This window comes from Ruminococcus sp. (assembly GCF_016283395.1).
In genome coordinates this window covers 1-57,671 of the sequence record NZ_JAEEMU010000050.1, presented here as the reverse complement: position 1 = coordinate 57,671, position 57,671 = coordinate 1, and the positions used below count along the sequence as shown (strand labels likewise).

At 43.9% G+C, this 57,671-nt stretch carries 52 protein-coding genes, 1 pseudogene and 1 riboswitch (1 of these 54 running past the window's edge); of the genes and pseudogenes, 15 read left to right on the top strand and 38 right to left on the bottom strand.

What is annotated here, in order from left to right:
• The 4 genes in view from QZZ41_RS13100 to QZZ41_RS13085 are tightly spaced (at most 18 nt apart) and all read right to left on the bottom strand, a layout consistent with a single transcriptional unit that may run on beyond the window.
• Positions 1–376, bottom strand: partial view of a hypothetical protein gene (locus QZZ41_RS13100; protein WP_295072989.1) — the 5' end (the start) only. The gene continues 518 nt to the left of window position 1, outside the view; 376 of the gene's 894 nt are visible here — the first part of the coding sequence; the start codon lies at positions 374–376; the stop codon falls past the left edge of the window.
• A 14-nt stretch (positions 377–390) separates the two neighbouring features.
• Positions 391–1,035, bottom strand: coding sequence for a riboflavin synthase (gene ribE, locus QZZ41_RS13095; RefSeq protein WP_295072986.1), 645 nt, complete (start codon positions 1,033–1,035; stop codon positions 391–393).
• Positions 1,016–2,125 (bottom strand): bifunctional diaminohydroxyphosphoribosylaminopyrimidine deaminase/5-amino-6-(5-phosphoribosylamino)uracil reductase RibD, encoded by a 1,110-nt coding sequence (gene ribD / locus QZZ41_RS13090; protein ID WP_295072984.1) that lies wholly within the window; start codon positions 2,123–2,125, stop codon positions 1,016–1,018. The genes ribE and ribD overlap by 20 nt, the downstream gene beginning before the upstream one ends.
• A gap of 18 nt (positions 2,126–2,143) precedes the next feature.
• On the bottom strand, positions 2,144–2,524 hold the full coding sequence (locus tag QZZ41_RS13085) for a hypothetical protein (protein ID WP_295072982.1): 381 nt from the start codon (positions 2,522–2,524) through the stop codon (positions 2,144–2,146).
• A 79-nt stretch (positions 2,525–2,603) separates the two neighbouring features.
• Positions 2,604–2,718: riboswitch (FMN riboswitch) on the bottom strand.
• A gap of 221 nt (positions 2,719–2,939) precedes the next feature.
• On the opposite strand from QZZ41_RS13085, the gene QZZ41_RS13080 reads away from it, so the two are divergent.
• Positions 2,940–3,770: an Mrp/NBP35 family ATP-binding protein gene (locus QZZ41_RS13080; protein WP_295072980.1), complete on the top strand. Its 831-nt coding sequence runs from the start codon at positions 2,940–2,942 to the stop codon at positions 3,768–3,770.
• A 228-nt stretch (positions 3,771–3,998) separates the two neighbouring features.
• On the opposite strand, the gene QZZ41_RS13075 is transcribed toward QZZ41_RS13080, so the two are convergent.
• The 10 genes from QZZ41_RS13075 to QZZ41_RS13030 form a co-directional block, all read right to left on the bottom strand.
• Entirely contained in the window at positions 3,999–5,018 is a 1,020-nt protein-coding gene (locus QZZ41_RS13075; RefSeq protein WP_028516432.1) for a rod shape-determining protein, read from the bottom strand.
• 15 nt (positions 5,019–5,033) lie between these two features.
• Complete coding sequence (locus tag QZZ41_RS13070; RefSeq protein ID WP_295072975.1) at positions 5,034–7,256, bottom strand: ATP-dependent RecD-like DNA helicase; 2,223 nt, start codon at positions 7,254–7,256, stop codon at positions 5,034–5,036.
• A 180-nt stretch (positions 7,257–7,436) separates the two neighbouring features.
• Positions 7,437–7,778, bottom strand: a complete 342-nt coding sequence (locus QZZ41_RS13065) for a hypothetical protein (protein ID WP_295066649.1) — start codon at positions 7,776–7,778, stop codon at positions 7,437–7,439.
• A gap of 62 nt (positions 7,779–7,840) precedes the next feature.
• A complete protein-coding gene (locus tag QZZ41_RS13060) occupies positions 7,841–8,581 on the bottom strand; it encodes a GNAT family N-acetyltransferase (protein WP_295066647.1) in 741 nt (246 codons plus the stop codon).
• Positions 8,582–8,629: 48 nt separating this feature from the next.
• A complete protein-coding gene (locus QZZ41_RS13055) occupies positions 8,630–9,676 on the bottom strand; it encodes an acyltransferase (RefSeq protein WP_295072973.1) in 1,047 nt (348 codons plus the stop codon).
• A 6-nt stretch (positions 9,677–9,682) separates the two neighbouring features.
• A complete protein-coding gene (locus tag QZZ41_RS13050; protein ID WP_295072970.1) occupies positions 9,683–10,636 on the bottom strand; it encodes a hypothetical protein in 954 nt (317 codons plus the stop codon).
• 14 nt (positions 10,637–10,650) lie between these two features.
• Positions 10,651–12,102 (bottom strand): dockerin type I domain-containing protein, encoded by a 1,452-nt coding sequence (locus QZZ41_RS13045; RefSeq protein ID WP_295072967.1) that lies wholly within the window; start codon positions 12,100–12,102, stop codon positions 10,651–10,653.
• Positions 12,103–12,276: 174 nt separating this feature from the next.
• A complete protein-coding gene (locus QZZ41_RS13040; protein ID WP_295072964.1) occupies positions 12,277–13,482 on the bottom strand; it encodes a hypothetical protein in 1,206 nt (401 codons plus the stop codon).
• Complete coding sequence (locus tag QZZ41_RS13035; protein ID WP_295072961.1) at positions 13,479–13,940, bottom strand: sigma-70 family RNA polymerase sigma factor; 462 nt, start codon at positions 13,938–13,940, stop codon at positions 13,479–13,481. Before QZZ41_RS13035 ends, QZZ41_RS13040 begins: the two co-directional genes overlap by 4 nt.
• A 285-nt stretch (positions 13,941–14,225) precedes the next feature.
• Positions 14,226–15,731 (bottom strand): serpin family protein, encoded by a 1,506-nt coding sequence (locus tag QZZ41_RS13030; RefSeq protein ID WP_295072958.1) that lies wholly within the window; start codon positions 15,729–15,731, stop codon positions 14,226–14,228.
• Positions 15,732–15,918: 187 nt separating this feature from the next.
• Here QZZ41_RS13030 and QZZ41_RS13025 point away from each other — a divergent pair, with 187 nt between their 5' ends.
• Entirely contained in the window at positions 15,919–17,835 is a 1,917-nt protein-coding gene (locus tag QZZ41_RS13025; RefSeq protein ID WP_295072955.1) for a glycoside hydrolase family 3 protein, read from the top strand.
• A gap of 292 nt (positions 17,836–18,127) precedes the next feature.
• On the opposite strand, the gene QZZ41_RS13020 is transcribed toward QZZ41_RS13025, so the two are convergent.
• Positions 18,128–18,922 (bottom strand): hypothetical protein, encoded by a 795-nt coding sequence (locus QZZ41_RS13020; protein WP_295072952.1) that lies wholly within the window; start codon positions 18,920–18,922, stop codon positions 18,128–18,130.
• A 294-nt stretch (positions 18,923–19,216) separates the two neighbouring features.
• Positions 19,217–20,788, bottom strand: coding sequence for a transglutaminase domain-containing protein (locus tag QZZ41_RS13015; protein WP_295072950.1), 1,572 nt, complete (start codon positions 20,786–20,788; stop codon positions 19,217–19,219).
• A 331-nt stretch (positions 20,789–21,119) separates the two neighbouring features.
• Here QZZ41_RS13015 and QZZ41_RS13010 point away from each other — a divergent pair, with 331 nt between their 5' ends.
• The gene (locus QZZ41_RS13010) at positions 21,120–22,391 is read left to right on the top strand and encodes an aminotransferase class I/II-fold pyridoxal phosphate-dependent enzyme (RefSeq protein WP_295072948.1); all 1,272 of its coding nucleotides are present in this window, start codon (positions 21,120–21,122) and stop codon (positions 22,389–22,391) included.
• Between the two features lie 35 nt (positions 22,392–22,426).
• On the opposite strand, the gene QZZ41_RS13005 is transcribed toward QZZ41_RS13010, so the two are convergent.
• The 21 genes from QZZ41_RS13005 to QZZ41_RS12905 form a co-directional block, all read right to left on the bottom strand.
• Complete coding sequence (locus QZZ41_RS13005) at positions 22,427–22,942, bottom strand: GNAT family N-acetyltransferase (RefSeq protein ID WP_295072944.1); 516 nt, start codon at positions 22,940–22,942, stop codon at positions 22,427–22,429.
• Between the two features lie 115 nt (positions 22,943–23,057).
• Positions 23,058–24,467: an LCP family protein gene (locus QZZ41_RS13000; RefSeq protein WP_295072941.1), complete on the bottom strand. Its 1,410-nt coding sequence runs from the start codon at positions 24,465–24,467 to the stop codon at positions 23,058–23,060.
• A 67-nt stretch (positions 24,468–24,534) separates the two neighbouring features.
• Positions 24,535–27,066: a hypothetical protein gene (locus QZZ41_RS12995; protein ID WP_295072939.1), complete on the bottom strand. Its 2,532-nt coding sequence runs from the start codon at positions 27,064–27,066 to the stop codon at positions 24,535–24,537.
• Between the two features lie 10 nt (positions 27,067–27,076).
• A complete protein-coding gene (gene rlmB, locus QZZ41_RS12990) occupies positions 27,077–27,838 on the bottom strand; it encodes a 23S rRNA (guanosine(2251)-2'-O)-methyltransferase RlmB (RefSeq protein WP_295072936.1) in 762 nt (253 codons plus the stop codon).
• A gap of 145 nt (positions 27,839–27,983) precedes the next feature.
• Positions 27,984–28,844 carry a metallophosphoesterase gene (locus QZZ41_RS12985; RefSeq protein ID WP_295072934.1) on the bottom strand — a complete coding sequence of 287 codons (861 nt, stop codon included), beginning with the start codon at positions 28,842–28,844 and terminating at the stop codon, positions 27,984–27,986.
• Positions 28,844–29,086 (bottom strand): acyl carrier protein, encoded by a 243-nt coding sequence (locus tag QZZ41_RS12980; protein WP_295072931.1) that lies wholly within the window; start codon positions 29,084–29,086, stop codon positions 28,844–28,846. Before QZZ41_RS12980 ends, QZZ41_RS12985 begins: the two co-directional genes overlap by 1 nt.
• Entirely contained in the window at positions 29,083–30,879 is a 1,797-nt protein-coding gene (locus tag QZZ41_RS12975) for an HAD family hydrolase (protein ID WP_295072929.1), read from the bottom strand. Before QZZ41_RS12975 ends, QZZ41_RS12980 begins: the two co-directional genes overlap by 4 nt.
• A 9-nt stretch (positions 30,880–30,888) precedes the next feature.
• Positions 30,889–32,370: a DHHW family protein gene (locus tag QZZ41_RS12970; RefSeq protein ID WP_295072926.1), complete on the bottom strand. Its 1,482-nt coding sequence runs from the start codon at positions 32,368–32,370 to the stop codon at positions 30,889–30,891.
• 15 nt (positions 32,371–32,385) lie between these two features.
• Complete coding sequence (locus QZZ41_RS12965; RefSeq protein WP_295072923.1) at positions 32,386–33,786, bottom strand: MBOAT family protein; 1,401 nt, start codon at positions 33,784–33,786, stop codon at positions 32,386–32,388.
• A gap of 308 nt (positions 33,787–34,094) precedes the next feature.
• Complete coding sequence (locus QZZ41_RS12960; RefSeq protein ID WP_295072920.1) at positions 34,095–35,282, bottom strand: hypothetical protein; 1,188 nt, start codon at positions 35,280–35,282, stop codon at positions 34,095–34,097.
• A gap of 169 nt (positions 35,283–35,451) precedes the next feature.
• The gene (locus QZZ41_RS12955) at positions 35,452–36,468 is read right to left on the bottom strand and encodes an SPFH domain-containing protein (RefSeq protein ID WP_295072918.1); all 1,017 of its coding nucleotides are present in this window, start codon (positions 36,466–36,468) and stop codon (positions 35,452–35,454) included.
• Between the two features lie 37 nt (positions 36,469–36,505).
• Complete coding sequence (locus QZZ41_RS12950) at positions 36,506–36,943, bottom strand: NfeD family protein (protein ID WP_295072915.1); 438 nt, start codon at positions 36,941–36,943, stop codon at positions 36,506–36,508.
• A gap of 130 nt (positions 36,944–37,073) precedes the next feature.
• Positions 37,074–38,189: a glycoside hydrolase family 88 protein gene (locus QZZ41_RS12945; RefSeq protein ID WP_295066520.1), complete on the bottom strand. Its 1,116-nt coding sequence runs from the start codon at positions 38,187–38,189 to the stop codon at positions 37,074–37,076.
• Positions 38,186–39,013: a carbohydrate ABC transporter permease gene (locus QZZ41_RS12940; protein ID WP_295066518.1), complete on the bottom strand. Its 828-nt coding sequence runs from the start codon at positions 39,011–39,013 to the stop codon at positions 38,186–38,188. Before QZZ41_RS12940 ends, QZZ41_RS12945 begins: the two co-directional genes overlap by 4 nt.
• A gap of 2 nt (positions 39,014–39,015) precedes the next feature.
• The gene (locus tag QZZ41_RS12935; RefSeq protein ID WP_295072912.1) at positions 39,016–39,888 is read right to left on the bottom strand and encodes a carbohydrate ABC transporter permease; all 873 of its coding nucleotides are present in this window, start codon (positions 39,886–39,888) and stop codon (positions 39,016–39,018) included.
• Positions 39,885–41,195, bottom strand: coding sequence for an ABC transporter substrate-binding protein (locus QZZ41_RS12930; RefSeq protein ID WP_295072910.1), 1,311 nt, complete (start codon positions 41,193–41,195; stop codon positions 39,885–39,887). Before QZZ41_RS12930 ends, QZZ41_RS12935 begins: the two co-directional genes overlap by 4 nt.
• Before the next feature lie 250 nt (positions 41,196–41,445).
• The gene (locus QZZ41_RS12925; RefSeq protein ID WP_295072907.1) at positions 41,446–42,219 is read right to left on the bottom strand and encodes a SigB/SigF/SigG family RNA polymerase sigma factor; all 774 of its coding nucleotides are present in this window, start codon (positions 42,217–42,219) and stop codon (positions 41,446–41,448) included.
• 107 nt (positions 42,220–42,326) lie between these two features.
• Entirely contained in the window at positions 42,327–42,725 is a 399-nt protein-coding gene (locus QZZ41_RS12920) for a hypothetical protein (protein ID WP_295072904.1), read from the bottom strand.
• Positions 42,726–42,727: 2 nt separating this feature from the next.
• The gene (locus tag QZZ41_RS12915; protein ID WP_295072902.1) at positions 42,728–43,567 is read right to left on the bottom strand and encodes a pyridoxamine kinase; all 840 of its coding nucleotides are present in this window, start codon (positions 43,565–43,567) and stop codon (positions 42,728–42,730) included.
• 114 nt (positions 43,568–43,681) lie between these two features.
• Entirely contained in the window at positions 43,682–45,316 is a 1,635-nt protein-coding gene (locus QZZ41_RS12910) for a hypothetical protein (protein ID WP_295072900.1), read from the bottom strand.
• Positions 45,317–45,329: 13 nt separating this feature from the next.
• Positions 45,330–45,890: a sigma-70 family RNA polymerase sigma factor gene (locus tag QZZ41_RS12905; protein ID WP_295072898.1), complete on the bottom strand. Its 561-nt coding sequence runs from the start codon at positions 45,888–45,890 to the stop codon at positions 45,330–45,332.
• Positions 45,891–46,124: 234 nt separating this feature from the next.
• Here QZZ41_RS12905 and QZZ41_RS12900 point away from each other — a divergent pair, with 234 nt between their 5' ends.
• Entirely contained in the window at positions 46,125–46,970 is an 846-nt protein-coding gene (locus QZZ41_RS12900; protein WP_295072895.1) for a DUF3737 family protein, read from the top strand.
• Between the two features lie 94 nt (positions 46,971–47,064).
• On the opposite strand, the gene QZZ41_RS12895 is transcribed toward QZZ41_RS12900, so the two are convergent.
• Positions 47,065–48,264: an acetate/propionate family kinase gene (locus tag QZZ41_RS12895; RefSeq protein ID WP_295072892.1), complete on the bottom strand. Its 1,200-nt coding sequence runs from the start codon at positions 48,262–48,264 to the stop codon at positions 47,065–47,067.
• Positions 48,265–48,494: 230 nt separating this feature from the next.
• Between QZZ41_RS12895 and QZZ41_RS12890 the strand changes: the two genes are divergently transcribed.
• From QZZ41_RS12890 to QZZ41_RS12840, 11 genes and pseudogenes are all read left to right on the top strand, one after another.
• On the top strand, positions 48,495–49,688 hold the full coding sequence (locus QZZ41_RS12890) for a nucleotidyltransferase (RefSeq protein WP_295072889.1): 1,194 nt from the start codon (positions 48,495–48,497) through the stop codon (positions 49,686–49,688).
• A gap of 5 nt (positions 49,689–49,693) precedes the next feature.
• Positions 49,694–50,740, top strand: coding sequence for a C39 family peptidase (locus QZZ41_RS12885; protein ID WP_295072886.1), 1,047 nt, complete (start codon positions 49,694–49,696; stop codon positions 50,738–50,740).
• The gene (locus QZZ41_RS12880) at positions 50,741–51,388 is read left to right on the top strand and encodes an HAD family phosphatase (RefSeq protein ID WP_295072883.1); all 648 of its coding nucleotides are present in this window, start codon (positions 50,741–50,743) and stop codon (positions 51,386–51,388) included.
• Between the two features lie 39 nt (positions 51,389–51,427).
• A complete protein-coding gene (gene mnmA / locus QZZ41_RS12875; RefSeq protein WP_295073030.1) occupies positions 51,428–52,510 on the top strand; it encodes a tRNA 2-thiouridine(34) synthase MnmA in 1,083 nt (360 codons plus the stop codon).
• Positions 52,507–53,031: pseudogene (locus tag QZZ41_RS12870) on the top strand (cysteine hydrolase family protein); the annotation flags it as partial. The gene mnmA and the pseudogene QZZ41_RS12870, both read left to right, overlap by 4 nt.
• On the top strand, positions 53,008–53,517 hold the full coding sequence (locus tag QZZ41_RS12865; protein WP_367267479.1) for an N-acetyltransferase family protein: 510 nt from the start codon (positions 53,008–53,010) through the stop codon (positions 53,515–53,517). The pseudogene QZZ41_RS12870 and the gene QZZ41_RS12865, both read left to right, overlap by 24 nt.
• Positions 53,518–53,528: 11 nt before the next feature.
• A complete protein-coding gene (locus QZZ41_RS12860) occupies positions 53,529–54,251 on the top strand; it encodes a methyltransferase (RefSeq protein WP_295072881.1) in 723 nt (240 codons plus the stop codon).
• Positions 54,248–55,069, top strand: coding sequence for a 16S rRNA (cytidine(1402)-2'-O)-methyltransferase (gene rsmI, locus QZZ41_RS12855; protein ID WP_295072878.1), 822 nt, complete (start codon positions 54,248–54,250; stop codon positions 55,067–55,069). The genes QZZ41_RS12860 and rsmI overlap by 4 nt, the downstream gene beginning before the upstream one ends.
• Positions 55,070–55,278: 209 nt before the next feature.
• Positions 55,279–56,115: a PHP domain-containing protein gene (locus tag QZZ41_RS12850; protein ID WP_074718626.1), complete on the top strand. Its 837-nt coding sequence runs from the start codon at positions 55,279–55,281 to the stop codon at positions 56,113–56,115.
• Positions 56,116–56,140: 25 nt separating this feature from the next.
• Positions 56,141–56,902 carry a YdcF family protein gene (locus QZZ41_RS12845; RefSeq protein WP_295072873.1) on the top strand — a complete coding sequence of 254 codons (762 nt, stop codon included), beginning with the start codon at positions 56,141–56,143 and terminating at the stop codon, positions 56,900–56,902.
• 240 nt (positions 56,903–57,142) lie between these two features.
• A partial coding sequence (locus QZZ41_RS12840) for a TIM barrel protein (protein WP_295072871.1) occupies positions 57,143–57,671 on the top strand: 529 nt, incomplete at its 3' end.

Sequence of the window (57,671 nt, the reverse complement as noted above, 5' to 3'; positions counted from 1 at the left end):
CAAGCGTCATTATCTGCTCATTGTCCTTTATCTCGGACTTGATGTCGATGTGAGTGTTTATCTCGTCCAAGATCTCCTGAGTATCGCCATATATATTATAGATGACAGAGTAACCCGACTTGTTGTCGCCTGAGTGCTCGATAACTATCTTGCCGTTTGGAATCTCTACCGTTGCAGTTGATACTTCCTCAGGAGTATCAAACAAATAGTTGTTCATGTATCTGGTGTTTATTTTATATTTGCTTTCGAGGTCTTCTGTATCTAAAGTAACTTCGGCGGGAGCAGTGCCCGAGCTTTCGTTTTTCTTGTCGGCACAGCCTGTAAGCACAGCCGAAAGGATAAGTGACGATGCCAACAATGCTTTAATTGCTTTCATAGCTGATTTCTCCTTTAATATCCGTTTTTCATAAGAAATTCCATGGTGATGCCGCCTGTTTTGGGAGATTCCGCAGGCTTCATCAGTTTTTCCACATACTTGCCTATGATATCGTTTTCAAGATTAACGATATCGCCCACCTTTCTGCTTCCGAGAATGGTCTGAGCGGCAGTATGAGGTATAATGGATACGCTGAAGGACGTTTCCGTCACTTTAGCGACCGTAAGGCTTATGCCGTCAATGGCGATAGAGCCTTTTTCAATGATATAATGCAGCAGCTCGGGTGCTACCGAGACAGTATACCATACGGCGATACCGTCATTCTTTATGTCGGTGACAGTACCTGTGCCGTCTATATGTCCCGATACTATGTGTCCGCCGAAGCGTCCGTTTGCTGCCATAGCACGTTCGAGATTGACAGGACTGCCCGATGTGAGCTTGCCAAGTGATGAACGGCTGAGTGTCTCGTTCATAACGTCTGCGCGAAAGACTCCGCCGCCGAAATGCGTAACTGTCAGGCATACACCGTTAACTGCGATACTGTCGCCGATATGGACATCTTCAAGGACTTTCTTTGCCTGTATCTCAATGAACGATGAACTGCCTGACTGCTTTACGGAGCTTACAGTGCCGATCTCCTCAATTATTCCCGTAAACATTCTTCAACCTGCTTTCTATGAGGATATCATCGCCTATTCTGACGATGTTGCCCTTTTCGAGCATTATGGCAGCTGAGGGGAAGGGGACTCCTTCGCCGCCTACAGGTGACTTGCCATTGCCGCCGAATATCTTAGGAGCAATATATGCCTGTATCTTGCTGACTATGCCATTGCTGAGGGCAGACCAGTTAAGCTCTCCGCCGCCTTCAAGGAGGATACTGTCTATCTTTTCGCTGCCGAGTATCTTCATAAGCTCTTTAAGGTCGACTCTGCCTTCTACAGGTGACGTCTTTATAACGCGGCAGCCTGCTTCTCTGAACTTTTCCGCGCTTGCTTCATCGTCCGAAACGGTAGCGATGATAGTGGGGACTTCCTTTGCAGTCCTTACTATATTACATTCATAGGGAGTCCTGAGAGCAGAGTCACAGATTATACGTACAGGGTTCCTGCTGTTTTCAAGTCGGCAGGTGAGCATAGGATCATCGGCAAGAACAGTTCCGACACCTACCATGATAGCACTGTGTCTGAGCCTTTCCAACTGTACCTGTTCACGGGCGGCTTCTCCTGTTATCCATTTGGACTGTCCTGTATAGCATGCTATCTTTCCGTCAAGTGTCATGGCGTATTTAAGAGTAACGAAAGGCAGACCTGTTGTGATATAGTGAAAGAATATCTCATTGAGCGCATCGCATTCGTCTTTGAGTATTCCCTCGGTAACATCAATGCCGTGCTCGCGGAGTATCTGAGTGCCCTTGCCTGCAACAAGAGGATTTGGATCAGATGAGCCAACGAATACGCGCTTTATGCCGTGAGCTATTACCGCATCGGTACAGGGCGGCTGCTTGCCGTGATGACAGCAGGGCTCGAGAGTGACATACATATCAGCTCCAGTGCAGTCTATACCGTTTTCATCGCAGTATGCAAATGCAGAGCGTTCTGCGTGGAGATCGCCGTATTTTTTGTGATAGCCGCTTCCTATTATCTCGCCGTCGCGGACTATGACAGCTCCTACCATTGGATTTGGAGATGTGAAGCCCATGCCTTTTTGCGCAAGTTCAAGGGCTTCAAGCATAAATTCTTCGTGAGTCATGTTATTTACCTTTTGAGTTTATTCTTCATTATTGTTGCTTCTGAAATTATTATTTCCGAAATACCTCATGTAGAAGTACATCACCATATATACCATTATAAATATTGGTATGGTTATGAGGATAAGTCTTGTGAAGTCGATACTGCCTTTTGAATAATACGAATATCCGCATCTGACAATAAGTGTTAAGAGGAAGCAGGACAGAATGTGTATAGGTAGTCGAAGCTTTGTTTTGAGTTTCAGGAGCGTAAACGATAACCCGTAGAGTATTGAAGCTCCGAACCATATAAGGACTGAGACCATAGTATCGTTAAGTCCTTTGTCGATTATGAGCATAGGAACAAAAATGACCGTTCCGAGACCAATGGAAAGGAATACGTTATGCAGGATATTCTTCACAGTAAAGCCCCCTTATATTTAAAAATAGAAAAAGCCCCGTAACTCGGGGCGTAAATACTTATTACTGCGCTTGTGCGCGGTCTATCTTCTTTCATCCGGACTTTACCGTCGGCTTCGGAATCTCACCGAATCAACCCATAAGGCTCGCAGGCTATACTGCCGGTCAGGAATTACACCTAACCCCGAAGATCAATTTATAGTTAAGAGTTAAGAGTTGAGAATTGAGAGTTAATGTGTCTGCTGCGCAGACTTATTTAAATAGCATCGCCGTTAGGCGATAAAATAACTGTCAACTCTAAACTGCCAACTCTCAACTGTTATTATATCACTATGTTATACATTTGTCAATATGCTATTGACTAAAAACACTTTTTGGGGTATAATAATTATATTACATCATAAGGAGTGTTTTTTAATGAGCGAATGTACACACGACTGCTCAAGCTGCGGAAGCGATTGCAGCAGTAGACAGGAGCCTCAGAGCTTTCTCGAAGAACCTAATAAAATGAGCAATATCGGCAAGGTCATCGGAGTTGTCAGCGGTAAGGGCGGTGTCGGCAAGACTCTCGTTTCTTCTCTTCTTGCAGTATCTATGCAGAGACTCGGCAAGAATGTTGGAATCATGGACGCTGATATCACAGGACCTTCTATACCAAAGGCTTTTGGTATACATCAGAAGGCTGATGCATGTGAATTCGGTATTATCCCTGCTAAGACAAAAATGGGACTTGACATCATGTCTATAAATCTTCTTCTCGAAAACGAGTCCGACCCTGTAGTTTGGAGAGGACCTGTTATTGCAGGAGTTGTAAAGCAGTTCTGGACAGACGTTATCTGGAAGGACATCGACTGCCTCGTAGTTGATATGCCTCCGGGAACAGGTGATGTTCCGCTTACTGTTTTCCAGTCTCTTCCTGTTGACGGCATCGTTATCGTTACATCTCCTCAGGAGCTTGTATCAATGATAGTTGAAAAGGCTGTAAAAATGGCTAAGCTCATGAATATACCAATACTCGGTATCATCGAGAATATGAGCTATTTTGAATGTCCTGACTGCGGCAAGCGTCACAGCATATATGGTGAGAGCCATATCGAGGAGATAGCTGCACAGTACGATATACCTGTACTTGCAAAGCTTCCTATCGACCCACAGCTTGCAAAGCTCTGCGATCAGGGTACTATAGAGCTCTTCGAGGGCGAGTGGCTTACAGAAGCTGCCGAGAAGATAGTTTCAATGGAAAAGTGATTAGTTTATAGTGCTTAGTGCATAGTTTTTAGTAAGGGCGGAGATTATCCGCCCTTTTGCTATGTTTAGGGGAAGCACACTGGGCGTCCGCAAACATACAACATTAATCAAGGAGCGGACGACCAATGGTCGTCCCTACAAATTCTAATCACTATGCACTAATCACAAATAACTCGTGAAATCATGTAAGAAAAAAGGGCGCACACTGTGCGCCCCTACAATTATGAATTATCTATATTTATAGACTGTTGCTGCCTCGAAGCCGTCAAGGAGAGTTGTCATTCTTCCGAATGCCATGCCTGTTCCCTTTGCAACGCAGTTTATTGAGTCCTTGGCGATATTGCAGCTTATACCCAGTGTACGCTTGATGAGCTGAGTAAGTCCACCTAAAAGTGCGCCGCCGCCTGTGAGAAGGAGTCCGTTATCGTAGATATCTCCTACAAGCTCAGGTGGAGCATCTTCAAGCACCTTTCGGATAGCTTCCATGATAGTGAATGTGTCGTCCTCGATAGCTTCAAACAGCTCTGTTTCACTGAGAAGCACCTGTGCAGGCAGACCCTTGAGGAGGCTTCTGCCTTTGACGATATATGTCATCTCATCGCTTGGGTCGTAGAGGTTGCAGAGTTCTATCTTTACCTTTTCGGCAGTTCTCTCACCGATAAGGAGCTTGTACTTGTTCTGCATATACTTGATGATAGAGCGGTCGATAGCGTTGCCTGCCACCTTTACGGTATGTGAAGTGACTACGCCGTTCATAGAAACGATAGCCACATCTGTAGTACCGCCGCCGATATCGACTATCATGTGTCCCTTAGCCTTTGTGATATTTACTCCTGCACCTATCATAGCCGCAATTGGCTCCTGTATAAGATATACCTGTCTTGAACCCGCGCTCTTTGCAGCTTCTACAACTGCACGGCTCTCGATATCAGTGATGAAAGAGGGGATACATATAACGATACGTGGCTTTACAAGCTGCTTGCCTGTAACTTTAAGTATGAACTCACGTATCATGCTGTGAGTAAGGTCATCGTCTGAGATAACACCTTCGCTTATAGGACGCTTAACAGCGATATAATCGGGATTTCTGCCTATCATCTCGTAGGCTTCCTTGCCGACAGCCAGAACTCTTTCAGTCCTTGTATTGTAAGCGATAACGGAGGGTTCGCTGAGAACTACTCCCTTATTGCCCATTGTCATAACGATATTGGAAGTACCGAGGTCGATACCGATATCAGTGTTTGCCATTTTTCTCTTCCTTTCTTACTGCTCAAAGGGGGAAGGTGACTTCTTTGTCCCTGCAAGCATATGGCGCAGGCAGGTATACCGCCTTGTGCGCTTGTTGTTGTCTACCATTTTATATATATTCTCCTCACTGCCTATGACTATGAGGAGCTTTTTTGCTCTTGTAACGGCTGTGTACAGCAGATTTCTGTAGCACAGCTTGTCAAATCCGCCCATTATGGGGAGTATGACCGCTTCAAATTCGCAGCCCTGACTTTTGTGTACTGTAACTGCGTAGGCAAGGTCTACCTGTGAAAGCAGGTCAAATGTATATGTAGCCTTTCTGCCGTCAAAGTCTATGACAGCAAGTGAGCTTCGGTTGTCTATGCTTATGATGCGCCCGATATCACCGTTGAATATGCCTGCGCCCTGTTCGCCTTCCTTTGACCATGTGATGTCGTAGTTGTTCCGTGTCTGCATTACCTTGTCACCCTCACGGTAGGTGTAGACGTAGCCTTTTTTCTCCTGCTTGTTTTTTGCAGGGGGATTTATCTGATCCTGCAAAAGCTTGTTAAGCTCCACAGTACCAGTAACGCCTTTGCGTGAAGGCGTGAGTATCTGTATATCCTCAGTTGGGGAGTACTTATAGGCTTTGGGCAGTCTTGTCTTTACAAGGTCAACTATGAGCTGGAGTGCCTGCTGATAGTCGGTGCGCTTGAAGAAGAAAAAGTCCGAGTCCTTTCGCGTAAGGTCTGGATATTCTCCTGCAACTATCTTATGTGCATTGGTAACTATACAGCTTTTCTGAGCCTGTCGGAATATCTCTTTCAGCTCAGTAACAGGAACTATACCGCTGTCGATTATATCGCCGAGAAGATTTCCTGCGCCAACTGACGGTAGCTGATCGCTGTCGCCCACCATTATAAGTCGGCAACCCAGTCTTACTGCGCGGAGGAGCTTCTCAAAGAGCACAACGTCCACCATTGACATCTCGTCAATAACAAGCACATCGCAGTCAAGGGGATTGTTCTCGTTATGGGCAAAGGTGAGCCTGTCGCCCGAGTCGTAGACTACTTCGAGGAGACGGTGTATGGTCTTTGCCTCACAGCCTGCCAAGTCGGACATACGCTTTGCAGCTCGTCCTGTAGGAGCAGCAAGGAGTACCTTCATACCTCGTTTCTCAAATATGGATATTATAGCGTTGAGGGTAGTGGTCTTACCTGTACCCGGACCGCCTGTAAGCACCATAAGTCCACATGATACCGCAGTCGTTATAGCCTGACGCTGGAGCTTTTCATATTTGATGTTATGCTCCTCTTCCTCGATATCAATGAGGGTATCATAGTTGAAATCCTCGGGTGAGGAGAAGTCTTTGAGAATGTGTATCCTGTCGGCAATGAAGCTTTCAGCATAGTAATAATCGGGGAGATAGACGAATTCTATCTCATTTTTTATGTATTCAAACAGCTCGTCATCATCGAGAGCTGCGTTGTAAGCTGTGTAAAAGTCACTTTCGGACACTCCGAGAGTGGACTGTGTTTTCTGTGCAAGGACTTCAAGAGGAAGGCAGGTGTGACCTATGCCGCCGTTAGCGCGGAGTATATATTGTATGCCTGCAATAATGCGCTTGTTGTCATTTCGCGGTATATGCAGGTCGTGAGCGATAGTGTCGGCACTGTTGAAGTCGAGCTCGATGTAGTCAGTGCAGAGCAGGTAAGGGTTGAGCCTGAGAAGTGTCATCGCGTCCGAGCCGTATTTCCTGTAGGCATTCATTGCATATCTTGACCTGACCTCATACTGTGACAGGAATGACATGAGATTGCGCAGGCAGAAGAGCTTCTGTGCCTCTGCGGCTATCTCGTCGCACTTCTTTGGTGATATGCCTTTTATCTCCGCAAGTCTGAAGGGGGAATTTTCCATTATATCAAGTGTGCGGTCGCCGAATACTTCCACTATTTTCTTTGCAAGTCCCGGACCTATGCCCTTGACAGCTCCCGAAGCAAGATATTTCTCAATATTCACAACAGTTGCAGGGAGTTTTCTCTCGCAGTAAACTGCGCTGAACTGAGTGCCGAAGCGTGGGTGAGTGATGTAGTTGCCTTCGAGGATAAGTCCTTCGCCCTCTTCAATGTCGCCAAGCTCTCCCACAACTGTGATAAGCTCGCCGCCTGCATCGAGGTCAAGGACGATATAGCCGTTATTCTCATTTTTATAAAGGACATTTTCGACTGTGCCCTCAATGTGAAGGACCTCATGCTCCACGTTTTTCACCTCTGCACATAAAAATACATTTTATATTATAACATAAAAGCAGAAAAATAGCAACAGGCGCGGAGAAAAATTTGCCTGATATTTGAGTGTAGCGCGGAAAAGGCAGCGGGGGCTCCCCGCTTATATCACATAATTCAGAAAATAGCAACAGACGCGGAGAAAAAAAGATGCCTATTTTTTATACGGCTTTTTTAGATATGGTTCAATATCATCGGGTGATATAAGCTTTGCGGAGTGGTAGCGGTCACAGAACTCGTTGCAAAGCTGCAATTGCTCGGCACTTCCGCAATAGTCTATGAGCAGGATAGTATCAGCTATGAGACTTCCGTCCTCGATTATGGTGGAAAGGTAGTCAAGCCGTTCAGAAAGCTCGCTATCTTGAGAAAAAATAGGCAGTACAGTGCAAAGGGGATAGCTTTTGCCTCTGTGTTTTGAGCATATAAAAAGGCATATGAGTTCGGCTGCGGCTATAACAGCAACAACTATTATAGCGATCATCTCGGGTGTTTTCATTTCAACCACTCCTTTCCTGTTATTATATGCACAAAGCAGGTGAGTGGTTACGAAAAGGGAGCTTATAAAGGTTTTCGTATCAAAAAGTAATTGCCGCATTTAATGAAGCCGAGTTTTTCGGCTGTTCTTGCTGAACCGAGGTTTGAACGCTGACAAGTCCATGCAGGACGCTTTTCGTGGAGCATCTCCCTTATGGCAGCAGCTGCGGCGATAAAAGCCATTCCGCGGCGGCGATAGGCTTCAGCAGTCTCGATACCGATGTCACATTCCAAGCTGCTTGAAGCAGCCGAAAATGCCCACGACGCAGGCTCGTTTCCGTGCATAATGCATATGCCCCTGCCGCTTTTGCTGTATTCAGCGTAGTCTTTCCAGTAAAACGAGGGTACGACTCTTCCCGTGAGCCTGTTGAAGAGCTTCTCATCTATACTGTGCAGGGAATAACCGTCAGGGATATCAAAATCGGGAGCTTTGTCATGGGGATAGCAGTATTCATCTCGTGGGATAAGCTCCACTCCGCCATATTGCAGGAGTTTATCTGCCAGTGTATTGTCCTGACATAGAAACTTAAATTGCTCGGATATTATGAGCTCATGTATCTCGCGGATATCGTTTTCATCGGGAGTTCCGTAAATAAAAGTAAAATTGCCCCTGTGACGTATGAGTACAACGCTTTCGCTTTTGTTTGTGTATATGCAGCCGCTCTGTCTGCCCTCCGTCACTGCCATTGGATAGACTCTGCAAAAAGGTGAGTCCTGGGCAAGTGTTAAAAATCGGCTGTATTCTGAAACAGGTATTTCTTTCATGTTATCACCTCTGAGATAATTAAAAGCTCCCGTTTCGGGAGCTTTGAGTTATATGAGTTTGTTCACGTACGGTATGAATTTCAGCCCCTTTGTTATCAGATAAGAGATAACGAGGGTGAGCAGGCAAATACCAATAGTAGATATCGTACCGCCGTGTTCAAATGGATTGAACTTCATAACTAAGAATATATATCTGAGTACTGCCATGTGCAGAAGATAGATGCCGAATGAGCAGTTATCAAGCTCTGCGGCGATCTTATCAATAACAGGCACGGGCTGATTTTTCGTCTTTCTGAGAAATCCGAATAAAGCTACAGCTGCTGCAACATACAGTGGGAAGGAGTAAACTCCGAGAAGATTTATCATCTTGCCGCTTGTTTCGGGTGCAGCCTCTGAATTATTGTAAGCGTGTACAGTAAGCATTGCGATTATGCCGAGACAAATCACAAGCATGAGTCCGCTTGCTCTTTTCGGGAGCTTTATTATTCCCGTATGAAGAGCGTGACCTAAGAAGAAGTAAAGCGGATAAACGGTATATACACATATGTAAAACGGCAGCTTTTTACCTGCGATTGTTTCTATAAACGGTATTAACGAAGCAAATATCGTATAGATGAGCAGGATATATTTAAGCTGTGCTGCTGTGGCATTTCCACTGATCATCTTGTATATTGGCAGCATAAGATACAGTGCGAAGAGTAAATAGATGTACCACATATGCATCCAGCCGCTGCCGAAGAAGATAGCGTCGATCGAATCAGTGAACATTTTGCCCACGCCGCATTTTTTTATAAATACACCGTCGAATACTGCGAACAGTATCGAAAATACTACCAGTGCAACTGCCATTCGCAGTATGTATTTACCGAAGAGCTTTTTCATCGAGAGCACACGTTTGCTGTCCAGCAGAAGTGCTCCCGAAGCCATTACAAAGCAGGGGACAGCCCACATCATACAGTTTCTCACAGTCATCATAGCTCCCTGAGAACTTATATCAGAGGAATACATATTTGCTGCAAGGAATGTGTGGAGAACAGTTACTGCAATACAGGCTAAAGCTTTAAGACGGCTCAGATATAGTATTCTGTTATTCATATATTATCAGTTGTTTGTTACGAAACCACTTCCGCAGCCTGCGTCGGGATTTGTAGCGAAGCCGCTTCCACAGCCTGCATCGGGATTTGTAGCGAAGCCGCTGCCGCAGCCTGCATCAGGATTTGTAGCGAAGCCGCTTCCACAGCCTGCATCGGGATTTGTTGCGAAGCCGCTGCCGCAGCCTGCATCAGGATTTGTTGCAAAGCCGCTTCCACAGCCAGTGTCGGGATTTGTTGCAAAGCCACTTCCGCAGCCTGTATCGGGAGTCTGTGTAGCAGGAGCCTGCTGCTGAGCAGGTGCATATGTTGTTTCTTCAACGTATGATGCGTCTATGTTATTGTTTGCATCAGGATCGAGCTCGTGGATAGCTTCTGTAGACTCAGGAAGAATAGCAGCCATTTCCTCTGCCTTCTTTGTATCTACTTTTTCCTTTGTGCTCTTTGAAGTGTACTTGATAAATGCTATGCCGTCCTCAAAGCGGATCTCAGCGAGCTTGTCGATGTCATCGAATGGGAAGTTATGAAGAACAGCTTCTGTCTTGTCAGCGAACTCTATCTTTACAGAGTACTGGAGAGTAGCGATCTTATCGGACTCACCGTATGTTATGTCACTTACCTTCTTAGGCACATAGTAAAGTGTGCGTTTTTCGTCCTTTGCGAAAGAGTCCTTTTCTTCAAGCATATTCTCAGGATACTCTTCCTCTGTTTCAGCCTTTACTGTGAAGCTTACGATCTCCTTGTCTGTCTTGTTTTCAAGGTCAGCGACCAATACATCTGAACCCTCTGCCTTTTTACCGATAAGCTTGTATTCCTCAGCAACTGTAGTTGCCTCTGTAGTTGGCTCTGCAGTAGTTGTCACCGATGTAGTAGCCTCAGGTATATTTGCAGATTGTGTAACACTTCCGCAGCCTGTGAGCACAAGTGCAGAAATGAAAGCGATTATTGCTATTTTCTTTCTCATAATATTATCTCCTTTTACTTGATCTCGCCTAATTTCTGTAATGGCCATTCGGTATGACCGTAAGTAAGGGCGAAACCGTTTTTACCTGTCTCTAATGTATAATCAGGATCATATACGTAAGTTGCTCCGTTTTCGATTATCTCTACCCAGCCGTGAGGTCCGTATCCGCCTAATTTAAGCGGTACCTGACCGTTTATGAGATGTGCGTCATAACCGAGGAGTTTTGCCATTTCGCAGAACATAGCAGCAAGAACATAGCAGTTGCCCTTTGCTACAGCGTTTGCATTTCCGTTTCGTGAGTTAAATCCGTAATCGGCTGCCTTCTGTAATGTGAGCTTGCTTGCGTCCTTCTCCCACTCTACATATACAGCTGTTATACCCTTGTTCGAGCAGTCAATGAAAGCGTCTTTCAGAGTCTTTATGTTCATCTGCTCCATTCTTGCCTTGGCAAGAGGATAAGCGCAGGTAGTAGTTGTAGTCGTAGTGGCTGTTGTTGTCGTAGTTGTAGTTACTGTCCACTGTGCCTTTGAAGCGTAATAATCCTTCTTCGGCACTACGACCTGAGCAAGAACAGCTGCTGCAAAGCTTACAGTTGAGTTTGCATTGTATTCAGTAGCCGAAACTGTTACAGTACCCTTTGAGTACTTGACTGAGTCAACTCTGAGATCGGGAACAGCTATAGTTTCAGGTGCTGTGCTTGAAAGCTTTGTAACGTATCCCATATTAACATAACCTGATATACCCTTATATGTAACATGACCGAAGTTTCCGTCGGCTGTTCCGTTTGCATAAGTTATATTGAACTTTTCACCGGGAGATATGGTTGCGAGTATAGCAGAAGCCGCACTGTGTTCTTTTCTGACATTAAGTCCCTGATCTACTGTAGGACCTGTTGTATAGAGACCTGCATATGAATTGCTGCAGCCGCAGCTGAGCTTTGTTAATGTACCGTTCTTTGTGTACTTGGCAGGATCAAAGTAAGCAGGCTTTACAAGGAGAACAGAGTCCTTGAAGAAGTCGTCATTGTACTTCGCTGTGTACTTATTTACTAATTCTTCCGAGAAATAAGGTGAGAGAGCTGTTTTGAGTTCAGCTGTTGATTTCACCACAGTACCTCCAGCCTGAATATCAAGCTTTTTAAGAGTATCTGTGATACCGTCATTTATCCTTTCGGTAACGGACTTGAAACTAAGTGTTCTGTCAGTTGTGAGGATACGCTTCCTGAGTGCGGTTACATCGTAAACATCAACGACCTGATCGAGGTTGATGTCAGCGACCTTGAACTGCTCCTCTGTGATGTCGTGCTTGCCGAGCACATATCCCTGTAAAATGTCGAGGTCGGCGGAAGTGATAGAACCGTCCCCGTTGATGTCACCGCTGACAGCTGCATATACGGTTGCAGGGAATATTGATGTAGCTGCCATAGCAGCTGAGAGAACAAAACTCAACAGCTTTTTGTTATTCATAAATATCTTCCTTTCATGGGTTGTTTTGCGTTCTATATTAACATAACGAAAAGTTTTTCAGAAATGTGACAAAAAAACGAAAAAAGATTTTTACCATTTTGAACAAATTTTGGTATTATGTTTGATATAAAGGCTTTTTTCGCTCTGTCACGCGAAAAAATCATGCATAAAAGGTCAGTATAGTGAAGAAATTTCCAGTGAAAGTGAATCGTCATGCATAGATACGTAACTGTCATCTTCCTGTCTGAATACAGCTTCGTCACCGTGGCTTATGAGCTCAAATGAGCCATGAGGGAATGAAGAGCTGCTGTTTTTGATGAAAAACAGATAAGTATCTCCCACGTACTCTTTTCCTGCGCAGCCGCCGCCGTCATATATGGAATAATTCTCGGCATCGGGAAGGAGAACATATCTGTGATGCTTTATATATTCTTCTCCGTTGATATATCCGCCGCTTACGAAAAGAGTTATTCTGTCATCAGGTGTAAGACTTCCTTTAAATACCTCTGTGATAGTGATATTTTCGGCAGTATAAGCTTCGCCGTCAATAGAAGTATACACTATTTTGTTGACTTTTGCAAGTACAACTGCATTTGATTCACTGAACATATCGCGTATTTTTTCGTCAACAGGAGTATAAGAGTTTCCGCCTTTTTCTTCTCCGTCTCTGCCAACGCCGTTGCCTGATGAAAGAGCTTCAACAGGCAGTATTTCATCACGGACATCATATTTTACATCAATGTCAACGGTCATATCTTTTCCAGTTGCTCCCGATTCGACCTCACCTGCACTCGCTTTTGATGATGTGGTAACAGTTGTTGTCTGAGACTGAGGAGCAGGCTTTGTAGTAGTTAGATGATGCTGGGATTCGCGTGTTGTAGTAATTCTTACGCTTGGAGTTTTTGTTGTCCTTGCAGGTTTTTGTGTATGCTCTGTCGGTTCGGGCTCATTATTTTCAGAATCGTCTGCTTCTGTTGTGACAGTTGAGTTATCGTCATCTGTCTTTGCAGGATCGGTGGAAACTGCCTTGGAAGCAGTTGTGGTCTTGCTTTTATCCTTGCCCACAGCAGTTGTTGTGACAGCTGACGAATTGTCAGCAGTAGTCTGTACAGAAGCCTCTATGGAAGTTGCAGCCGTTGTAGTTTCGATAGTGTTATTATCGTTGAACATATCCGGATCGGGCTTAGGTATGCGTGTTATTGCGGCAATTACCAGTGTAAGCATTGCGGCAGAAGCCACAGTACGCATAATGAGAGGGAATATGGGCTTCTTTATCTTTTCGGGTTTGCGCTTTCTGTATTCGTCTGAAAACTGTTTTTTTCTGTCAGGATCGGGTATGTCGAAAGCTTCGAGCAGTTTTTTCTTTTCTTTATCTGTCATTTAAGCTCCTCCTTTCCCATATACTCGTGCAGCGTACCGAGGATACGATTTATCCTGCGGTTAAGTGCGAAACGCGAGATATTATACAGCTTAGCCATTACGTTTACGGGTACTTCATTTATATATTTAAGAAGTATCAGTTCTCTGTCGTCCTCTGAAAGCTGTGTGAGAGCGTTTTTGAGTTCGAGGTCAGAGAGTACGTTCTCCTCGATATTTTCCGATGAAGCTTCTGTATCTGTCAGTTCATCGGTCTTATGCTTTCTGAATTCATCAGTGCAAAGGTTGCCTGCGATAGTGTAGAGGAGTTGTAATGTCTTGTCGATATTGCTGTATTGAGGGTGTTCAAGGTAACGGAGGAATGTCTCCTGAGTAATATCCTCAGCAGTCTCTTTATGCTTTACTTTAAGGTAACAGTAGCGGTATATTTTATCGTATTGTTCATCAATATCAAATGCCAAAGAGACACCTCCTCCATAGTCTTAATTTTATACATTATTACATTATAACACATAATAATAAATAAAGCAACCAAGGAGAGAATTTTTTTGAAATTTCGTAATTAGGAATTATTTTGTCCGCCTATACGGACGAATATATAGTGTTAATGCCGGTTAACCAGCGGCAATACTGCTTAATAAGCAGTTGTGCAGTCTTAAAAACAGGGGAACTTTGAAAAAAGTCCCCCTTCTGATTATCCCCCTTACAGGATATGTTTTATTAAAGCTGCAAAGTGCAGTTACAGCTTATGAGAGTGAATTGAGTACGCCGATGAAAACAGGGATTGATGTCTGTGTATCTATGATACAATAAACAAAAGGTCTGTCAAGGATAACTTCCTTTTTGATCTTAGGCTCTATGGATACTGCATTGTCCTGCATAGCCACAAGGGTCGCAGCAGCAGCCTTTGTGCCGTTTTCGTCAAGGTCTATGAATGTCTTGTGGATTACATAGCCTATGCAGATAGGGTGTACGTCTGCAATAGCAGACATATTTGTAAAATCAGCAGTTTCATCACCCCTGTTGAAAGCAGTTGGCATACCCATGTTTATCAGATAGTCTGAAATATCTTCTCCGTATTCGCATTTGAACTTAGGTAGTTTTACCTGAGCTTTTTCGTAATTATCCTTGTAGCTGCCGAGGATATTGCTGAGCTTTTCGGGAGTAAGGTCTGCCACATACTGTTCAACGGAAGTGCCTTCTTTGGGGAGAAGAGCTGCAAAGGCATATTTTCCGCCGCTGTAGTATTTCAGCATACCGTCGGTATCTTCGTCGCCGATATAGACTTCATCGCTGCAAAGCATTTTAGCCTCCTGCTCTGTGCCGTTGGCAGCAGTGAATTTATCGTCTTTGATCTGATATTTTTCGTATTGCTCCATCCATTCTGCCTCGAAAGCAACAGCGTTAACAAGGTACATAACATCGTCATCGCTGATTTGATTGAGGATACTCGGTATCATCTTGTGAGTCTTTTCGTTTACCCAGCCGTTTACGTCATCAAGAGTTGTATCATCGAAAGGTGCTACGTAGTACTCACTATCGTAGTAGTCAACGCATTTCTGGATAAACTCGGGGCGTGCCTGTATACGATAAGGATTGTTGATAGCCCAGATAGAATTAGCTGTACTCATTGACCACTTGTTATATTCTGATTCTTTGGGGTTAATAGTTCTTTTGCGCTGAGCAAGCAGGTATTGGTCAAGTTCCTCTATGGACATTCCGTTGCCGAGGACTTGTTCCATTTCTTCAAGAGTCTTGCCGTTAGCACCGTTGGCTGTCATTGCCAGAGCCTGCATTATGGAATAAGGAGAGATCATACTGTTTTCGCCCTGTTTTGTAGTGGCTTTCAGCATATCTACAGTGAATTTCATCTGACTTTCGATGAATTTTTCGTCAGCGTCTTTACCTTCTACAGCGGACTTGTTTATGCCTGCACAGAGATTTCTTGAATTTGGAGCATAACTCGGCACGGGGACACTGCCGATACACTCGATAAGCATTTTTCTCATTGCACTAAGGTCGAATATATCAAGTTCGCCGTCCTCGTTTACATCGGCATTGCTGATGTTTTTGAGTTCACCGCTGCCTTTGAGCCAACGCTGATACATTACCATGTCAGCAAGATTGAAGGAAGTGTCACCGTTTACATCGCCTTTTATCGGCTCTTCAAGTGCGCTGACAGTTCCTGCGATACCTGCTGGAATTGCAATACAAGCAGCCATAACTGCTGAAATGAGCTTTATGAATTTCATATAAAAACCTCCTCTTATTTACTTTAGCGAAATCATTCACTTTTCATATACATTAACGTAAAAGAAGGGGAGATGTGCGGCTTTGAATGTAAACATTCTGTGAACATAACTTGTTTGACAAAAATTCCTGCTCATGGTATAATTTATATACTATTTAAGTTCGTTTTTATCATAAAGGAGAAAAACTATGAAAAAGGTCGTTTCATTATTATTATCACTTGCAATGATAACGGTTTTAGCATCATGTTCAGACGAAAAAGGCAAAAACAGTACTGAAAATGCTGAAACAACACAGGCTGCTGAAACAACAACGACTGCTGCTGAGGTTACAACAGAAAAAAGCAGTGATGCGCAGTTAAAATATGAAAAGTATGCTTCCATGACTCCCGAGGAGATAGTTGCACAGCTCACTCTTGAGCAGAAAGCAGCTCAAATGGTTCAGCCTGCTATATATATGGTCGCAGATGAGCCCGAAGCTATTATGAAAGAGGAGGATTTCGGCAGCGTTCTCGGTGAGCTTTCGGGTATGGAATTCACTTGTCAGGAGTGGCAGGAGATGACGAATGAGCTCCAGAAAGGTGCTATAAATTCAGAAGCAGGTATACCTTTCATATACGGAATGGATCACGCTCACGGCGTGAATTATTGCCTTGACTCTGTAATATTCCCACATAATATCGGTATCGGAGCAGCCAACGATGAGGAACTCACATATAAAATGGGACAGATAGTTGCTGATGAAGCAAAAATATGTCATATCCCGTGGAATTTCTTCCCTGTGGTCACCCCCTCTGTTGATCCTCGCTGGGGACGTACATACGAGTGCTACAGCTCTGATCTTGATATCATATCAAAGCTCGGTTCTTCGTACATAAAGGGCTATATCGACGGCGGCGGAATTACCTGTGCAAAGCACTTCTTTGCAGAGGGAAGTGCCGCATACGGTACAGGTGAGGACTCAATGAACGGTGAACAGTTCGTTGACAGACTTATCGACCGCGGCGAGGCTACACTTTCAGATGATGAGATAGACAAGCTTCTGAAAGTATATCAGGATATGATAGACGCAGGTACACAGACTATAATGATAAGCCATGCTTCACTTAACGGTGTCAAGATGCACGAGAACAAGAAGTACATAATGATGCTCAAGGAAGAAATGGGCTTTGAGGGCTTTATCGTCAGCGACTGGGAGTCTATCCAGAATATACCTGACAAGTCATATGAGGAGCAGGTCATAGCTGCTATAAATGCAGGTATAGATATGCTCATGGAGCCAAACAAGTTTGACGAAGCAAGAGATGTTATCATCGACGCTGTTAAAAACGGTGATATAACCGAGGAGCGTGTAAACGATGCAGTTACACGTATAATCAAGGTAAAGAAGGACTACGGTTATTTTGATGATCCGTTGTTTGAGAAGTCTGCCACAAAGCAGAAGGAAACAGGCTCAAAGGAATACAGAGAGGTGGCTGAAAAGCTTGTTGAGGAGAGTCTTGTGCTGCTGAAAAATGAGAATAGTGTCCTTCCTATAAAGAGCGGTTCATCTGTATATGTTATAGGTCCTGCTTCCGACGATGCAAGCGCACAGTGCGGCGGCTGGACTCTTGACTGGGCTGAGAGCTACACAAAGGATATCCCGGGAGCAACTACCATACTTGAAGGCTTCAAGGAAGTTGCCGAGGAGTACGGTATTACCGTTATAACAAATCCAAAGGAAGCCGAGAAAGCAGATGTTGTTGTAAACGTTGTGGGTGAACAGGTCTACTCCGAGTGGAACGGCGATACAGAGGATATGGAGCTTTGCGGCAAGCTTGGACTTGAAAAGAATCGTATGGCTATTGACGAAGCAAAAAAGCTCGGAAAACCAACTGTTACCTGTATCGTTGCAGGCAGACAGGTGATACTCGACAAGGCTGACCTTGACAGCTGGGACAGCGTGGTAATGTGCTATCTCCCGGGCTCTGAGGGCAAGGGTGTAGCAGATGTGCTCTGCGGCGGAAGCAAGTTCACAGGAAAGCTTCCGAGCCCGTGGTATGAGTCTGTTGACCAGATAGGTACGGATAAATGCTGGTTAGAAAAAGGCTTCGGACTTGAATACTGATAATGCCTCCATTTAACCGTGGAACTTATATAGAATTTTTTTACATGAGCTATTTAGGGAAACTTTTGAAGAAGTATTTCTCTGGATTCTTTTAAGACCGTTATTTAATTTTTTCTTTAACAGAGCCATATAAAAAGAGCTGCCCCTTTGTAGATACTTACAAAGGGGCTCTGTTATAGAAAAAATCAGCTAAAAGTCTTTGGAAAGGGGTTCGGGGAAGAACCATTCTTCAGAAAGGTTTTCCCCGATAATTTCATATTAAATTTCTATATTAAGTGTCATAGTTAGGTGGCTATACACCGCGTTCTAATTCGACTGTTTTTCTGCGCCAGTCATTAGTGGCTGTTTCGTAAGCCTTATCGAAATATGAGTTGGCGTCTTCGTGCCTGCCCATTTTTTTCAGGCAGCGGGCTTTATCGAGGAAAACGCCGAAGGAAAGCTGCTCGTCTTTGGTATATTTGTCCAGAAGCTTTAAGGCATTTTCGTATTGCTCGTGTATCATTAGCGATTCAAAATAAGCCGTATCCATAAAATAATCCGTGATCTCGTTCATGCCGCGGTATTTTGCGAAATATCGCTCACTGTTCCTGAGCTGATCCTCCAGCATTTTTTTGTCATTGCGTCCTGCATAGAGCTGCACCCAGAGTACGCAAAGCATTACGATATTGTGCTGTGCAGGCAGAGACTCGGGATTTTTAGCCTGTAACTGCATGAAGTCAATGTCGGCTATCTCAAGTTTTTCCTCAGCTTTGTCGAATTGTCTCAGAGACATATATGCTTCCGCAAGAAACATGGCATACTGATTGGTATAGGCGGTATATTTCCGCGGTTCTGCACGACAGAATGTGAGCTGCTCTTCCATTTTTGAGATAACGTCGTCAGAGTATCCGCAATCGGCTATCTTTTGCAGTATCTTACGGAAAACGCTGTACTGCTTATTCAGCCGAGGAAGAATAATGAGCCGCGCTATAAGGTTGGCTATCACAGAGCCAACTGCAGCAAACACCACGCGAAAGGCTATAGTATTGGATCTCTGTCCGCTGATGATATCAATAAGAGATGTCAGCGAAAAGATGATAATGAACATAATTGCCCATCGCATGAATAATGAAGTGAAAATAAGTATATACTTATTAGTTTTTGGAGAAGGTTCTTTCATATTCTATCATACTTCATAAAATGAAGCCCTTTCTTAAAGTAGGTATCGGCAAACAGCCTGTATATCCGAATGTCAGGGAGCTGCATAACAGCTGTTATGCATTGCAAAATACTTTTACCCCAAGGGATTATAACACAAAACACTGTAATTGTAAAGAGGCATTAACGTACAAAGGCTCCGATAGAAGTTCGGAGCCTCTGACGTTTTGAAATGGAAGAACAATTATTGATTGATAACAAGTTTTCTTAAAAATACAAGGTCAAAAACATCAGCAACGCCGTCTTCGTTGCAGTCGCACATAGAGCGTAGTCTTACCTTGCCAAGCAGAGCTCTCTGCAAGTAAACAAGGTCTGCAATATTGACTTCACCGTCATGGTTGATATCGCCAACGAGCTTTTCGGGTTTCACAGTAGTTGTTGTGGTAGATGTAGTCTGTGAAGTTGTTGAAGTCGTTGATGCAGCTGACGAAGTATTTGTTGCAGATGTGGAAGTTTCTGTAGAAGTAACCGTTGTTGTCGTTGTCGTAGGCTTTGATGTAGTTGTAGTTGTAGTAGTGGTAGGTTTTGATGTAGTCGTGGTGGTCGTAGTTGTGGTTGTAGTAGTCGGTTTTGAAGTAGTAGTAGTAGTTGTTGTTGTTGTCAGCTTTGATGTGGTCGTTGTGGTAGTCGTTGTCGCAGATGTGGTGGTTGAAGAAGTTATCTGAGGTGTATAAACATAATCAGTCTCAGATATTTCGGGATAATTCAGAGGAGTGATAGTATAGATCGCCTCAGGAGTATGATTTTTGTTAAAGTTCTTCGAGCCTTTCAGGAAGTAATCATACTTTATCTGACGGCCGTTCTTGCCGTCAAGGTCGTCCCATGTAACGTCCATGGCATACCAGATACCGTCCTCCATTTTGACATAATTCCACATATGAGCGGATTGTTCTTCTTCGTTAAGATTACCGAAAACGCATACACAAGGGATGTCAAGCCTGTCACATATGAGTTTGAATGCTTCGGAATATCCCTCGCAAACTACTCCCGGTTCAACAAGAGCACCAAGTGCTGAACTGCTGAATTTTGCCTCAGTATCATAATTAGTGAAATTAGCTATGTAATCATGGATACTTTTCAGTTTTTCATATCTTGTTTCGCCTGAGATATCAACTTTTTCAAGAGCCTCTTCAAGTCTTTCTCCGTATTCCTTAGCTTCATCTGCTGAGTCAAAGCAGCTCATATAAGCAGGATAGATAGTGATCTTGTATATCTGAGCGGTATAGCCTGATGATATCGGCCAGTTTGGAGTGAAGCTTGTGTCTTTTCCGATAGCTATAGACCATAGTGAAGGGTCTACCCAGTAGAGCTCGGGCATATCGAAAAATGCGCAGTCAAGTCCGGGTTTGCAGTTTTCAATGAATGCGTTTTGCAGCTTTTCTGCATCTTCGTCCTTGAAAGTCCTTGAGTAAGGTGAGGACGACAGCTTTACGCTGACAGGATTCGGAAGTGTTACCGTGAACCCCTGATTGGTTGGCTCAGTCAGATTTTTTACGGCATCGTATACAGCGAGATTGTTCTCGTCAAGCATATCACCGTAATTGTAAGAGTCGCTTGAGTAGTTTGATTTCAGTTCTGGATAGTCCGATAGCTGAACTTTGAAGATGTCGTAATCTCCGAGATACGTTTCATTCTCAATAATATCTGCATTGTCTGATGTCCAATCGCCGGCAGCAAACGCTGTGCTAAAGCAGCCGCAGGCAAGTATAGCCATAGATGTCATAACAGAGATCGTCGATGAGATTAATTTTTTCATAAAGATACCTCCTATTGAAGCAATTAATTCCCATCCCCTATGTATTCTTTTTCTATATACATATATTATATACAAAATTGCTATAAAAGTCAATGGGTTTTACTGATTTTTCATTAAACATTTACATTTAACTTTGCAGTTCTATAAGCCATACCAAAAGAGAATATCGCTATATATAGGCACAAATGCCGAAAACAACAAAAAAACAAGTTTTCAAGGATTATAATTTGTTATATTGTCTCTTGAAAATGTGTCAATGCTGTGATATACTTTTATTTGGAGATTTTGTGCTGTTATGCACCATAAATATTTGAAAGGTGAGATCCTTATAATGAATTTATCCCAGATGACAAAAGATGAGATCGCTTCGTTCAAGAGTGAGAACGAGAAGCTCTACAACGACTTTAAAGGTCAGGGGCTTTGTCTCAATATGGCAAGAGGTAATCCGTGTAAGGAGCAGCTTGAGCTGAGCGTTGATATGCTTAGGGCTTTCGATGACGGAAACTTTATGAGCGAGTGCGGAAATGATGTCCGCAATTACGGTATACTTGACGGTATCCCCGAAGCAAAGAAGCTGTTTTCGGATATGCTGGGCGTTGCTCCTGATGAAGTCATCATTTACGGTAATTCAAGCCTTAATGCAATGTTCTTCTCAATGCAGTGCGCTTTCAATAAAGGAATTCTCGGAAGCAAGCCGTGGTCACAGTGCGGAAAGATCAAGTTCCTTTGTCCTGTACCCGGTTATGACAGACACTTCAAGGTGACTGAGTTCTTCGGCGTAGAAATGATAAATGTACCTATGACTTCAACAGGTCCTGATATGGACATGGTAGAGGAGCTCGTAAAAGACGAAGCTGTAAAGGGTATCTGGTGTGTACCGCAGTATTCAAATCCTGACGGTATCTCATACAGCGATGAGACAGTAAAGCGTTTTGCTGCACTCAAGCCTGCTGCAAAGGATTTCAGGATATTCTGGGATAATGCTTACTGTATACATCATCTTACAGATAAGCCTAAATACATTCTCAACATACTTGATGAAGCCAAGAAGGTCGGCAACGAGAATATCGTTTATATGTTCGGTTCTACATCAAAGGTGACATTCCCAGGCGCAGGCGTTGCAGTAATGGGCGCAAGCAAGGAGAATATCGAAGAGCTTAAAAAGTACCTCGGTATCAGCATCATCGGTTTTGATAAAATGAACCAGATGCGCCATGTTAAGTATTTTGGTACATACGAAAATATGGTTGAGCATATGAAGAAGCACATGGCTATCATTGCTCCTAAGTTCAGTCTTGTATGCGATAAGCTCCAGAGTGAGATCGCACCTCTCGGTATTGGCACATGGACTACACCTGAGGGCGGATACTTCATCTCATTCAATGCACCTAAGGGCTGTGCAAAGAGAATAGTTCAGCTCTGTAAGGACGCAGGTGTAACACTTACAGGTGCAGGTGCAACTTTCCCATACGGAGTTGATCCAGAGGATAAGAACATCAGACTTGCTCCTACATATCCTCCGATAGAGGATCTTGCAAAGGCAATGGAGCTGTTTGTGATATGCGTAAAGATTGCAGCAGCTGAAAAGCTTCTTGCTGAATAAAAAAACAAAACTCCCGATGTTTCGGGAGTTTTCTGTTATGCAAACTCTTTTTTCAGTATGGCATAAACATAGAAATCGTTGTAAACAGATTCATCTTCCTTGCGTGGATAAAGCTCCTTATGTTCCGCTTCTCTGCGCATACCAAGTCTTTCTGCTAAACGCCATGACTTTTCGTTTCTTGTGTCGATAGTAGCGAATATACGTCGCACACCGAGAGTATTAAAGGCATAAGCGATCATTCCGCGTAAGCTCTCTGAAGCAAATCCATGTCCCTGATAAGAGAGATTGAACGTATATCCTATTTCATAGCTTCCACATTCTCTTGGTGAAAAGTATATTTTCCCTATGACCTTGCCGTTATGCACAACAGCAAAGAATTCATCACTTTCCGAGAAGTTGATAGCTTCCTGCACGCAGGCTTCTCTTGTGAAGGTCTCATATGGTTCAAAATATGTTACTTCCTTATCTGTAAGTATATCAGCAAGATCACTGTGATCGTCTGGAGTGAATTTTCTTACAGTCAGTCTTTCTGTTGAAAATAGTTCAGTCATAGCAGCACCTCAAATCATATATCATTATAATAAGAATTATATCTCAATATGCTGCCCGTGTCAATAAAAAAGCCATAGTATTCTTTAATTACTATGGCTTTTGGTGTATTCTGGATTATTTTGCAAATACTTCTCTTTCGATAACGTCCATATTTGCGTCAAAGTCAACTTGCAGAACGTTTCCGACTTCAACATCTGCGCCGTAGAATGTACCCTCGGCAGGTATCTGTATCTGCTTCATCTTGTATCTTGCTGCGAAAGGCAGTCTCAGTGAGAGCAGATAAGCGTCGAGAGTTGACATATTTGTTGAAACATCGGGTATAACGTCAGAAGCAAGGCGCTTGAACATTGAAGGTCTGAATGACTTGAGTTTTGCGATGATAAGGGACATTACACGACGCTGACGCTGTGTGCGCTCGAAATCGCTGTTGCCCACCTTACGTATACGAGAGTAGGACAGTGCCTGTTTGCCGTTAAGGTGGAGTTTTCCGCCGTGGTCAAGAAGGTCTGACATTCTGTCATCGCCCATAAGCTCGTTTACCTCAGATATGAGGATAACGTTGATCTCCTCGGCTTCTTCATCGCTGACTTCGATATCTATACCGCCGACTGAGTCAACAACGGATACGAATGAAGCAAAGTCCACAGAAACATAATCGTCGATACGTACATCGAAGTTATATTCGATAGTGTCCATGAGAAGCTCAGGACCGCCGAAAGCATAAGCTGCATTGAGCTTGTTCCAGCCGTTATTTGGTATCTCAACATAGCAATCACGCATGAAAGATGTCATAATAAGCTCATTGGTCTTGCTGTTGAGGGAAACAAGTATCATAGAGTCCGAACGTCCGCGGTCGTCATCTGTTCTTCCGTCAGTACCTATTACAAGTACGCTGCGTACATGGCTTCTGCCTGTATTATTTGCGTAATGAGTACGGTTGCCTGTTTCAACATGGTTCATTTTGCTGATAAGGCTTAAAGATGTACATGAATAGATGCCGAATAACAGCAGGAAAAGAACAAGTAATGACTTTATTACTCTGCCGATTATCTTTCTTGCAAGAGATTTATGCTTGCGATTTTTCTTTTTTGGCTGGTGTTCAGGCTCGGGAGCTGCGGCAGGTCTGTTCTGTGAAGCAGGACGTTGCGGCGGTGGCGGAGCTGTAGGTGCAGCAGGCGGCGGAGTCTGAGAATATCCGCTGTAGTTCTGAGGCGGCTGCTGATTATAGTCGTAATACTGTCCTGACTGCTGGTGCATAGGCGGTGGGGGAGCAGAGCTGTGAGGAAACTGAGGTGGCTGTCCTGATTGCGGGAACTGCGGCGGATCATTTGAAGTATACACCCTCTCACCGTTTTTCTGCTGTGGACGCTGAGGAGTGCTTCCAACCTTTCTCAGGTGAGGAAGCTCCTGACGGGGCTGCTGATATTGCCTGTAATCGTTAAGATCATCAGGCAGCAGCATTGTATCCTCATCGTCAGTATTTTTTATTTCGTCATGGTTTTTGCCATTATATCTGTTTGGCATGGTTGTGTCCTTTCTATGCTTTAAGAACCTGTATCAACGTTGCGGAAGATACAGGTTCTTTGGTTATTTATGTTTTTTTGATGCTTACGGCAATGTATGTGACAGCAGCCCAAACCAGATTATAGACGGTCAGTGCGGTAGCTGACATATACACATAATTGGAGCGGAATGCCTTTGAAAGTATCAGAAGCATACACAGTCCGAAGCCGAGAATTATTGAGGCAGTCTGTAGGATAAGACCTATTATAGCAGATGTATGAACTACCTTAGTGCCGATGAGAAGCTCGGCAAGTGAGGAGAATTTACCTGTAGTAGCCATTGAAGAGCTGAGACGTACAGCCTTTTTGGTCTCCTCGTAGAAGTCCTCATGGAGCTTTTTGGGAAGTATCCTTGACATATCCTCTGGTATACCGAAAAGCGTATTGAGCTTTTTAACAGTGATGCATGGATCAATGCTCTTAACGAATAAGCATATCTTATTCTTGCAGAGCTTCTTTGACCATTTCTTCACATAGCGGTCAGCAACTATATCAACTACGAACATCGCAGCAAGATTGCCTGATATCGAAAGGTACATTGCGTCCTTTTTGCCGTCCACCATTTCTGCTTCCTGAGTTTTTGTAGGTACTCCTTCGATGTTGTGGCTCGTCATAAGCTCGCGGTTTCCGAAAAGGACTCTCTTGTTGTTTATCCAGCCGCACATTCCCATACCCTCCTCATAGGAGTAGTTTTCAATAGGGTAGAGCACACCGTTTCTGCCTGCGATAACGTCTGTGAAGAGCTGTGACATTATGCTTCCTGCCGTAGCAGTAAGGCTTGCAGCCTCAAGAAGTGCTTCATCAAGCTTTGTATTCGAGAATACCTTGATACCGTCAAGTCTTACAGTACCCTCAGGGAAAAGAGAGCCTGCGTCAACAAGAATGGAATTAGTGTCATAGAAGTCGTCTACGCTCTGATATCCAAGCATTATGCCCTTGTTCCTGATCGCACTGTTTGAAACATTCTCCAGCGGTATATTGACTACGAAAGGCATAGCGATACATGAAGTAGCGCATATGAGCATACTGAATATTGAAAAACCGAATGCAGCCGAGTCAAGATTGAAGAAAGTGCCCTTACAGAAGAATGTAAGGAAGAATGAAACGATAATTGAAGCAATAAGGCATATAGGAGTAGCCTTTTTGCAGTATTCATCGGTCATATCAGATGAATAGGTATATCGCAGAAAATCGGTGAGAAAGTCCGTTTTCCTCATGGAAGCAAGGATAGGGAAGTCTCCGAGAGTTCCGCGTGTTATACGTTCTGCACGATCCTCATCTGTAACATAGGTAACGCCGTGACGGTCGAAATTCTTTGAAACGAATTTGAAATTCCTTGCTGCGCGCCTTATAATAAGGAGCTTGCCCACTGCGTTGATAAACAGAGCAAGGATACCCACTGGCATATAGATGTGTATATTTTCGGTCGTGACAAGATCTGGTCTGAGAAATGCAGGTATCAAAGCGATAAGGCAGGAAATAGCTGTAACTGCCGTCATGGAATCGCTGTCTGCTTTCAGGCTGACAAGTTTTTTTACGCCCTTTGTTATTACTGCCATTGATGAGAGTATGGATATAACTCCCAGCACCAGATGTGTGGTGAGGTATGTCTTTATATGCGACATACTCAGAAAATCCAGCAGCGGCAGCTGGAATTGATTGGATATAGTGATGAACAGGCTCAGAAAAGCCGTCATAGCGAGAATTACGACTCTGACGGAAATAGTGCTTTTCAGCTCATATATATCTCGTCCGACATCTTCAACATCGCCGTAATAATTGAAGTCAACGATACGTTTTGTTCGTTTGCGCTTTGAATGTACCGACATATACTCGTCAGCTTCCTGAGTTATGTGTACATCGAGCTGACCTGCGTCTATCTGTGCCTTTTCGCTGAGGTTGATGCTTGTGAGCTCAGCTCTCGGAGCAGGCTCAACAGGCTTTGCCGCCTCAACAGCAGCAGGTGACGGAACGATATCTGTTATCTGCTTGCGTCCCTCGGGACTTTCGGCAGCCTGTATTATCTGTATCCTTGTACGTTTTTTCTTTTTGAACTCAGGAGGAGAATACATATACTCGCCGTCAGGAGTTTCCTTAGCGTAGGTATAGTCGTTATCCTTTTTGCCCTTGCGCTTCTTTTTATATTTTTTACCGTCAGCTTCCTTGGCACGGGTAGATTCACTCATACGCCTTATCTTGGGAGCTTCATCGGGATTCATCTGTACCGGGGTGACAACACCTGACGGAATGACCTTTCGCTGAGGATTTGTCCGTATCTCGCTCATTGAGTCCGAGCTTACAACGGCTATCTTGTGCCGTGAAAGGTCGGCAGGCTTGACTGCGTCCGCAGGCTGTTCGTTGCGGAGCGCGTTGTCAAAAAGCGCGGATTTCTCGTGCGAAACAGGAGGTCTTGATTTTGCTTTCTGAACGATGTCGGGTGAGTCTACAGTTGAATTTATGATCTTCTGGGCATCTACTCTGCCCACTTTAGTCTTTGGTTCGTTGTTATCGGGAGAGTACTCGTCAAGAATAGCCTCCAGCGATGGTTTCTGTTCCGACATAATTATCTCCTTAGTTATTGCCTCTGCGCTGACGCAGCACCTCATACATAAAGATACCTGCTGCGACGGAAGCATTGAGTGAATTTATTTTTCCAAGCATAGGGAGTTTTATCATAAAATCGCATTTTTTCTGTATAAGCTTGCTCATGCCGAAGCCCTCAGAGCCGATAATAAGAGCGACTCCGCCTGTGAAGTCTGTCTCTGAGTAATCAGTGCCCGAGGCATCGGTGCCGTATATCCACACGCCGTTTTCCTTGAGTGTGTCGATACAGCTTGCAAGATTTGAGACTCTTGCAACAGGCACATAATTTGCTGCGCCTGCTGATGTCTTGAAAACAGTAGCGTTAAGGGAAGCACTTCTGCGCTTCGGGATAATAACGCCGTCAGCTCCCGATGTTTCGGCAGTACGGATAATAGCACCGAGATTATGGGGATCTTCGATCTCATCACAGATGATGATGAAAGGCTTAGTGCCTTTTTTCTGTGAAACAGCGAGGATATCCTCAACGGAAACATATTCACCGCAGGCTCCTTCGGCAACAACGCCCTGATGAGAAGCACCGCCTGACAGTCTTGAGAGCTTTTTATCATCGGCATCTTTTACTACGATGCCTTTTTCTTTTGCAAGTCGGCGGATAACACCGAGGCTACCGCCGTTACCGTTGATATATATAGTATCAAGGTTAGCACCTGATTTAAGTGCTTCGATAACGGGATTACGTCCGCATATTATATTTTCGGACGCTTCTGTAGTATTTTTCTCTTTTTCCATATCTTACAGAGGGCACAAAAGCTGCCCATGCTCCTTTTGTTCTGTGTTTTGTGATACTTACTTAAAACGAAATATCATTCCTATTATATCATTATTCGTCTGAAATTACAAGTGTTTTTTATTTTTCTCGGAAATACAGGCATTTTTATCTGTTTATATCTATGATAGAAAACTCAGGACGATTGAAAATTCTTGGTATGAATATCATTCTGAGGGGCTTTGCAAGTCCGCGGCTTATTATATGTACAGTGTCGCCGTAATGATACATACCTGTGGTATATTTCGGGAACAATCCCTGCTGCGGAGCATAAAGTCCCTGATCGAGGAGCTTTGGAATCCTCCACTGACCGCCGTGAGCGTGTCCCGAGAGTATAAGGTCGAAATCCTTATCGGTATTGAAGCCTTCGCCGAGGTAGTAGTCGATATCTTCTGGCTGATGAGCAACGAGTATATTGTAATGTTCATCGTCAAGATCATCGAAACACTCCTGAAGCTGAGTTGAATACTTATAGCAGACCTGAGCATTTATAGCACCGAAAAGACGTATATCCTGTCCGGTTACAGTGATATCTGCGTGATCTTCACCCATAAGTACGGGACATATCTTTCTTGCTTCATTGTAAAAATCCTCGATATCGCTTCTCATTTCCTCGTGGTTGCCCGGGGAATAGAAGCAGGGATACTCGTTGCTGAGAGCTCTCATAAGGGTGAGGGCGTGTTTCGTACCTCCCCACATATCAATGACATCTCCGCCGAATACAACGATATCGGGAGCGGCATCATGTACTCTGTCAATGAGAGCCGACTGATCTGTACCGCCGTAAAAGCAGTTATGCAGATCGGAGATGAATACTATCCTCAGCCCTTTGTCAAGCTTGTCGGACTTTACCTTGTACTTTACAGTCTGCATCACATATCCCCATGCAGTGAGGATAACATAGAAAATAAACAGTATAAGGAGTATTCTGAGTCTTTTTTTAGCTTTTGGGGATAATTTCTTACCCATTATTTTCCTCTTTCTGAAATAATGTTTATCATTTCTCCCACATTCTTCATGCCTGATACCTCGCGCATCTTGAAGCGCATACCGAATTCAGCTTCAACAGCACCGATGAGGTTGATATGCTCGATGCTGTCCCAGTCATCTATATCATCAGCTGTAGTAGAAGCTGTGACTGAGATAGAAGAGTCTCCGAAAACATCGCGGAAAACCTCATTAAGTCTTGGGATTATTTCGTTAGTATTCATTTTATAAGCTCCTTTTCTTTTGTTTTTATGACTTTATTTTTCTCTTTATAGTCAGTGATATCAAGGTGCCATACAGAGTCTCCGTTTTCGGCTTTTTCATCAAGAGAGAAGCCGAAATCACCGTAAAGCTCCGATACCATATTGTTCTTTGCGGTTTTGTAGTAATAGCCGTTGAGCCTTGTGATATCCTTAGCCTTAGCCTGACTTACAAGCTCGTCCAGCATAGCAAGCTCCATATCACGTTTTAAAACGCGGCAGCTCATGAGCCACAGCTCGATATCAAGGGCGTTGCCATTTATTTTTCCGATAACGACCGAAACTATACCGTTGTCGCCGAATTTATCACTGAGCTGACCGCAGAGACAGATATAGTCGCTGCTGATGCTTAGCTGCTGTATCTCATTTTCAGTATAGCGTCTTGTAGTAAGGTTGAACTGATTGCTCTTGTTGGTGAGCTGAGTCACACGCTGAATGTAAACAGGCTCAAATCCGCTTATTTCTGCCGTCATATCGAGACTGAGCAGATAATCGGCATAGCTTCCGAACTGCTTCTGCTGAGCAGCTCTTTTGGCATTTGCAGCATACATCTCCGAGCGGTGCATATCATCGGCGGAAAGGGAAGTAATCTCGAAAAATCCGCTTCTTGAAAGCATATACATAGCATCGTGGACGCTTGTTACGGGAATTGTCTGTACTGACGGCAGCTGTCCCTCAACAATGGCACATTCCGCAGGATTATCGTCAACGAACACAAATGAGTCGATACCGAGTGACAGTTCGTCAGCCGACTCTGCAATATTCTGATCTTTTGGCTGCCAGTTTGCCTTTATGGACACAAAATCATCGGGAGCAAGTATACTGCTGGGGTGTTTTAATCCGAGAAGAGCATTTTCTTCTTCATTTTTGGAACAAACAGCAAGAAGTACGCCGTAGTCCTTATATCCCTTGAGAAATGACTGAAATTCGCTGAATGACTGTCCTGTGGCAGTTTCAGGGCCTATCTCGATACCTTCCTGACCGTCATCACCGATAACGCCTCCCCATAGGGTATTATCAAGGTCAAGGTCAATGACCTTTTTGTTTTTGCCGTATACCGACTTGATGATACAGGCGATGCTGTGGGCAAGGTCAGGGATAACTTCCGTGCTCATGGCGTATTTATAGAGATACCAGTCATCGGCATTATGCCACTTTGTTAGTCCGCAGACTGATGAAAGGTAGTTGATATCATTCACGAAAAATCCTTTGTGTGTACGCGCCCAGTCCGACACAAAAACGTTCATGCGCTGGATAAAAGCAGCCTGTCCGCAGGTGCTCCAGCCGTCGAAGCTGCCTGAGCGGCGGAATAGCGGAAGCTCGAAATTATTCTGTATAACAGGGCAGGAGAAACGCTTTTCGAGGCTTTCCCATACCTGTCTGAATATATCTTCCTGCTCATCGAGCTTTGACTGTACACTTTCGGCAGTTTCCGTAGGACTGTCAGGGATAAGTGTAAGATTTCTTGAAGTTGTATGGATATAGATTATATCAGGGGAGAAGCTGTCAAGCTCTTCATTGCCGAAAACAGCATCTTCGTAGAATTTATTGTATTCAGACTGATAAAACTCAGGTTCAATGCCTGAATTCAGCAGGAAAAGCTCAAGAGCTGAAACGATATGATCGGTAGTCGAGCCGCCGAGAACAGCGATCTTTTTCTTTATGCGTTTGCTGCCGTCGCCGAGGAGCTCCTTGCGCAGACCGCGTTTTTTTCTCATTATATAGGCAGCATCAAAAGGAAAATCAAGCTCTTTCATTATGTCTCCTTATCTGATAAGATTGTTGTATATACTGTTTCTGTTTACTCCGACAGCTGAGAACGAACACATTGAGAACAGCAGGTCTGTAGCTCCCACCTGATTTATGAAATCAATGGCATTAAGCTCGAAATAGCGGATATCGCAGAGATAGATGTTCTCAAATGAGCTTGTGAGCATAGGCAGGAGAGCGTTTCCGTAGCTGTCCTTGAAAATAACGAGAGTTCTTCCGTTCTTACACTCTGTATTCACATGGACTATTCTCTCGTCAGAGCCGAATACCATATAGTATCCCGAATTCGGCATACTTGACGGGTCAAGCAGGAGATTAGCCACAACAGGATTCTGGAAATGTGTATCGTACTGAGTTACTGTTACAGGTGCCTTTGGCTTGTAGTAAACGAAGTCCTCGGGATTATTGAGGAGGGTAGCACTCTGGGTATACATATACAGTGTACCGACATAGCCTGGAAGCGTAACTGTTTCATATTCTGAAAGGTCTGCAAACGGCACACCTGCGGTGAGAGCGAATTTCTCAGCAGCGTAATAAGCACCGAGCGGCTGCCAGTGATGATCTGTACGTGAGTAGATAGCCTCATCCTTATGAGCCATAAGGGCTGAATATGCATCAACTGACATAACGTTCTGCAATGCCCCGTCAATGCTATCGAAATCTTCCTTCTCACTGTGTGCAAGGTCTTTATAGTTGTCAGGCAGATAGAATGAGCTGGAAGTAGGCAGCACCATAGAATAAACGTTGACATTTCCAAGCTTTTCCTTGTAAGCGTTCAGATACGAAGCATATTCCAGCTCTGTGCCCCATCCGCCGCCGTAGAGGGTTATACCGCGTTTATTCACGATAAGGATATTGTTTGTGAGCTCACCCTCAGCTGGAGCAGGTTCTTCCGTAGCAGGTTCAGTCGTCTCCTGTACAGCAGTAGTCGCTGTTGTGACTTCGGATATAAAAGGCTTTGCTGTCGTAGTGACAGACATGGACTTATTTTTCTTGGCACTGCTTCCGTAAAGCTCTGCGCCGTCATCACCGTCACCGTATTTTCTGCCTTTCAGCGGCATAAGATTATCAGCGATGAACTCCTTTATATTAGCTCTGTTATGGACTGTATCATCGAAATAATCAGCAATTCCCTCTGTATACTGACCGCTTGCATACGATTTTGCAGTTAATTTCGGGAATTTGGTCAGCATACGGTTTTCGTCATCAGCTTTTGTCTCATGGGGGAGCAGTGTCATGTATGAAAAACCGCCTGCAAGGAGAGCTCCCATAAGGATAATATTGGAGAGCGCGATAGTGTTCATGGTCTTTTTTCTGCGTTCTCTGCGGAGCTTTTTAGCCTTTACAGGTATATCTATCTCTGTATTTTCACGATCCGAAGCTGCTATTGATATAACAGGCTCAGGACGGACAGAGTTTTTTTCAGCGTCCTGGTTTTTATCTTTTTCGGACGTTGTATTCTTATTATTCTCACTCATTTGTTGTTTTCCTCTTTAAAATCTGAAATAAAGGAACGGATTTGTAGTAGCATCGACAAGCATAACACTTGTAACTATGAGCAGCAAAGCAGCAGCAATTGCAGCTGCCGAAGAAACAGTCACCTTTGTTACATAATGCTTGTCCGAAATGTTTTTGATACTGCTCAGTATCGGGAAACAGCAGATAACAGCCAATATCATAAGGTACATATTGTTCATGAGAGATATTTTGTCCTGTACTGCGATGAAGCCGTTTTTGCCGAAACCAAAAGCAGTTTTGAAGAATGTGCCGAGTTTGCCAAGTTCCTCAAAATAGAATATTCCGAAGCCTACGAATATAACGAATTTGCTGTAGATATGGCGGATAACAATAGGTATCTTCTTCATATTTTTCTTGCCTATTTTCATTTCGATGAAAACAAAGATACCGTAATAAAGCCCCCATATTATGAAATTCCAGCTTGCACCGTGCCATATACCTGTGCAGAGCCATACGAGGAAGAGTCCGCCGTACTTTCTGCGCTTGCCGAATATAGGGATATAGAGTACATAGTCGCGGAAAAATGTGCTGAGAGATATGTGCCAACGCTGCCAGAATTCGGTAATATCCTTGCATATGAAGGGGTGCTTGAAGTTCTCGTCAAAATGGAAGCCGAAAACTCTTCCGAGACCGATAGCGATGTCGGAATATCCCGAGAAATCAAAGTATATCTGCAAGCCGTAAGCAATAACACCGTACCATGCACCCAGCATAGTTGAGTTTCCTATATTGCCGAGGAAGCTGTCTGCGATAATGCTGAGCTGATTTGCTAAAAGCACCTTTTTCCCGAGACCCAGTGCAACTCTGTTAAGACCGTATGAAACATCGCTGAGAGTAATAGTGCGTTCTTCGATCTCTTTTTCGATAGTGCTGTATCTTACGATAGGACCTGCCACTAACTGAGGGAACAGTGTAAGGAAAAGCAGGAAGTTCTTGAAGCTTTTCTGCGGCTTGACCTTTTCCCAGTGACAGTCTATGATATATGATATGGTCTGGAAGGTATAAAAACTTATACCTATAGGCAGCTTGATATCAGGAACTGGTATTGAGGACGAAAAAAGGGCGTTGATATTTTCCACGATAAAACCGCTGTACTTGAATACTCCAAGCATGAGGAGGTCATAAACGACAACAGCTGCTGTTGCCGCAGTATCACCCTTTTTACCCTGATACTTCCCGATGAGCAGACCTGCTGAATAGTTAACGACAGCAGTAATGAGCATAAGGAAGATATACACGGGTTCTCCCCAAGCATAGAAAACAAGTGAGAAAATGATCAACACCGTATTTTTAGCTTTTGTTCCTCGTGCCACAGCATAGCACAGCAGGCACAGAGGAAGAAAAATATATATAAAGAATAATCTCGAAAAAACCATTGTTCTACCGCCTTGTTGCAAATAATCTTTTTATATCTATCTGTAGTAATACCGCGTAAAAGCAGGCGGAGCAATGTAAAGTAATAAAAGTATTATCAAAGTTGAAAACTCGTACAGACCATTGCAAGCCTGCACAGAATATTATACAACAAAAGCAGTGGAAATGCAAGCGAAAATGACATTGATTTTCAAAAATAAACAACTTTTTATAAAAATCGTATCAAACTACAAAAAAGATGTTTTTTTATGCTGAGTTTTTGACAGAAAAGAATCCCCTTTCAAAAAGGGGATTCTTGTAAAAAAACATATCAATAAGGATTAAACATATTGAATTCATGAATTAAATTATATTCATTACGCAAATCATAACCATATACGTCTAAATCAAATATTGCTTCGCCATATTTCCATGTTATCTTGCAGTCATCGCTGAATTTATAAACGATAAAACCTTCATCATTTGTTGTCTGGACATAGTCACAGTTGAATTTATCGCAACATTCGGCACCATGATAAGAGCAATAGTACTCATATGTTCCGTCGCCATTTATCCAGAAAAATATATATCGACAGTATTCATCTATAAAAGTACTTACTTCAGCGGTAATATAAATATGATGTTTCCCGTCAGGCGAATCAATTCTGTGTGCATAATATTCAGGACTGAATAATTCAAAATCCCAAACAAAACATAATCCATTTGACTGGTTATATATATCTTTTGGAACGGTTGTACGGAAAAGAATTATTTTATCGTTTTTAGGATAAAGCATAGGGTGTTCATTATACGTCTGTTCTGTTAAGAGAGTGTAAATATTGGAATTTTTCAGAGTTTCAATGTCCACATTAAAAAATTCGGCTGCTTGTACAAATTTTGATTCCTCGGTAAGTTCAAAAACCTCTGCAAATCTTCCAAATATAAAAGCTGCGTCAGGGGCACAGAAATGTACGCCGTTGCCGTATTCCTGAACAAGTGTGCCGAAGATAACATCGCTATCCTTAAAGAAATCGTCATCGTAGATATCAAGATATTGTTGTATTTCTTCCTCGCTTGTTCCTATGCCTGACAGATAGGAAGTTATATCCTCGGGTGACCTCATTAAGGCTGCGACATCAGTCGCTTTGTTTGCTGAGGATAAAATATCGACATCGCTAACAACTTTAAAGGCTTTTTCTGGAGATATTACAAGCTTTCTGAGTTCAATAAGGTCAAAAATATCGGTAGAAAGGTCGAAATTCAGATCGGAATACCCAAGTTCGTCGTAATAATATCTTCTATAATCGTCTGATCTGTTTCCGTGCATGATATGTGTCATTATAACAAGGTCGCCTACACTTATTTCTCCATCTTCATTAAGGTCGCCAACTATTCTTGTGTGTGTGTTATGCGTGATAAGATCATCCGAAAAATCAAGTGAACCGTCGGCAAAAGCATTTAAGGAAGATGCAGAAAAAGCTGTCAGTACTGAGGTGATAACAGAAATGAATTTTTTCATATGCGATACCTCCTTTTAGAACAGGAAGATGTGAATACTACTCCTTATACCATTATATCATCAGTTACTGGCTGAAATCTATGCGATCATATTGACAGACAATGAAACTTTCTTTAATTGAGCAATAAAAAATGCTTCCCGAATAGGGAAGCATTTTGAAAGTTTAAGTTCAGTTTGCCTGATAATCATGGTAATTTGTTTCGCTGCTGCCTTTTGCAGGAACAGTGTCCTTTTCAACGATGGACTTGAGTCCCATAGCAAGACCTGCAAGACCCTGTATCTCACTTGGGATAATGATCTTTGTAGCCTTACCGTCAGCAGCCTTTGCGAAGGATTCAAGAGACTTGAGCTGGATAACTCTCTCATTAGGATTAGCCTGATTGAGTTTTACGATACTCTCGGCAAGAGCCTGCTGAACCATTTCGATAGCCTTTGATTCACCGGTAGCTTCAAGTATCTTCTGCTCTCTTACAGCGTCAGCCTTGAGGATCATAGCCTGCTTCTGAGCTTCTGCTTCGAGGATCTGAGACTCTTTCTTAGCCTGTGCACGGAGGATCTGAGATTCCTTTTCACCTTCTGCAACGAGGATCTGAGACTTCTTGTCACCTTCAGCCTGAAGGATCTTTTCACGACGCTCACGCTCAGCCTTCATCTGCTTTTCCATAGCGTCCTGGATCTCACGAGGAGGAAGGATATTCTTGAGCTCGACGCGGTTTACCTTGATACCCCAACGGTCAGTAGCCATATCGAGGATAGCAGTGATCTTTGAGTTGATTACGTCTCTTGAAGTAAGAGTAGCATCGAGTTCCATTTCACCGATGATGTTACGGAGTGTTGTAGCTGAAAGGTTCTCGATAGCTGCGAGAGGTCTTTCAACACCGTAGATGTATTGCTTAGCGTCAGTTACCTGATAGAATACAACAGTATCAATCTGCATGGTAACGTTATCTTTTGTGATAACAGGCTGCGGCTTGAAGTCAACGACTTTTTCCTTGAGTGAAACCTTACCTGCGATTCTGTCGATGAAAGGAACGAGAATGTGAAGACCTGTATCCCATTCAGCATGGAAAGAACCGAGACGCTCGATAACGAATACGTGAGCCTGAGGAACTATCCTGAATGATCTTACGATAACGAATAACAGGAATACAATTACTAACAAAACAATGATTTTGAATGGATCCATTTTTTAAGACCTCCAATAATAATAGTGAATTTAGTTTTTACTCTTCTGGTGCGACGAGTAGTCTTGCGCCCATAACTTGTTTTACGATAACGATCGTACCCTCAGGTATGATTTCGTTTTCGTTTTCAGGAACGGCACTCCAACTTACCCCATTTAAAGTGACTCGTCCTGTACCTTTATCGCTGTTTATAACTTCAATAACGGTTGCGTGCCTGCCTATGTCAAGATCGGCATTGGTAGCAACGAAGTCTTTTTTCTTTCTGCGATTTCGCAAGAACGGTACACTCAGCAGCAGGAAGACTGAAGAAGAAATAATAAATATTCCAAGCTGTTCAATGGCGTTAAGCTTATAGAAATAGCTGAACAGAAGAGTTACCATAGAACCCGCAGCGAACCAGATCGAAACGAGCTGAACGGTGATGACTTCGGCAACAACGAAAGCTACAACAGCACAAGCCCAAAACAGAACACCCATAACGAGACCCCCTTTCACAAAAAAATATTTGTAGTAATCCCTACAGGAAATATTATATCACAAAAGTGTGAACTTTTCAAGTATAAGTGCTGGTTTTTGAACAAATATTTTTGTTCGGAGAGTATTATTTTTACATCTTTTTAATCTCTGTAAATGCCATGATATAAGGAGCTATGCCCTTTGCATCATTTTCGGTTATCTTTTCACTAAGGTAGTATCCGGGTGAACCGTCACGTTCGTTTTCACCGCCGAGACCGCCGACGAGACAAATATTTCCGAGGACGGGTATCTCCGACTCTGTGTTAATGAATTTTTCGGTAATGGTGTTGAAGGCTTTTAGTCCGATTTGACGAATATCGTCTCCGCATACACCCAGCCTTGCAGCTTTCAGAGCAGCATAAGCCACAAGGAGAGTACCGCTTGTTTCGGGATAATTGCCTTCAAGCTCAGGCCTCAGCGGAAGCTGATACAGCATACCGTCATCGCGGCAGTATTTTGTTATATCGCCCAGCATTTCCGCAAGCTGTCTGCCTATGCGCTGATCCGCAAGTATCTCAAAAGTATCAGCCAGCGCGGCGCACAGCCAGCCGTTTGAGCGCAGCCAGAATTCCGGCGAAAGACCTGTGATCTTGTCAGCCCATATCATAGTTTTGGTGTCATCATAACCGTGATAGTAAAGACCTGTTTTCGGATCGCGGGATATTCGTTTGATGTCGCAGAGCTGTCTTTCCGCATCGTCAATAACACCGCGTAGATCGTGGAGCTTTCCGTATTCTGCCATAAAAGGCAGAGCCATGTAAGTTCCGTCAAGCCATATCTGATCGGGATATACAGCCTTATGCCAGAAGCTTCCGCAGCTGAGACGGGGCTGACGAAGCACCTGTTCGTTCCAGAGCTTCTCAAAGCCGAGACGGTAATGCTCAGCACCTGCGAGTTTCCAGAGGTTAATAAGATTTCTTCCGCCGTTGAGATTATCGAGATTGTAATCTGCGTAGTTTATTGTAGGGATATTGCCGTCCTTATTCACATAGGTATCCGTGAATTTTACGGAATAGCCGAGAAGTCTTTCATCTCCGCTGAGATCGTACAGCATAAGAAGAGCTGTTATCATGCAGTTGTCGATATAGTTCCATTTGGAAGCTTTACCATAAACGGAGCTTTCAACGTTCCAAAGCGGAGAAAGCGGCTCAGAGGTCAATATGAGGTTTTCGATATAGTTTTTTATGATAGTATCAGGTCTTGTCATCCCGAGAGTCCTCCTGCGGTGATACCGCTGATAAATTTTTTCTGCGCAAGAGCAAATACTGCAACAGAAGGTATAAGACCTATCACTGACATAGCGATTATTTTTTTCTGTTCATATCCCTGTCCCGTACTGTCAACGGATAGTCTCAGCGCAAGGGAGAGGGGATATTTTTCAACAGACTGGATCATTATGAGAGGTGAGAGGAAGTCGTTCATTGTCCAGAGAAATGTAAAGACTGCAATGGAAACAACAGCAGGTCTTATACAAGGCAATAGTACAAAGAACAGGGTTTTTAAAGTACCGCAGCCGTCCATGCGTGCAGCCTCATCGAACTCCATGGGCACTCTTTTCATGAACTGTATAAGTATGAATACAAACATACCTTCACAGGCGAAAAGAGAGGGGAGAGTAAGAGGTACATATGTATCAAGAAGACCGAGCTTGCTCCACATATAATACTGCGGCATTATAGTTACGATAGACGGCATCAGCATACCGCATATAAGGAGCGCGAAGAAGAATTTCTTCATCGGAAAATCAAATCTTGCAAAGCCGTAAGCCACAAGCACTGAGGAGAGCACGGCAAATACGGTCTTTGGTATGATTATCAGAAAAGTATTGATGAAATAGTGCCCCATAGTGTAGGGTGTAACGGTTTCCCATGCCTTTTTGTACACATCTGTGTCAAAGCTTTTCGGCATGAACCAGATAGTTGTGAATATCTCGTCATTTGATTTGAATGACGCACCGAACAGCCAGAGCAGTGGATACAGCATAATGATACTTATGACGGCAAGTATGAGATAAAGAAGGAATTTTCTCATAGTCAGTCCCTCCTCAGTCTGTCAGTAAACTTGTACATCAGCATAACGATAATGCCTATGATAACGAAAAGCAGCCACGAAACAGCATTTGCAGTTCCGTCGTCGCCGTATCTGAACATCTCATCATAAATGTACATACCTATAGTTCGGGTACTTCCCAGTGGGCCGCCGCCTGTTATCATATAAGGAGCGTTGAATTCCTGCATTGCGGCAATTATTTGCAGTACAAGGTTTATGAAGATGATATTTTTGATCTGTGGGAGAGTTATGTAGAAAAAAGCCTTTATCCTGCCGCAGCCGTCCACCTTTGCAGCATAGTACAGTTCTTTTGGGATATCGCGGAGAGCGGCAAGGAATATGACCATAGTCGAGCCGAATTCCCACACTCTCAGCAGAACTATTATAAACAGTGCGGCATTTGTATCGCCGTACCAGCCTACGGGAGCGATACCCAATACACCAAGCAGCTGATTTACCAGTCCGTCTGAGGTGAAAAGGTACTGCCACATTATTATGACCGCAAGGTTAGAGCCTAATATAGAAGGTATGTATAAGGCTGTACGGAATATTCCGATACCTTTCAGTTCGCAGTTGAGCAGCAGAGCCACAAGCAGCGATACGACCAGTTTAAGCGGCACAAGTACAGCTGTATATTTAAGAGTTACCATTGAAGACTGACGAAAATTCCTGTCAGACAGGATATTTTTGTAGTTCCCGAAACTCAGGCTACCGCTGTTATCGGTAAGTCCCACAACAAAGGAACATACAAAAGGATACAGGATAAAAAGCACCGCCCCAATAATGAACGGGAGTATCAATACAAGACCTGTGAATTTGCTTACGCCCACAGGGTTTCGGTAAATTCGGGATTTCATTTTCTTAGCTTCTCCAGATAATTATTCACTGAGTCAAACATCTGCTGTGCTGCACTGTCAATATCGGCAGTCCCGTAGGATACGGATTCTATAGCTTCGTTATAGAATTCCTTCATGCGCGAAAGCTCCATGTAAGGGCTTATTGTGACAGTATCGGCATTGCGGAGGATATCGTCGCTTTCCTTTGAGAGCCCTTTCAGCTCACCGCTGTTTTTCAAAGCGGCTTCTGCTTTGTGTGATGCAGGTATGCCGCGTGTAGTGCCAAGTATTTTCGCACATTCTTCGTCATTGAGCAGGAAATTGATGAAAGCAGCCGCTTCATCGGGATGTTCTGTGTTTTTAGATACAGCATACAGCAGCGACGGCTTTATCATCCAGCCGTCAGAGCAGCCTTTATCGTTACTGAGCAGAGGACCTGCCTCAAGAACCCCCTCAGCAAGTACCGATTCATATTTTCCAACTGCGCTGCCCCATTCGAGAACACCCGCAACTCTTCCGCCTATGAACTCAGGGGACTGATACAGAGCAGCATTTCCGTCCTCGTCAGTGCGTGTCCTTACAGTACGTATGACATGGCTTTCCTCCAGCTGCTTATAGAAGCTGAGGGCAGTTTTTATGTCCTCGACGGTAAAGCCGAGCCTGCCGTCAAGGGTAATGAACTGTCTGCCTGTCTGCTGCTGAACGTACACCACTGCCAGATACCATGCAGTACCTCCCGACTGTATATCGAGGTCAAGAGGATAAAGCCCGTCTGCACCAAAGCTGTTGCCGAGAGCAATAAGGTCATTCCATGTTTCGGGGTAATCAGCCCCCATTTTGCTGAAAACCTCGGAATTATAGAAAAGACTTCTTCCGCTTACCGATACCGTGACAGCATTGAGCTTTCCGCCGACTCTGCCGAATGAAAGCACCTCGTCATCGAACTGAGAAAGATCAAGCTGTGAACTCAGTTCATCAAGGTCGTAAAATCCGTTCCCGTCAGGGGACATAGTTATGAGCCAGTCGTAGTTTATCTGCATGATATCGGGTTCAGTGCCACCCTTTACTTGTGAAGTGACCTTTTCCGACCAGCCGTCCCAGCCTCCGTATTCGGGAGTTATGGTGATATCAGGGTGCTTCTTGTTCCAAAGTTCAATGGCTTTCAAAGTAGCTTCGTGTCTGTCGTCACCGCCCCACCATGAAAAGCGCAGGCTGCACTTATCAAGTGTCCCATCTGGCTTAGTGACTTTGTGTACTTTTTTTGCCGAGCAGGCAGAGAGTGACATTGCGCAGCATACAGCTGCGATCTTTAAAAATGTTTTTTTCATACTCTCAGATCCCGGATAAATGATATTACAGTAATTATACATCATTTACGCTTGAAAATCAATAGAAAAATAGTAAATTCAAACAAAATAAAAAGGACGGAGCATTATCCGTCCATGTAAATAAAAAAGCCCTTAGCCTTTAGCCGTTAGCTGTTAGCAATTGTGTCGCCTTCGGCGAATTATTTAAATAAAGTGAGCGTAAGCGAACTCTTTCGGCTAAGGGCTAATGGCTAAAGGCTGAGTTCCATTATTATATGCTGCTTTTTATCCGTTTGATAGCACTTTTTTCAAGCCGTGAGACCTGAGCCTGAGATATACCTATCTCACTTGCGACTTCCATCTGAGTTTTGCCGCGGAAAAATCTGAGATACAGGATATTCTTCTCGCGTTTCCCAAGATCTTTTATGGCATCGCGGATAGTAAGCTCGTCCATACAGCTTTCAACATCATTCAGGTCGCTTATCTGATCCATGATGTAGAGATTGTCCTCCGAGTCCGAGTAAACAGGCTCATACAGCGACACAGGATCACTTATACTTTCAAGAGCGATAACTACATCTGCTCGTTTGACACCTATTTCCTTTGATATCTCATCAATATTCGGCTCACGCTGGAGAGAATTCGTTAGTTTTTCCTTGGCTTGTATAGCCTTATAAGCCAGATCGCGCAGCGAACGGCTTATCTTGACATGGCTGCTGTCTCTGAGATAACGTCTGAGCTCACCGCTTATCATTGGAACGCAGTAGGTGGAAAAGCGCACTTCCTTTGTGAGATCGAAGTTGTTTATAGCCTTTATAAGTCCGATAACGCCTATCTGGAAAAGATCATCTATATCCTCGCCACGCCCAGTAAAGTGCTGTATAACGCTGAGAACAAGGCGCAGATTGCCTTTTATGAGCTTATCTTTTGCAGCCTTGCTGCCGCTGGCACGTATTTCTTTGAGAAGAGCTATCTTTTCATCTTCTTTCAGTACGGTAAGCTCCGAGGTATTTATCCCTGCGATAACGACTTTATTGTATGCCATTGAAAATATCCTCCGTAAAAGTGGTTACGAGAATATTATTGCCTTATTGCATTATTGTAATCACAGGTAAAAAATGGTATGAAAAAGGAGCAGCTTTTACTGCTCCTTCAAATAACTATATCGGGTATGCGGAACGGATACTTCTGATTAAATGATCTTATGCTTACAGCATTGAAATCAAAGACGGCATTTCTGTCGCTGAGTTTTTCCTTGCTTGGCATAGCGATCAGGAGATCGGCTATATCCTGAGCTATCCAGTAGTGCTGAGCTACGAGGATATCTCTCAGCAGTTTTATTGTAGTGACGACAAAAGCTGTAGCACAGTTTGGAACATTATCGTATATCCAGACTTTTTTCAGAAGCTTTGAAGATATTGCTGAAATGGCAGTAGCTTCTGACATACTGCCATTGATTATTCCGTATAAAGCTTCTGCGCAGCACAGACTGTCAGGGGTTTTGCTGTTGTCCTTGATAAATCGAGCAGTTTCTTTAATTAATACTATCATAGTTACTCCTTGACATATTCGATAAGCTTGCCGAGACATAGCTCAAAGCAGCTTCCGTACCATGTTTCCTCCATATGCGGGATAGTAGCTTCTATGCAGTCGAAGGTGTACTTTACAGCGATATCAAGGCATTGCTGTATATTTTTGCCGAGAGCGCAGGCACCCGAGAAAACGCTTGAAAAGATATCACCTGTACCGTGGAAGCGTGAGTTTATATTCTTGCCGAATGAGAAGTAGAATTTATCGTTTACTGAATCATAGGCAGCTGCGCCCTGTAGCTTGTCATCAAAGTGTACTCCCGTAATGATAGGAGTCTTGCAGCCAAGCTCCGAGAGCTTTACGAGAACATCTTTTATATAGTCCTCATCGTATTCCTCGGTATAGGGGATATCGAGGAGAAAAGCCACCTCTGTCATATTAGGGAGAATGAAATCAGCCTTTGAGCATAGTCTGCGCATTTCTGCAACGAAAGAGGGCGTAAATCCTGCATACAGCTTACCTGCGTCACCGAGAACGGGGTCAACAATGATATAGTTGTTGTCAGTGCCGAAGTCGTCAAAGAAGTCCGATACTATCTGCACCTGTTCCTGTGAGCCGAGATAGCCTGTGTATACTGCATCGAACTTTAAGTCCATGCTTTTCCAGTGAGCAGCTATAGCAGGGATATCGCTTGTAAGGTCGCGGAAGGTATAGTTCTTGAACCCCTCACCTGTATGAGTAGACAGCACAGCCGTAGGTATAACGGCAGTCTCTATACCCATAGCAGAAATTATAGGCAGAGCCACTGTCAGGGAGCATTTTCCGAAGCAGGAAATGTCCTGTATAGAAACGATCTTTTTCATGTTCATCATTCTTTCAGTATGTATTCATCAATTTTTGATTATACCCCAAATAAATGCCTTTGTCAATATGTGGAAAAGAAAAAGCTGCCGTTTTCACAGCAGCTTTCTAATGTTTTACTCTACGAACCACGGCTTTTCAGAGTTGAGTGCCATTACAAGGTCAAATTCGGTCTTATAATCGCCGTTTGGATTTATAGTATTAAATATTTCCGTACTAAGAGACATATCGGCATTATGCAGGAAAGCACTTATAAGCGGTCTGCCGTAGCCCGGCATCAGGGTCAGATATACGACATTTCCTTTTGATACTCTGTAGGTATCTCCGTTTATGACTCTGAATTTCATAACATCGCTTTTATTTGAGATAAATGTCCTGTTGAGGTACGGACTGAAGTCCGAAGGAGCAAGATCCTCTCCCTTTTCATTATGCAGACGTACAACATCATCAAGGGTTATAGTACCTGCTGTGGGAGCTGCCATTATCGCCTCAGTCAATGTCCAGTCATTTACCAATTCGAGAACTTGCTGATACTGTGTTACGCGGATATCAACGCTGTTGTGACCGACATTGTCCACAATACTGCATGCAGCGATACTGCCGTCATAGTTGGCAGATATATTCAGATACCAGTTGTCACGGTCGGAAATTTTAAATTTCATATGCGAGTTGTCATAATAATTTGAATAAGAACAGTATTTTCGGAAATCCTCTATTTTCAGATAATTACTGTTTTTCGCTATATTCAATACCTCTTCGATTGTAAAAACACCTGCATATTCGGGCTTTTCTACAGTTGGCTGCTTAGTTACAGCCTTTTCTGTGTACAGTTCCTCCGTTTTTGCTGTATTTCCGTAGATATCACCGTCGGTACAGGTGATGTGGGATATGTTACTGAACTCTGGGCTTATCATAACTATGTCGTTTCTGTTTCCGCCGACCCAGTATTCAATGTAGCTGACTCCGCTTCCACCGTTGATATCACAGTATAGCTGAACATTTCTGATTTTTTTGTATATTTCATCGAAGTTGGAACTTTCAGCAATGAACTGCTTTACCTGCGCAAGTGTGACTCGAGGCGAATCTGCGCTTATCTCGCCGCTGAGTATAGCTCTTTCACGCACCATTAAACAAGCCCAGTGCTTGTCTTCCCATTCCTCTATCTCTGCAAGAGACATATTTTTGGCATTTACAGTCGTAGTACCGCTTGTTTTCGCAGCAGTTATAGTCTTTGCGGGAGATTTTGTGGTGCGCTTAGTTGAAGCATTTGCCTTTGTGGTATTGGTCTTTGCTGCACCTGTAGTTTTGGAGTTTCCTGCCATTTTTACCGTAATATCTGCTTTTGTGCTTGTTGTCTGCACCTTTTTCGTACCCGTATCCTTTGAATTATCATCATCTGCGAGCGTAGTTTCGGTCTCAGTTCCTGCTACCGTAGTAGCAGTAGCCACAACCACTGGCTCTTCCACATATGGCTTAGGCGAAGGAGCATTCATTTTAAGCAGTCCGAACACTGCGCCGCCTACTACGAACATACAGGCTGCAACTATAAGGAAAGGATGAAGTACAGGGGAGCGGCTGACACGCTCTGCAACGAATGTCTCGGTGTTTTCGGGTGACAGGTTCATTTTCTCAAGACTTTTCGCGTAAATGCGCTGTGCTGTCTTTTTATCAGCGGCAGTATAGTTGTCGGCTATGTTTTCAATAGTTTTATCGCCTGCACTGTGCAGGATATCAGAGATATTCTTTTTCATAGTTTTACCTCCTTTACAAAGTTATATCCAGGTCCACAAGAAGAGCTTTCAGCTTTTTCAGAGCACGTCTCAGCCTGCTTCTCACGGTTATTGGGTTCATTCCGAGAATTTTTGCGGTCTCGGAGGAATTATGTTCATAGAAAAACTTATGTATTATAATAGAAGCATCAGGCTCACCGAGGGAGCTTATCCGTTCGAGGAGTATCTCCGACAGCTCGGCATCCTCCGTTTGAGCTTCTATATTGTCAGCGGAGGTGAGAGATGAACTGATATCATCTTCCAGTGGGATATTTTTTGAAGTATGTGAACTGAGTGTGCGTTTAACATCGATTGCCCGTCTTTTTGCAGATGTTCCAATATAAGCCTTCAGCGAGCCCTCGTACATGGAGTTGCAATTCATAGCCACATCACTGAGAACGTCCGAAGTGCAGTCCTCGATGTCGCTCTGAGAGCCAATGCCGCGCAGAACGCTGAAAACAATAGTGTAGCAGTAGCTCCAGTATTCGTCAAACAGAGCCTTGAAGCCTTCTTCAGCTGACTGCCTGAGCTTCGCTTTTATCTCATTATCGGTCATATATCCCACCTCCTTACATGAAAGCATTTTGCCGTATACGTTTGCTTTCATTATACACATACGGAAGGTGAATGTAAAGTGGTGCACTGAAAAATGATTTTTATAAAATTATTGATAAGCGGAATATGCAATAAAATAAAGGAAATTAATATTTTGGTAAAAATTTACTTTTAATGTTGCTTTATTAATAAATTTGTGTTATAATTGTAGAAAAACTCAATAAGGAGTGAGATTATGAAAGAAATACTCAACGAGACTCTGACGGGGGAAAGAGCTCTATTTCAGGACAATGAACTCAGAATAAGCGGAACTGTCTTTGATGACGGCGAAGCTCCACTCAAACACACCAGGTATATTGAACTTTCCGACTGCACATTCAAGTCCAAATATTATCTCTGGTACAGTAATTTCATAAAGCTGAAGGATTGCAGGATCGATGAAAGCAGCAGTGAGGGAATGTGGTATACCTCCGATGTGAAAATTTCCGATACTGTGATAGATGCTCCCAAGACTTTCCGCCGCTCCAAGGGCATAAGCCTGCGCAATGTCCAGTTCACCAACAGCAGCGAGACATTATGGAAATGCAACAATATCCGTATGTACAATGTCAAGGTAAAGGGTGACTATCTGGGTATGGACTGCGACGGTATGGAGGTGTCGGGACTTGAGCTTGACGGCGACCACTGCTTTGACGGCGCAAGGAATATAACTGTCCGTAATTCCGTGATAAACTCAAGGGATGCATTCTGGAACACCGAGAATGTTATAATTTACGATTCTAACATAAAGGGAGATTATTTCGGCTGGAATTCGAGGAATATCGTTCTTGTGAACTGTATCGTCGAGAGCCATCAGGGAATGTGCTATATTGAAAATCTCAGCATGAGGAACTGCAAGATGCCGAATACCGACCTTGCATTTGAGTATTCAACGGTAAATGCAGATATCAGAGGACACATAGACAGTATCAAAAATCCTACCTGCGGCATAATACAGGCATCTTCCGTAGGTGAGATGATACTTGAAAAGGACAAGGTCGACATCACAAGAACAAAGATAATCTGTGCCGAAAAAAACTGAATGATCGGTCACGATGAACGTAAAAAAAGCCTCGGCACAATAAATGCGCCGAGGCTCTGCTATACATTGATTTATTCCTGTATATATGTTACAATTACTTAGAGATAAGAGCAAGTGTATCTCTTGCGATAAGGAGCTCTTCGTTTGTAGGAACGATCCATACTTCGATCTTTGAATCAGGTGTGGAGATCTTTGTGAGCTTGCCGCGGATAGTGCGGTTGAGAGCCTCATCGATCTTGATTCCGAAGTAGTCCATGTTCTGGCATACAGCTTCTCTTACTTCCCATGAGTTCTCACCGATACCGCCTGTGAAGAGGATAGCGTCAACGCCGTTCATAGCAGCAGCGTAAGCACCGATGTACTTCTGGATCTCGTATGTGAGCATATCGGAAACGAGCTGAGCTTTCTGGTTGCCGTTGTTAGCAGCTTCCTGGATGTCACGGTTATCTGAGCCAACGCCTGAAACACCGAGGAATCCTGACTTCTTGTTCATATATTCGCTCATCTGTGAAGGTGTAAAGCCGTGCTTGTCAGCAACAAATGTTACAGCAGAAGGATCAACAGAACCTGTTCTTGTACCCATAACAACACCGTCAAGAGGAGTAAATCCCATAGAAGTATCAACAGACTTGCCTGCGTTTACAGCAGTGATAGAAGAACCGTTGCCAAGGTGGCATGAAACGATCTTGAGATCCTTAACGTCCTTGCCCATAGCGTCAGCAAGAGCCTTAGATACGAAACGGTGTGATGTGCCGTGGAAGCCGTACTTTCTTACGTGGAGCTTCTCATAATCATCATAGGGGAGACCGAACATATAAGCCTTAGGAGGCATTGTCTGGTGGAATGCAGTATCGAATACAACGACCTGAGGAACGTTTGCAGGGATAACGCTCTTGCAGGCTCTGAGAGCGAGTGCGTGTGCGTGGTTGTGAACAGGAGCAAGCTCGCGGAGCTCGTCGATCTTGTCGATAACTTCATCTGTAACGAGAACAGACTTGTCGAAAACGTCAGCACCCTGTACTATTCTGTGACCAACAGCAGAGATAGCGTCCATGCTGTCGATAACCTTTGCATCGCCCTTTGTGAGGCAGTCAACAAGCTTCATGAAAGCTTCTGTATGTGTAGGGAATGAACAGTCCTCATCGAGAACTCTGCCGTCAGCAGTCTTGTGATTGATATGTCCGTCAATTCCGATACGGTCGCAGTTACCCTTTGCGATAACACTCTCATCGCTCATGTCGATGAGCTGATACTTCAGGGAAGAGCTTCCTGCATTAACAACTAAGATGATCATATTATGTAAATTCCTTTCAAAATATATTTTGCATATATTATTATATACTATTTTTTGAAAATTGCAAGTCCTTTTTTCAAATTTACCGTTGTAAAAAGGACGAAATGCTTGCAAAAGCGCGTTATTTGGTACTGCAAAATGCCGAAAACCCCACAACATTGAATAAATATTCTGTAAAGTTGATTGAAAATTGATGAAAAACATTGAAATTTATGAAAAGAGGTAGTAAAATGAAAGTCAGCGGTATAATATGCGAGTATAATCCGTTCCATAACGGACATCTTTACCACATACAAAAGACACGCGAAAACGGAGCTACACATATCGTGGCGGTTATGAGCGGAAACTTTGTACAGCGGGGAGATACAGCTGTCATCGACAAGCTTGAAAGAGCGCGTCTTGCAGTCCGCTGCGGAGCAGACCTTGTGATAGAGCTTCCCGTACAGTACAGTCTTGCATCAGCTGAGGGCTTTGCAGCAGGAGCTGTATATCTTCTCGATGCTCTCGGAGCAGTCGATGAATTGTCATTCGGCAGCGAATGCGGCGATGTATCGAAGCTTCTTGAAGCAATGGATACTGTAAATACCATAGCGGTATCACATTCCGACGAGATAAGGAGCATAATGGAAAAGGGCTATACCTACCCTCGTGCGCTGAGCTCGGTGGTGAACGGCATAGACGGAGAGGCTGCTTCCATAATATCCGAGCCCAATAACCTTCTGGCAATTGAATATCTCAGGGCACTGAAAAAGCTTGACAGCAGTATAAAGCCGTTTACAGTGAAGCGCGAAAATGCGGCGCATGACGGAAAAACTGCGGAAAACGGCTTTGCAAGTGCTTCTTATCTGAGAGAACGGATACAGAAGAGGACGAATATCTCGGAATACACCACTTCCGAGTGGGCAGCTGCCATAACAGCGGCAATGTCAAAGGGAGAGATAGCTTCCATGAGCAGGCTCGAAAGGGTCATATTATACAAGCTGCGGAGCAGTACAACAGATGAGATAGCGCACATATACGATGTAGGACAGGGGCTTGAACATCGTATATACGGCGCAAGAATGGCAGGCTCACTTGATGAGCTGCTGTTTACCGTAAAGACGAAACGATACACAATGGCAAGGATAAGACGAATAATCCTTGCATTACTGATAGGGATAACCAAAGAGGATATGAGAAAGCTTCCGCCATACGGCAGGATACTTGCTTTCAACGAGCGCGGCAGGGAGATACTTGCCCGTGCAAAGGGTTCGACAAAGATACCATTTGCATCGTCCATAGCAAAGTTATCACAGCTTGGGGAAACTGCCGAAAGGTTTGCGGAACTTGAGATCAGGGCGTCTGATATATACGGTCTTGCTCTTGAGACTGTTACTTCTGCGCAGAAGGACTACAGGGCGAAAATTATGATAGATATGGAGTAAGTAATATGAACGGTGGCTTTCCGATGATAGTTGCTGTATGTGCAGCAGCTTCAATTGCGCTTACATCATGCGGCAGTACAACAGAGTATGTACAGGATAATTCATCAGACTTTTCAAAAAAAGCTGAGTCTGTAACTGAGACAGAAGATACTTACAGTTATAAAGACGAACAGGTATTCACTGTTGATATAAGCATAAAGGAAGGCGAACCGTTTCCGAATAAATTTGAGATACCTGATTACAAGGCACTTATGCAAAATCCCGAACTTCCCACAGGCTGTGAAGTAACTTCGCTTTGCGGACTGTTGAATTATCTCGGCTTTGACATAGACAAGGTGACACTTGCCGATGAGTTCATGCCAATGGACAACATCGGCGTATCAACAATGATGCACGCATATATCGGTGATCCTAAATCGGAAGAGGGCTTTGGCTGCGGCGCACCTGTAATAGTACAGACAGCCGATGATTATTTTGAGTCCATACTTTCACCGTGCTATGCTGTGAATATGACAGGACGCTCTTTAAAGGAGCTGCTTTATCAGGTGGCACAGGGCAGACCTGTTATAGTGTGGAGCACTATCGACCTTATGGTAATGCCGACAGAGTATTTCTGGGACACTAATGACGGTGAGGAAATGTGGTTCAATGGCTTACAGCACTGTATGGTGATCTACGGATATGATCTTGATGAAAGAACGCTTTCCGTAGCCGATCCGCTTGCAGGAAACGTAAAGTATGCAATGGAAGCTTTTAACGACACATACCAGCTTATGGGGAATCAGGCTGTACTCATATGCGGAAACTCAGAGACAAAAGGCAAATTCGTTGTGCGCGAAAGAGAAAAGTCACCGATACTCAGCCGTAATGCGGCTCAGCGAAAAGCTGAGGAGGAAGAGGCTGCAAGGATAAAGGCAGAAGAGGAAGCAAGACGCAAGGCTGAGGAAGAAGCTAAGCGTATTGCCGAGGCAGGTCCTGCAACTGAACCTGCCCCCGAAGAAGCTGAACCACAGCCTGATGTAGAAATACCTGCCGAGGAGGAACAGGAATAATTGATAAAAGGCGTTATATTTGACCTTGACGGAACACTGCTTGATTCAATGACTGTATGGAGCAGTATCGACAGGGAATTCCTTGATGAGAATGGCGTGAAAGACATTCCGCCCGATATATCGGATATAGTCAAGAAGATGACGGTTGACGAGTCATCTCAGTATTTCATAGACCGCTTCGGACTGAGCTGTACAAAGGAATATGTCATACACCGCATCGAAGAAATGGTGCGGGACAGGTACGAAAACAAGATACCGCTGAAACCTCACGCAGCCGAAGTTATGGACTTCCTTGACAGTCACGGCATACTCTACGGCGTAGCAACAGCCACATATAAAGGGCTTGCCGAAGCCGCACTCAGACGCTGCGGAGTATATGACAGGATAGGTTTTCTGCTGACTGACAGGGAATACCCACAGGGCAAGAATTTCCCCGATATTTTCCTCGGAGCAGCAGAAATGATGGGAACACAGCCTTGCGATACGCTTGTTGTCGAGGATTCTCTCCACTGCATAGAGACTGCCAAAGCCGCAGGCTTTGTAACAGTGGGAGTATACGATCCTGTTTCCGAAGCTGACAGTAAAGATATAATGAAAATATGCGATCACTACGTAAGATCGCTTGATGAGATAATAAATATAATTTAGGGGCGGACTTGGTTCGTCCCATGCTGTTTTAAAAGGAGCATACAGATGAAGAAAGTAATGGTTGGCATGAGCGGCGGAGTTGACAGCTCCGTAGCTGCAATGCTGCTCAGAGATAAAGGATACGATGTTATGGGAGTAACCCTCAAACTCTTCTCGGACGAGGATATCTCCGAGGCTAAAAAAGAGGGCAAGACCTGCTGCGCACTTTCCGATGTGGAGGATGCAAGGAGCGTAGCCATAAGGATTGGATTTGAGCATCTTGTGTTCAATTTCAGAGAGGTTTTCCGCGAGCACGTTATGCAGCAGTTTGCAGACAGCTACCTCAGCGGACGTACACCAAATCCATGTATCGAATGCAACCGCCACGTAAAGTTCGACAAGATGATGCGCAGAGCTCTGGAGCTGGATTATGACTATATAGCCACAGGACACTATGCTGTAAATGAATATGACGAGAGCCGCGGACGCTGGCTGCTGAAACGCCCAAAAGATCGCAGCAAGGATCAGACCTACGTCCTTTATGCACTTACTCAGGAGCAGCTGTCACATACGCTTTTTCCACTGGGAGAGCTTGAAAAAACACAGGTCAGAGAGCTTGCAGAGTCCGCAGGACTTGTAAACTCAAACAAGCCTGACAGTCAGGATATATGCTTTGTACCAGACGGCGACTATGCCTCGTTTATAAAGCGTTTTACAGGCTGTGAAACGCCATGCGGCAGCTTTATAGACACAGACGGCAAGGTCCTCGGAGAGCACAAGGGCATCATAAACTATACTATCGGACAGCGCAAGGGACTTGGCATCGCCCTCGGACATCCTGCATATGTTGTCCGCAAGGATATGGATGCAAACACAGTAACACTCGGACTTGAAAGCGATCTTTACACAAAGAGCCTTATAGCTGACGATTTCAACCTTATCTCCGTAGAAAATCTTGAAGCACCCATGCGTGTAACAGCTAAGACACGTTACAGCCAGAAGGAACAGCCTGCTGTAGTTACATATCTCGGAAATGGTGAGTATATGGTGGAATTTGACGAGCCGCAAAGAGCTGTAACGAGCGGTCAGGCTGTGGTACTGTACGATGGAGATATAGTAGTAGGCGGAGGTACTATAAAATGAGAGATACGGTACTTCTTGTAGTAGATGTACAGAAGCTCATAACAGTTGATACGCTGTATAACTTTACAGTTTTCAGAGACAGCCTCCAAAAACTCATATCCGAGTCAAGGAAGAACAATGTCGAAGTGATATACGTCCGCCACGACGACGGAGCAGGCAAGCCACTTTCAAAGGGGAAAGATGGTTATGATGTAGCCGATGATTTTGCACCGAAAGCAGGCGAGAAGTTATTCGACAAGACTGTAAACAGTCCCTTTCGTGACAGCGGACTCCTTGAGTATCTGCGTTCAAAGGGCGTAAAGAAGCTCATAGTAACAGGCTTGCAGACTGATTACTGCATAGATGCTACAGTGAAGTGCGGATTTGAGCACGGCTTTGAGGTAATAGTTCCCGAAAACTGCAACACCACGTTCAGCAATAATCATATGACAGGTGAGCAGACCTACCGCTACTACAACGAATTCATGTGGAAGAACAGGTATGCAAAATGCGTAAAAATGGCGGAAGTCCTTGAAATGATAAGCAATAGCGATGATATGCCAAAATTCAGCAATGTGAATGAGACACATATCAGAAAGGCTACAGAAGAAGACGCTTCGAGAATTGCGGAGATACTTGTGTTTGCAAAACGAATGAAGTATCGCTCGATATTTAATGACGACGCATATTCATTTGGAGAATTACAGGTACTTCCTGTTGCAAAAAACTACATTGAAAATGGTTTTCTCAACAATATGTTCCTGTATGATGACGGGATCATAAAAGGGCTTATCCGCATAGAGAAAGAAGAGATACTCGAATTATATGTTGATCATTTCTTTCAGGGGCAGGGAATAGGCTCGGAATTGATCGAATATGCCAAAGAAAACTATTCAGTCAATTTTCTTTGGAAAATAGAAAAGAATATTGATGCTATACGCTTCTATGAAGCACATGGTTTTCAACTTACAGATATAAGGAAATACGAAGAAGGAACTACTGAATATCTTGTGATGATGAAAAGATAAAAAGGAAAAATATGGAATACAAATACGAAAAACTCACCGATAAAATTTACGTCTGCGCCAGCAGCGACCACCGCTTCGGTACGGACGCCTTTCTGCTGGCGGACTTCTCACAGTACCGCGCAAAGGACAAAGCCTGTGATCTCGGTACAGGCTGCGGCATAATACCGCTTATTATGCAGAAGAAGCTTCCTCCACAGATAACATATGCAGTTGATATACAGGAGGGAGCTATCGAACAGCTTTGCCTCGGACTCGAAAAAAGCGAGACTAAAGGCATAGTACCCATATGTGCGGACTTAAAGGAACTATGGGAGGGCGCACCTCTCGGACAGCTTGATCTCGTTACCTGCAATCCGCCCTATAAGGTGAACAATGCAGGCTTTCAGAGCGTTATAACTGCTCAGAAAATAGCCCGCCATGAGATACTATGCACCATTGATGACGTATGTGCGACAGCACAGAAGCTGTTGAAATTCGGCGGCAGACTTTGTGTCTGCAATCGTCCCGAGAGGCTGAGCGATGTTATATATGCAATGAAGTGCCATGACATAGAGCCCAAAAGGCTTCGCTTTGTATCAAAGAACGCAGAAGAAGCTCCGTGGCTTTTTCTAATAGAGGGCAAGAAAGGCTCGAAGCCGTTTATGAAAGTTGAGCCTCAGCTCTACATACGAAGCGAAAACGGCTTTACGGAAGAGCTGCAAAAAATATACGACACAGGAAAGGAGCAGGCATGAGCGGAACATTTTACGTAATAGGCACACCTATAGGCAACCTTGAAGACATTACTCTCAGGCAGCTTGATACACTTGAAAAAGTGGATTTTTTATGCGCAGAGGATACAAGAGTAACACTAAAGCTCCTGAACCGTTTTGAGATAAAGAAGCAGCTCGTCAGCTTTCACGAGCACAGCTCCAAAGCCGATGCACAGCATATTATCGACAGACTGCTTGCAGGAGAGAGCTGCGGTATAGTCACAGACGCAGGAATGCCCTGTATCTCCGATCCGGGAGAGGTGCTTGTGAAGATGTGTGCTGACAGCGGCATAGACATAAAGGTAGTACCCGGACCAAGTGCGGTAGTATCGGCAGTAGCCGTTTCGGGACTTAGTACAAGAAGATTTACCTTTGAAGGATTTCTTCCTGTTCCGAAAAAGGAGAGAGCCGAGAGACTTGAAAAGCTCCGCGGTGAGACTGCGGTCATGGTATTTTACGAAGCTCCTCACAAATTAAAGACAACACTTTCTGACCTTGCGGAGTTTTTCGGTGGTGAACGCAGGATATCGCTTTGCAGGGAGCTTACAAAGATACACGAGGAAGTTCTTAGGCTGACGCTCGCCGAGGCTGTTACTTATTATAATGAAAATGAGCCTCGCGGCGAGTATGTACTTGTACTTGAAGGAGCACAGGAGAACAGCGGCGGCGAGCTTACCATAGAAGAAGCTATGGAGCAGGTGAGAAAGCTCATAGATATGGGCGAAAAGCCAACAGATGCCTGCAAGGCAGTTGCAAAGGAAACAGGCTTCCGAAAGAGCGAACTTTACGCATTACTTTAGTAGGAATACTTTATTGCGATAGTGCAAAAAAGTGATAAGAATGTGAAAATTAGGCTAAAATACTTGAAATTTGCATAGTATTGTGATATAATTATTAGCGTTATTATTACTGTTAGAGTTTTTTGTAACCATGTTATAAAAAAAGAGCCTTATCAATACAAAATATAAAAAATATTCTGCCGCAGAAATACGGCGAAAGAAGGTTATGTATGATTTGCGATCTGCACTGTCACACGACTCTTTCCGACGGTTCGCTTGGCATAGAAGATGTAATTGCGCAGGCGAAACGCATGAATATCGATTGGCTTTCGATAACCGACCACGATACTATGGCTTCCTTTTCAAGAGCTGATGTATTGGGCGAGCGTGCCGGGATAAAGATACTCCACGGCGTTGAGCTATCGGCATGGGATAAGGAAAGAAACAGCAAGGTACATATATTGTGCTATGCACCCTCAAAGCCAAACAGACTTGAAGGCCTTTGCATGAAATCCTGTGAGATCAGAAAGGAATGTTCAAGAGAAATGATCGAAAAGGTCATGGAGAAATTCCCTATAACGCAGGAGAGCATTTTAAAGCGTACCACTGCTTCCAAAAGCATATTCAAACAGCATATAATGCGTGCCCTTATAGATTACGGCTACGCACTGGAATTCTACGGCGATCTTGACAGAGAGCTGTTCAATCCTGAGGTGGGCTCATGCTACGTAGAGCGTGAGTACCCTGACGTAAATTTTGTAATAGACCTGATTCATACAGCTAAGGGCGTTGCTGTAATGGCTCACCCTGCACAGTACAACAATATCGAGCTTCTTGAAGAGCTTGCCAAGAAAGGCAAGATAGACGGCGTAGAGGTAGGACATTTCTCAGCTGACAAGAAGACACGCAAGACGCTTTCGGCTATTGCTAAAAAGTACGATCTTATTGAAACAGGCGGTTCTGACTTCCACGGACTATATAATAAAGTACCGACACATCTTGGAAGTGAGACTACAACAAAGGAAAATCTTGACAGGATCCTGAAGCTTGCCGCAAGCATGAAGTAAGCGACAGTTCAGAAGAGGTGATCCTATGGAAATAAAAGTGATACCTGCACTTCTGTGCTTTGGACTTTTTCTGATATTTGTCCTGCCTTTGGGCTTTGGGATAATCAATCTCGGAAACTGTGCGGGCATGGGCATCTGTGGGATGCTGACGCTGATATTCATATTCTGGGGCAGATTCGGCACGTTCATAGGAAGGTGCTGGGAAAAGCCTTTTGGAAAAGTTATTCTTTGTTTAATAGGTGCTTTTGCGGTCATAGGTGTTATTCTTGCCGTCGTCATAAGTGTACTTATGATACGTGCTTCCGATGATCCGCCAAAGGACGAGAATACAACAGTAGTAGTTCTCGGCTGCAAGGTAAAGGATGGCGCACCCAGTCTTATGCTGAGGCGCAGGCTTGACGCAGCTTATGATTATCTTTCACAGCACGAAAGCGTATGTGCGGTCGTTTCAGGCGGCAAAGGCGATGACGAAGTTATCAGCGAAGCTCAGTGCATGAAGGAATGGCTCATAGAAAAGGGGATCGCTCCCGAAAGGATATATATGGAGGACAGATCTGTTAATACAGAGGAAAATCTTCGCTTTTCGAGGGAGATAATATCCGCAGAGGGACTTCCAGACAAGATCACACTTATAACAGACAGCTACCACCAGCTTCGTGCAGAGATGATAGCTGAAAAGCAGGACATCAAAGCGTATAACATCTCAGGCTATACATCATGGTATCTTGTGCCCACATACTGGGTACGTGAATGGTTTGGCGTTGTTTATTATAAATTATTCGGATAGAGGACAATAGTATGTGAAATGGGTAATAAAGCATATTACTGACGGAATGTATGAAGTATCTCTGAGATTTTTGTGTACCGTGCGGAGTATGCAAGACGTTTCAACACGCGAAAGGTCGCTGAGGCATATATAGTGTCCTCAGGTTTCGATAAAAAGAAAGTCAAAGCTGAATTATTGGAAATAAACAATGCCATAACATATAAGGCAAAAATCTATTTATAATGTAAAGGAATGGTTATTTTGAAGATCGGATTTTCAACTCTGGCTTGTCCCGAATGGTCGTGGACAGACATCTACTCAATGGCAAAGGATTTCAAATTTGACGGAATTGAGATCAGAGGACTCGGCAACGAGATTTTTTCTGTAAAGGCTCAGCCTTTCACAGAAGCACAGCTACCAAATACCATTTCTAAGCTAAAATCACTGGGACTAGAGATACCATGTCTTTCATCAGGTGCCTGCCTTAAATTCAAGGATAAGTATCAGGCAGCTGAGGACGAGATAAAGGCATATGCACAGCTTGCACAGAAGCTCAATGCATCTTATATCAGAATACTGGCAGATCTTGATCCGGCTCCTGTTGATGAGATAGACGATGATTATATCGTTGAGGCACTCCAGAAGCTGGTACCTATCGCTGAGGAGTACAATGTTACACTTCTCGTAGAGACAAACGGCGTATATTCAGACACAGCACGTCTTGCAGCAGTACTTGACAGAGTAAAGAGCCGCAAGGTGGCTGCACTCTGGGATATGCACCACCCATATC

What these genes read in the sequence shown, in the direction of transcription:
- ribE (WP_295072986.1), bottom strand. Translation starts at nt 1,035, where the DNA reads ATGTTTACGGGAATAATTGAGGAGATCGGCACTGTAAGCTCCGTAAAG.
- ribD (WP_295072984.1), bottom strand. Translation starts at nt 2,125, where the DNA reads ATGACTCACGAAGAATTTATGCTTGAAGCCCTTGAACTTGCGCAAAAA.
- QZZ41_RS13080 (WP_295072980.1), top strand. Translation starts at nt 2,940, where the DNA reads ATGAGCGAATGTACACACGACTGCTCAAGCTGCGGAAGCGATTGCAGC.
- QZZ41_RS13075 (WP_028516432.1), bottom strand. Translation starts at nt 5,018, where the DNA reads ATGGCAAACACTGATATCGGTATCGACCTCGGTACTTCCAATATCGTT.
- QZZ41_RS13065 (WP_295066649.1), bottom strand. Translation starts at nt 7,778, where the DNA reads ATGAAAACACCCGAGATGATCGCTATAATAGTTGTTGCTGTTATAGCC.
- QZZ41_RS13060 (WP_295066647.1), bottom strand. Translation starts at nt 8,581, where the DNA reads ATGAAAGAAATACCTGTTTCAGAATACAGCCGATTTTTAACACTTGCC.
- QZZ41_RS13055 (WP_295072973.1), bottom strand. Translation starts at nt 9,676, where the DNA reads ATGAATAACAGAATACTATATCTGAGCCGTCTTAAAGCTTTAGCCTGT.
- QZZ41_RS13050 (WP_295072970.1), bottom strand. Translation starts at nt 10,636, where the DNA reads ATGAGAAAGAAAATAGCAATAATCGCTTTCATTTCTGCACTTGTGCTC.
- QZZ41_RS13045 (WP_295072967.1), bottom strand. Translation starts at nt 12,102, where the DNA reads ATGAATAACAAAAAGCTGTTGAGTTTTGTTCTCTCAGCTGCTATGGCA.
- QZZ41_RS13040 (WP_295072964.1), bottom strand. Translation starts at nt 13,482, where the DNA reads ATGACAGATAAAGAAAAGAAAAAACTGCTCGAAGCTTTCGACATACCC.
- QZZ41_RS13030 (WP_295072958.1), bottom strand. Translation starts at nt 15,731, where the DNA reads ATGAAATTCATAAAGCTCATTTCAGCAGTTATGGCTGCTTGTATTGCA.
- QZZ41_RS13025 (WP_295072955.1), top strand. Translation starts at nt 15,919, where the DNA reads ATGAAAAAGGTCGTTTCATTATTATTATCACTTGCAATGATAACGGTT.
- QZZ41_RS13020 (WP_295072952.1), bottom strand. Translation starts at nt 18,922, where the DNA reads ATGTTCATTATCATCTTTTCGCTGACATCTCTTATTGATATCATCAGC.
- QZZ41_RS13015 (WP_295072950.1), bottom strand. Translation starts at nt 20,788, where the DNA reads ATGAAAAAATTAATCTCATCGACGATCTCTGTTATGACATCTATGGCT.
- QZZ41_RS13010 (WP_295072948.1), top strand. Translation starts at nt 21,120, where the DNA reads ATGAATTTATCCCAGATGACAAAAGATGAGATCGCTTCGTTCAAGAGT.
- QZZ41_RS13005 (WP_295072944.1), bottom strand. Translation starts at nt 22,942, where the DNA reads ATGACTGAACTATTTTCAACAGAAAGACTGACTGTAAGAAAATTCACT.
- QZZ41_RS13000 (WP_295072941.1), bottom strand. Translation starts at nt 24,467, where the DNA reads ATGCCAAACAGATATAATGGCAAAAACCATGACGAAATAAAAAATACT.
- QZZ41_RS12995 (WP_295072939.1), bottom strand. Translation starts at nt 27,066, where the DNA reads ATGTCGGAACAGAAACCATCGCTGGAGGCTATTCTTGACGAGTACTCT.
- rlmB (WP_295072936.1), bottom strand. Translation starts at nt 27,838, where the DNA reads ATGGAAAAAGAGAAAAATACTACAGAAGCGTCCGAAAATATAATATGC.
- QZZ41_RS12985 (WP_295072934.1), bottom strand. Translation starts at nt 28,844, where the DNA reads ATGGGTAAGAAATTATCCCCAAAAGCTAAAAAAAGACTCAGAATACTC.
- QZZ41_RS12980 (WP_295072931.1), bottom strand. Translation starts at nt 29,086, where the DNA reads ATGAATACTAACGAAATAATCCCAAGACTTAATGAGGTTTTCCGCGAT.
- QZZ41_RS12975 (WP_295072929.1), bottom strand. Translation starts at nt 30,879, where the DNA reads ATGAAAGAGCTTGATTTTCCTTTTGATGCTGCCTATATAATGAGAAAA.
- QZZ41_RS12970 (WP_295072926.1), bottom strand. Translation starts at nt 32,370, where the DNA reads ATGAGTGAGAATAATAAGAATACAACGTCCGAAAAAGATAAAAACCAG.
- QZZ41_RS12965 (WP_295072923.1), bottom strand. Translation starts at nt 33,786, where the DNA reads ATGGTTTTTTCGAGATTATTCTTTATATATATTTTTCTTCCTCTGTGC.
- QZZ41_RS12960 (WP_295072920.1), bottom strand. Translation starts at nt 35,282, where the DNA reads ATGAAAAAATTCATTTCTGTTATCACCTCAGTACTGACAGCTTTTTCT.
- QZZ41_RS12955 (WP_295072918.1), bottom strand. Translation starts at nt 36,468, where the DNA reads ATGGATCCATTCAAAATCATTGTTTTGTTAGTAATTGTATTCCTGTTA.
- QZZ41_RS12950 (WP_295072915.1), bottom strand. Translation starts at nt 36,943, where the DNA reads ATGGGTGTTCTGTTTTGGGCTTGTGCTGTTGTAGCTTTCGTTGTTGCC.
- QZZ41_RS12945 (WP_295066520.1), bottom strand. Translation starts at nt 38,189, where the DNA reads ATGACAAGACCTGATACTATCATAAAAAACTATATCGAAAACCTCATA.
- QZZ41_RS12940 (WP_295066518.1), bottom strand. Translation starts at nt 39,013, where the DNA reads ATGAGAAAATTCCTTCTTTATCTCATACTTGCCGTCATAAGTATCATT.
- QZZ41_RS12935 (WP_295072912.1), bottom strand. Translation starts at nt 39,888, where the DNA reads ATGAAATCCCGAATTTACCGAAACCCTGTGGGCGTAAGCAAATTCACA.
- QZZ41_RS12930 (WP_295072910.1), bottom strand. Translation starts at nt 41,195, where the DNA reads ATGAAAAAAACATTTTTAAAGATCGCAGCTGTATGCTGCGCAATGTCA.
- QZZ41_RS12925 (WP_295072907.1), bottom strand. Translation starts at nt 42,219, where the DNA reads ATGGCATACAATAAAGTCGTTATCGCAGGGATAAATACCTCGGAGCTT.
- QZZ41_RS12920 (WP_295072904.1), bottom strand. Translation starts at nt 42,725, where the DNA reads ATGATAGTATTAATTAAAGAAACTGCTCGATTTATCAAGGACAACAGC.
- QZZ41_RS12915 (WP_295072902.1), bottom strand. Translation starts at nt 43,567, where the DNA reads ATGAAAAAGATCGTTTCTATACAGGACATTTCCTGCTTCGGAAAATGC.
- QZZ41_RS12910 (WP_295072900.1), bottom strand. Translation starts at nt 45,316, where the DNA reads ATGAAAAAGAATATCTCTGATATCCTGCACAGTGCAGGCGATAAAACT.
- QZZ41_RS12905 (WP_295072898.1), bottom strand. Translation starts at nt 45,890, where the DNA reads ATGACCGATAATGAGATAAAAGCGAAGCTCAGGCAGTCAGCTGAAGAA.
- QZZ41_RS12900 (WP_295072895.1), top strand. Translation starts at nt 46,125, where the DNA reads ATGAAAGAAATACTCAACGAGACTCTGACGGGGGAAAGAGCTCTATTT.
- QZZ41_RS12895 (WP_295072892.1), bottom strand. Translation starts at nt 48,264, where the DNA reads ATGATCATCTTAGTTGTTAATGCAGGAAGCTCTTCCCTGAAGTATCAG.
- QZZ41_RS12890 (WP_295072889.1), top strand. Translation starts at nt 48,495, where the DNA reads ATGAAAGTCAGCGGTATAATATGCGAGTATAATCCGTTCCATAACGGA.
- QZZ41_RS12885 (WP_295072886.1), top strand. Translation starts at nt 49,694, where the DNA reads ATGAACGGTGGCTTTCCGATGATAGTTGCTGTATGTGCAGCAGCTTCA.
- QZZ41_RS12865 (WP_367267479.1), top strand. Translation starts at nt 53,008, where the DNA reads ATGGCGGAAGTCCTTGAAATGATAAGCAATAGCGATGATATGCCAAAA.
- QZZ41_RS12860 (WP_295072881.1), top strand. Translation starts at nt 53,529, where the DNA reads ATGGAATACAAATACGAAAAACTCACCGATAAAATTTACGTCTGCGCC.
- rsmI (WP_295072878.1), top strand. Translation starts at nt 54,248, where the DNA reads ATGAGCGGAACATTTTACGTAATAGGCACACCTATAGGCAACCTTGAA.
- QZZ41_RS12850 (WP_074718626.1), top strand. Translation starts at nt 55,279, where the DNA reads ATGATTTGCGATCTGCACTGTCACACGACTCTTTCCGACGGTTCGCTT.
- QZZ41_RS12845 (WP_295072873.1), top strand. Translation starts at nt 56,141, where the DNA reads ATGGAAATAAAAGTGATACCTGCACTTCTGTGCTTTGGACTTTTTCTG.